This is a genomic window from Alloalcanivorax dieselolei B5 (assembly GCF_000300005.1).
Classification (GTDB): Bacteria; Pseudomonadota; Gammaproteobacteria; order Pseudomonadales; family Alcanivoracaceae; genus Alloalcanivorax; species Alloalcanivorax dieselolei.
This window is the reverse complement of the sequence record NC_018691.1, coordinates 4,235,001-4,292,104: the sequence shown is the minus strand read 5'-3', so window position 1 is coordinate 4,292,104 and position 57,104 is coordinate 4,235,001. Positions and strand designations below refer to the sequence as shown.

Here is a 57,104-nt window from a genome sequence, read left to right as displayed (position 1 = left end):
GTCAGGGCATCGAGTTCGACTACTGCTGCGTGCATGCGGCCTTCGCCATGAAGGACGACGGTTACGAGACCATCATGGTCAACTGTAACCCGGAGACCGTGTCCACCGATTACGACACCTCCGACCGTCTCTACTTCGAGCCGGTGACGCTGGAAGACGTGCTGGCCATTGCCGACGTCGAGCGGCCCAAGGGCGTGATCGTGCAGTATGGCGGGCAGACGCCGCTGAAACTGGCGCGGGCACTGCAGGCGGCGGGCGTGCCGATTATCGGCACCAGCCCGGACGCCATCGATGAAGCGGAAGATCGCGAGCGCTTCCAGCAGATGGTCAACAAGCTTGGCCTCAAGCAGCCGCCGAACCGCACCGCCCGTTCCCTGGAAGAGGGTCTGAAGCTGGCGGAAGAAATCGGTTATCCGCTGGTGGTGCGGCCTTCCTACGTGCTGGGCGGCCGGGCCATGGAAATCGTTTACAACGAGGCGGAACTGCGCAGCTACATGAACAACGCGGTGAGTGTCTCCAATGACTCTCCGGTGCTGCTGGATCGTTTTCTGGACGATGCCATCGAAGTCGACGTGGACGCTATCTGCGATGGTACCGACGTGGTTATCGGCGGGATCATGCAGCATATCGAGCAGGCCGGCGTGCACTCCGGTGACTCCGCCTGCTCGCTGCCGCCGTATTCCCTGGACGATAGCGTACAGGACGTGATGCGCCAGCAGACCGCCGCCATGGCCCTCGAACTGGGCGTGGTCGGCTTGATGAACGTGCAGTTCGCGGTGAAGGGCGAGGACGTCTACGTGCTCGAAGTGAACCCGAGGGCGTCCCGGACCGTGCCCTATGTGTCCAAATGCATCGGCGTTTCACTGGCCAAGGTGGCCGCCCGTTGCATGGTGGGGATCAGCCTGAAGGATCAGGACTTTACCTCGGAGGTGACGCCGCGCCACTATTTCGTCAAGGAAGCGGTTTTCCCGTTCGCCAAATTCCCGAAAGTGGATCCCATTCTTGGTCCGGAGATGAAATCCACTGGCGAAGTGATGGGTATTGGCAGCAGTTTCGCCGAAGCCTTCGGCAAGGCATCCCTGGGGGCCGGCGAACGTTTGCCGCAAGAAGGCACGGCGTTCATTTCCGTGCGCGAGGTGGACAAGCCCGCGGCGGTGGACGTGGCCCGCACCCTGAGTGAGCTGGGCTTCGAGCTGGTCGCCACCCGCGGTACCGCGGCGGTCATCGCCGAAGCGGGACTGCCGGTGACACCGATCAATAAAGTGCTCGAGGGACGGCCGCATATTGTCGACATGATTAAAAACGACGGCGTGGCGCTGATCGTGAATACCACTGAAGGCAAGCAGGCGATCCGCGATTCCTTTGCGATTCGCCGTTCCGCCCTGCAGCACAAGGTGTTTTACACCACCACGATCACCGCCGCGCAGGCGGTGTGTCAGGCCATGGCCCTGCGCGATGAGCCGCAGGTGCGTCGGCTGCAGGACTTGCACGCCGAAATCTAATTGTACGGGGTACCCGGGGCCGGGTGCCCCGCGCTACCCACGGATGATTATTTGAGGTTGAACCTATGCAACGCATTCCGATGACGGTCAGTGGTGCCGAAGCATTGCGCAAAGAGCTGGACCATCTGAAAAAGGTGGAACGGCCCCGTATCAGCGCGGCCATCGCCGACGCTCGTGAACACGGTGATCTGAAGGAAAACGCGGAATATCACGCTGCCCGTGAGCAGCAGAGCTTCTGCGAAGGGCGTATCAACGAGATCGAAGGCAAGCTGTCCGCCGCTCAGATCATTGATATTACCCAGCTGGACAACACCGGTAAGGTCATTTTCGGCGCGACCGTGACCATCATCGACGTGGACACCGATGAAGAGAAGGTCTACCAGATCGTGGGTGACGACGAAGCCGACATCAAGCAAGGCAAGATCAGTGTCAATTCCCCCATCGCCCGTGGCCTGATCGGCCGGGCGGAAGGCGATGTGGTGCAAATCGACACCCCGGGAGGCACCCGGGAGTACGAGGTGGACAAGGTCGAGCACCTGTAAGGGGCTTGCGCGGGGCTTCGGGCCGGGAGCCCTCGCTTCAGTTCCGGGCTCTCAGGACATTGGACAGTTTGGGGTTGGGCTTGGCGGCCGCCCGGTAAAGCAGGGCGATGTTGCCGATACGCTGGATCAGCTCGGCACCGCTGGCCTCGCACAGCGCGTTCACCAGATCGGTGCGCTGGTCGCGGGTGGGGGCGTTGACGCGCACCTTGACCAGCTCGTGGTCTTCCAGGCGCAGGTTCAATTCCTCGGTGAAGGATTCGGTCAAGCCCTTGTCGCCGGTCTGCAGCACCGCTTTCAGGTGGTGGCCGATGGTGCGCAAGCGCTTTCTGTCCTGTGGGCTCAAAGGCATGATGTTCTCCAAATTGGGGGCGCTATTCTAGGTACGCGGCCGCTGCCCTGCAATCATCCCGGGGTCCCCAGCGCTATCCCCTCGGGGGGCACCAGGACCGGGTAACAGGATGAACCTTTATGGCCAGATCAAAAAGCAGCCAGCGCTGGTTGCGGGAACATTTCGACGATCACTGGGTGGCCCGCGCCCAGGCTGAGGGCTACCGCTCCCGGGCCAGTTTCAAGCTGCTGGAGATCCACGAAAAAGACAAGTTGTTCCGGTCCGGCATGCGTGTGCTGGATCTGGGGGCCGCCCCCGGTGGCTGGGCCCAGGTGGCTGGCCGGCTGGTCGGTTCCCGGGGAACGGTGGTGGCCAGCGATATTCTGGCCATGGATCCGATCCCCGATGTCGCCTTCATTCAGGGGGATTTCCGTGAGGAGGCGGTCTACCAGCAAATCCTGGACAGCCTGGGTGGGCACAAAGTGGACCTTGTAATGTCCGATATGGCCCCCAATATGAGTGGTAACCGTGCCGTGGACCTGCCGCGGGCCATGTATTTGGCCGAGTTGGCTCTGGATATGGCGGAGAGCGTCCTTGAACCGGACGGCGTTTTCCTGGTCAAGGTGTTTCAGGGAGAGGGCTTCGATGAGTATCGGCGGAGTCTTCAGGACCGGTTTCGGCGGGTGGTGAGCCGCAAGCCGGCGGCCAGCCGCCCTCGCTCCAATGAAGTGTATCAATTGGGGTGGCACCTGAAATAGTGTAAGGTTTAGAAGTCAGTATGCGCACTTGCGCCCGAACGAATCGAGGTCTCCCTTGAACGACATGACCAAGAACATCGTACTGTGGCTGGTGATTGCCGGGGTCCTTTATGTGGTGGCCTCCAGCATCAACCCCCAGCCCAGTCAGCAGATGCTGAACTACTCCTCCTTCATTGAGAGCGTGGAGAGTGGCAAGGTGGCCCGGGTAACCATCGGGGATACCCGGATTGCCGGTGAAATGAAGAACGGCGGCAAGTTCGAAACGGTCAAGCCGCCGGCGCTGGACACCAATCTGATTCCCACCCTGATCCAGAATAAAGTGGATGTGGTCGGCAAGGAGCCGGAGCGTCAGGGCTTCCTGACCCAGTTGTTCCTGTCGGTGCTGCCGATCCTGCTGATCCTGGCCATTTTCATCTTCTTCATGCGGCAGATGCAGGGCGGCGGCAAAGGTGGTGGCGGGCCGATGACCTTCGGCAAGTCGAAGGCGCGGCTGATGAGCGAGGATCAGATCAAAACCACCTTCGCGGATGTGGCCGGTGTCGAGGAAGCCAAGGAAGAAGTGCAGGAGTTGGTGGAATTCCTGCGCGATCCCGCCAAATTCCAGCGACTTGGCGGCAAGATTCCCCGTGGTGTGCTGATGGTGGGGTCTCCGGGGACCGGTAAGACCCTGCTCGCCAAGGCCATCGCCGGCGAGGCCAAGGTGCCGTTCTTCAGTATCTCCGGTTCCGATTTCGTGGAAATGTTCGTTGGTGTCGGTGCCTCCCGGGTGCGCGACATGTTCGATCAAGCCAAGAAGCACGCGCCCTGCATTATCTTCATCGACGAGATCGATGCCGTGGGCCGTTCCCGTGGCGCGGGTCTTGGCGGTGGCCACGATGAGCGTGAGCAGACCCTGAACCAGTTGCTGGTGGAGATGGACGGTTTTGACGCCAATGACGGCATCATCGTCATCGCCGCCACCAACCGTCCCGATGTGCTGGACCCGGCGCTGCTGCGTCCGGGCCGGTTCGACCGTCAGGTGACCGTGCCGCTGCCCGATATCCGTGGCCGCGAACACGTATTGAAAGTGCATATGCGCCCCGTGCCGGTGGCCGAGGACGTGGACGCCAGTGTGATCGCCCGTGGTACCCCGGGCTTCTCCGGCGCCGATCTGGCCAACCTGGTCAACGAGGCCGCGCTGTTCGCCGCCCGCGCCAACAAGCGGGTGGTGACCATGGAGGAGTTCGAAAAGGCCAAGGACAAGATCCTGATGGGCGCCGAGCGCCGCTCCATGGTGATGAGTGAGAAAGAAAAGCTGAACACCGCCTACCACGAATCCGGCCATGCGATTGTCGGCCGGCTGGTGCCGGACCACGATCCGGTCTACAAGGTGAGCATCATTCCTCGTGGCCGTGCCCTGGGTGTGACCATGTATCTGCCCGAAGAGGACAAATATTCCCAGTCCAAGAGAGGATTGGAGTCGTCCATTTGTTCTCTGTTTGGTGGCCGTATCGCCGAGGAGATCACGCTTGGGTTTGACGGTGTGACCACCGGCGCCTCCAACGACATCGAGCGGGCCACGAAGCTGGCCCGGGCCATGGTGACCAAGTGGGGCCTGAGCGAGAAAATGGGACCGCTGGCCTATGAGGAAGACGAAGGCGAGGTGTTCCTGGGTAAACAGGTGGGTCAGCGCAAGCACATGTCCGAGCAGACCACCGAGGAAATCGATCGGGAAGTGCGTTCCATCGTTGATCGCTGCTACGCAAGAGCCAAGGAAATTCTGGAGAATAACCGGGACAAGCTGGATCTGATGGCCGAAGCGCTGATGCAGTACGAGACCATCGATGCCGAGCAGATCAACGATATCATGTCCGGACACAAGCCTCGCCCGCCGAAGGACTGGCGCGACCAGGGGCCGGGAAGCGGTGCCTCCTCCTCTGGCGAGAACGCCTCCGACGACGCCAAGCCCGGCGACGACCCCATCGGTGGACCCGCCAATACCCACTGATGCGCCAGATCACTAAACTGACCTGTGGGGCGCGGACACTGGACCTGTCCGCGCCCGTCGTTATGGGTATCCTTAATGTCACCCCGGATTCGTTCTCGGACGGTGGCCAATTCACTTCCCTGGACTCGGCCCTGCGTCGGGCGGAGCAGATGCTCGCCGACGGCGCCGCCATCATCGATGTCGGTGGAGAGTCCACCCGCCCCGGCGCCGATCCGGTATCCGAACAGCAAGAGCTGGACCGCGTGGTACCAGTGGTGGAAGCGCTGACTCGCGAACTGGATGCCCTGGTGTCGGTGGATACCAGTATCGCGAGTGTGATCCGTGAAACTGCTCGCGCCGGCGCGGGTCTGATCAATGATGTGCGCTCATTGCGCCGGGCCGGCGCCTGTCAGGCGGCGGCGGACGCCGGCTTGCCCGTATGTCTGATGCATATGCGCGGCGAGCCCGGGGACATGCAGGATGATCCCCAATACCAGGACGTCACCGCCGAGGTGATCCGGTTCCTGGAGGAGCGGGTGGAAGTGTGTGTGTCCGCGGGGATTGCCCGTGACAGGCTGCTGGTGGACCCGGGCTTTGGTTTCGCCAAAACCGTGTACCACAATCTGAAGCTGCTGGCGGAAATGGACCAGCTCAAGCGTTTGCGGCTGCCGATACTGGTGGGGTTGTCGCGCAAATCCATGGTCGGGAAAGTGCTGGACCGGCCGGTGGAGGAGCGCCTGCCCGGTTCGCTGGCGGCGGCGGTGATGTGTATTGAACGGGGCGCGCTGATCGTGCGTGCCCATGATGTCAAAGAGACCGTGGACAGCGTGCGTTTTGCCCGCGCTGTAATGGAGACAGTGGATGAGTCGTAAATATTTCGGTACGGACGGGATCCGGGGCACCGTGGGCGAGGCGCCGATTACCCCGGATTTCGTACTCAAACTGGGTTGGGCCGCTGGCCGTGTGCTGGCCGCGCGTGGTGGCAGCAAGATCCTGATCGGCAAGGACACCCGGATTTCCGGCTATATGTTTGAGTCGGCGCTGGAGGCGGGTATTTCCGCCGCCGGGGTGGACGTGCGGCTGCTGGGGCCGATACCGACGCCGGGGATCGCTTATCTGACCCGCACTTTGCATGCCCAGGCCGGGATTGTCATTTCCGCGTCCCACAACCCTTACACCGACAACGGTATCAAGTTCTTTGGCGCGGATGGTCGTAAGCTGAACGATCAGATCGAGCAGGACATCGAGCGTATGCTGGACGAGCCGATCTCCGTGGTCGGCTCGGATCGTATCGGCAAAGTGCGCCGTATCGATGACGCCCGTGGCCGTTATATCGAGTTCGTCAAAAGCACGGCGCCGGGGCTGAGTCTGGCCGGGTTGACCATCGTCGTCGATACCGCCAACGGCGCCGCTTACCACATCGCTCCGGATGTTCTGGAGGAGCTGGGCGCCAATGTGTTGCCGATGGCCAACACGCCGGACGGCTTCAATATCAACCGGGATTGCGGCTCCACCAGCCCCGAGGCCCTGCGGCGCAAGGTGCTGGAGAGTGGCGCCGATCTCGGTCTTGCCCTGGATGGCGATGCCGACCGCCTGATCATGGTGGACGATCAGGGTGAGGTGGTGGATGGCGATCAACTGTTGTACGTGATCGCCCGTGATCGCCAGCGCAATGGCGCCCTGCACGGTGGTGTGGTGGGTACCTTGATGTCCAACTATGGCCTCGAGCTGGCGCTGGAGCAGCAGGGTATCCCGTTCGTCCGGGCCAACGTTGGCGATCGCTATGTCATGGAGCAGTTGGACAGTCGCGGCTGGCTGCTTGGCGGTGAGTCTTCCGGGCACCTGGTGTGTCTGGATCGCACCTCCACCGGCGATGGCATGGTGGCGGCGCTGCAGGTGCTGGCGGCGCTACGCCGGGAAAACCGGGGGCTGCGCGATGCGGTGGCGGAAGCGCCCCTGGTGCCGCAGACCCTGATCAACGTGCGCGGCGATAATCGCGATGGTTTCATGGAGCGCCCCGAGCTGCGGCAGGCGGTCAGTGACGTGGAAGCGGAGCTGGCCGGCAAGGGCCGGGTGCTGTTGCGTCCGTCCGGTACCGAGCCGTTGGTGCGGGTCATGGTGGAAGGGTTGGATGGCGCGCAGGTGGAACGCCTCTGCCAGCGTCTGGCGGAACAGGTGCAGGCGATTATCGCCTGACCGCTGAATACGGGAACAAGTGAATGACAAGAACGCCGCTGGTAGCCGGTAACTGGAAGATGAATGGCCGGCTGGACATGGTGGGGGCTCTGGGGGCTTCCCTGAGTGGATTGCGGAACAGCCGGGCAGAAGTGGCCGTGTGTCCGCCGTTTCCCTATCTGGCGCCTCTGGTCCGCGCTCTGGGCGACAGCGGGGTGCAAATTGGCGCGCAAAACGTGAGCCGCCACCAGGATGGTGCCTTCACTGGCGAAGTCTCCGCGGAGATGCTCGCCGATCTGGGCTGCCGCTACGTAATAGTAGGGCATTCCGAGCGCCGCGCCCTGTACGGTGAAGATGATGAACTGGTGGGTGAGAAGTTTCTTCGTGCCCAGCAGGGAGGGTTGATACCGATCCTGTGCGTCGGTGAAACGCTGCGTGAAAGGGAGGCGGGCGAGACCGAGCAGGTAGTGGTACGGCAGGTCTCATCGGTGCTGGACGTGGCTGGCATCGGCGCTTTCGACCAGGCGGTGGTGGCTTACGAGCCGGTTTGGGCGATCGGTACCGGTGAAACCGCCACCCCCGAACAGGCCCAGGAAGTACACGCCCGTTTACGCGCGGCGCTGGCCGCGGAGGACGCAAGTGTGGCTTCCCGCATCCGGCTGCTTTACGGCGGCAGTGTAAAGTCGGATAATGCCGCCCTTCTGTTCGCCCAGCCGGATATAGACGGTGGTCTTATCGGCGGGGCCTCACTGAGCGCGGATGAATTCAGCGCAATTTGTCTCGCGGCGGAATAAACGGTTACTTATGGATATTGTGCTTCATGTGGTCCACGTGTTGGCGGCTCTGGCCCTGATCGGCTTGGTCCTGATTCAACACGGCAAAGGTGCCGATGCCGGCGCCTCCTTTGGCGGCGGCGGTTCGCAGACAGTGTTTGGCAGCGCGGGCTCCGCGAACTTCCTGACCCGCTCCACGGCGGTGCTGGCTGCGGTGTTCTTCGTCACCAGTCTGGCCCTGGCCTGGATGGCCCGTAACGAGGTCGCTCAGAGCTCCAGTATTTTGCCGATGGTGGAAACCGTTGATGAAGTGGACGTGCCGGAAAGCGATGCGCCGGCGGTGCCACAATCCTCCGATGTGCCTTCCAATAGCCAAAGCGATGTTCCGGCCGCGGGCGCCGATGTGCCTGCCAGCGGTCAGGGCGATGCTCCGGCCATGGAAAGTTCTGAAAAAGGCACTTCAGATGTGCCGGCGAGTGATGTAGAATCCCCGGCCCTGGATGAGAGTCAGGCTGGTTCTCAATCCGAGTGATACCAGGTTCTTTGCCGAAGTGGTGGAATTGGTAGACACGCTATCTTGAGGGGGTAGTGGGCTTACGCTCGTGCCGGTTCAAGTCCGGCCTTCGGCACCAATTTGGAATGGGCTTTTATGTAACCGCCATTCACGGTTGGTCACCCTTTCCGGGTCAGGAAAGGGGTGTATTGGTAGTAACTTCGAAGGTGCTTTTCGGGGCCCTTTGAATTCCCTGGCCAGGATTAATGGCTCCGCGATGATGCCGCGGTTAAGACTCGGAAAAATAAATACTTTTTTTGAGTTTGCATTGACAACGGCGGCACGAATACATACTATGTGCGCCGCGATTTAGTGCGGGGTGGAGCAGTCTGGTAGCTCGTCGGGCTCATAACCCGAAGGTCGTAGGTTCAAATCCTGCCCCCGCTACCACTTAACGGAACCGCATCCCGGTTCTGTGGTAAGAAAGCCCCTCATCGTAGGGGCTTTTTGTTATTCAGAGCCGGGATGGCGAGTGGGAATGGGCGTTATGCCCATTTTTTGTTTCTGGCGCCGGAATCAAGGCAATGTCAAAACGCACGGAACAAATCAGGGAGCTGCTGGCTCCGGTAGTCAACGACATGGGCTACGAGCTCTGGGGTATCGAATACCTGCAGGGGCGTGGCGCGGTATTGCGTCTGTACATTGATCATGAAGCCGGTATCACCGTGGACGATTGCGTTGCGGTGAGCCATGAAGTCAGTGGCGTGCTCGACGTGGAAGACCCGATCCCCGGCGAGTTCAACCTTGAAGTGTCCTCTCCGGGCATGGATCGGCCGCTGTTTGAACTTTCCCAGTTTGAACGTTACCTCGGCGAGCAGGTGCAACTGAAACTGTTGGCCCCGGTAGCGGGCAAGCGCAAGATGATGGCGACTCTGGTGGCTGTCGATGGTGATACGCTGGTGTTGATGCTCAACGGCGATACCCTGCGTATTCCTTACAGTCAGGTGGACCGCGCTCGTCTGGAGCCACGCTTCGACTGAGCGTGACCTGAAAAAACCTTTGTAAAGGCCTGGCCATGAACAAAGAGATCCTGCTGGTAGCGGAAACCGTTTCCAACGAGAAAGGCGTCAGCCGTGACGTCATTTTCGAGGCCATCGAACTGGCCCTGGCGGCGGCAACCAAAAAACGTTTCAAGGAAGAAGACGTGGAAATCCGTGTGCAAATCGACCGGGTTACCGGTGATTCCCGCACCTTCCGCGTCTGGCATGTGGTGCCCGACGAAGACCTCTATGAGTTCGGCAGACAGCTGACTCTGGATGAGGCCCACGAGCACGACGAGAACCTGCGGATTGGCGACGTTTACGAAGAAGAAGTGGAGTCCGAGGCCTTTGGCCGTATCGGTGCCCAAACCGCCAAGCAGGTGATCGTGCAGAAGGTGCGTGAGGCCGAACGTCATCAGGTGATCGAGGAATATCGCGACCGCATCGGTGAACTGATCAGCGGCACGGTGAAGAAAGCCACGCGTGACGCCATCATTCTGGACCTGGGTGGCAATGCCGAAGCGCTGATCACCCGTGAGCACATGATCTCGCGTGAGAGCGTGCGCCAGAATGACCGCGTACGCGCTTATCTGCTGGGCGTGAACGAAGAAAACCGTGGTCCGCAGTTGTTCGCCAGCCGGGCTTGCCCGGAGATGCTGATCGAATTGTTCAAGATCGAAGTGCCGGAGATCGGCGAGGAACTGATCGAGATCAAAGGCGCCGCCCGCGATCCGGGCTCCCGCGCCAAGATCGCGGTGAAGACCAACGATCAGCGCATCGATCCGGTGGGGGCTTGCGTCGGTATGCGCGGTGCTCGCGTGCAGGCGGTGTCCAACGAACTCGCCGGCGAGCGTATCGACATCGTGCTGTGGGACGACAACCCGGCGCAGTTGGTGATCAATGCGATGCAGCCGGCGGAAGTGGCGTCCATCGTGATGGACGAAGAAAGTCATTCCATGGATATCGCCGTGGAAGACGAATCCGCCCTGGCCCAGGCCATCGGACGCAGCGGTCAGAACATCCGCCTCGCCTCCGAGCTGACCGGCTGGGAGCTGAATGTGATGACGCTGGACGAAGCGCAGAACAAACAGCAGGAAGAAGCCCAGATGGCCATGGAAACCTTCATGAGCCTGCTGGATGTGGATGAAGATGTGGCGGCGATATTGGTGGAAGAAGGCTTCACCTCCCTGGAGGAAGTGGCTTATGTGCCCACCGAGGAAATGCTCGCCATTGAAGGTTTCGACGAAGATGTCGTTGAAGCATTGCGCCAGCGCGCCAAGGACGCTTTGTTGACCCGCGCGCTGGTGTCCGAAGAGAAATTTGAATCGGCCGAACCCGCCGACGACTTGCTGGGTATGGACGGCATGACCCGCGATCTGGCGGTGGAATTGGCCTCCCGTGGCATTGTCACCATGGAAGACCTTGCCGAACAAGCGGTGGATGACTTGCTGGATATTGAAGGGATCAACGAAGAGCAAGCGGCTCAGTTGATCATGACCGCCCGCGCTCCCTGGTTTGAAGATGAGAACGCCGGTGAGTAAGTAGAGCGGTGGGGCAGGGCGCCACCATAAGCGGACAGGAGAGTGTTGCTGACATGGCAGAAACGACCGTAAAAAGTCTGGCAGAGGTTGTGAAGATTCCGGTGGATACGCTGCTTTCGCAGATGAAAGACGCCGGACTTCCTCACACCGACGCAGGTGATGTGGTCTCCGATGAACAGAAGCAGCAGCTGCTCGCGCATCTGCGTAAGTCCCATGGCGCCCAGGACGCGGAGCCCAAGAAGATCACCCTCAAACGTCGCTCCACCAGCACCATCAAGACGACGGGTACCGCCGGTAAAGCGAAAACCGTGAACGTGGAAGTGCGCAAGAAACGCACCTACGTGAAGCGTGAGTCCATCGAAGAGCAAGAGCGTTTGGAAGCGGAGCGTCAGGCGGAAGAAGAAGCCCGTCTGAAGGCCGAGGAAGAGGCCCGCCGCGCCGAGGAAGAAGCCCGCCGCAAGGCGGAGGAAGAGGCTCGTCGCAAGCAGGAAGAAGAGGCCGCTCGCCACGCTGAGGAAGATGCGCGCCGTAAAGCTCTGGAAGCCGATAGTGCGGCTCAGGGTGGCGCGGAGAAGGAGGCCGAGGACAAGAGCAAGCGCGTTTCCGTGCCGAAGACCGCCAAAAAAGCCGACAAGGTGGAGACGGCGGAAGAGCGTGCCAAGCGCGAAGAGGAAGAACGTAAGCAGCGCGAGGCCGAGGAAGCACGGCGCAAGCAGGAAGCCGAAGCCCGCCGTAAGGCGGAGGAAGAAGCTGCCCGCCGGACCGCCGAGGAAGCCCAACGTATCGCCGAGGAGCTGGAGAAGCGCGGCGGTGAACAGTCCCAGGAGAAGAAGGAAGAGGAAGACGACAAGGCCTCATCCATCGTCCGGGATGCCGTGGAAGCCGGGTATCGTACCGAGGAACGGCAATCGCGCCGGCGTCGTCGCAAACCCAAGAGTGGCGGCGTGGTCCACGGCCAGATGAAGAGCTCCATGAACCGGGAGCACGGGTTTAAAAGCCCCACGGAGAAAATGGTGTACGACGTAGAAATTCCGGAAACCATCACCGTGGCGGAACTGGCTCAGCGCATGAACATCAAGGCCAAGGAACTGATCAAGGCCATGATGAAAATGGGCGAGATGGCCACCGTCAATCAGTTTATCGACCAGGAAACCGCTGTCCTTCTCACCGAGGAAATGGGCCACACCCCAAAACTGGTGAAAGGCGAGGAAGAGGCTCTGGAGGACGATCTGGCGTCTCTGGTGGACCGTTCCGGAGAGCAGGAAGTCTCCCGTGCACCGGTAGTGACCATCATGGGGCACGTCGACCATGGTAAAACCTCCCTGCTGGACTATATCCGCCGCGCCAAAGTGGCCGCCGGTGAAGCCGGGGGGATTACCCAGCACATCGGTGCCTACCATGTGAACACCGAGCACGGCATGATCACCTTCCTGGATACCCCGGGCCACGCCGCCTTCACCGCCATGCGTGCCCGCGGTGCCAAGGCCACCGATATCGTGATCATCGTGGTTGCCGCGGATGACGGCGTGATGCCGCAGACGGAAGAGGCGATCAACCACGCCAAGGCCGCCGGCGTGCCGATCATCATCGCGGTGAACAAGATCGACAAGGAACAGGCCGACCCTGACCGGGTCAAGAACGAACTGGCCGCCAAGGACGTGATCCCCGAGGAGTGGGGGGGCGACATTCAGTTCGTCAACGTCTCCGCGCACAGTGGCGAGGGCGTTGACGCCCTGCTGGAATCAGTGTTGCTGCAGTCCGAACTGCTGGAACTGAAAGCCGCCGCCGTGGGCCCCGCCAGTGGCGTGGTAATTGAATCCCGGGTGGAAAAAGGCCGGGGTAACGTGGCCTCCATCCTGGTCCAGGCCGGTGAGCTGGAAGTGGGCGATATGCTGCTGGCCGGCGCCTGCTTCGGCCGTGTTCGCGCCCTGGTGGATGAGAATGGCCAGCAAGTGAACAAAGTGGGTCCGTCGATTCCGGTGGAAGTGCTCGGTCTGAACGGTGCGCCGGAGGCCGGTGAGCAGGTTCAGGTGGTGCCGGACGAGAAGAAAGCCCGTGAAGTGGCTGAATTCCGTCAGGACCGTGACCGTGACGTCAAACTCAAGCGCCAGCAGGCGTCCAAACTGGAAAACCTGTTCCAGAACATGGGCTCCGAGGAAACCAAGCACGTCAATATCGTGCTCAAGGCCGATGTTCGCGGTTCCCTGGAAGCGTTGATCGGCGCGTTGACCGACCTGTCCACCGATGAGGTGAAAGTGGGGCTGGTCTCCACTGGTGTTGGCGCGATCAACGAGTCCGACGTCAATCTGGCGATGACCAGTGAGGCGGTACTGCTCGGCTTCAACGTGCGGGCGGACGCCAAGGCCAAACGCCTGTGCGAGGCGGAAGGCATAGACCTGCGTTATTACAGCGTGATCTATGAACTGATCGACGACGTGAAACAGGCCATGAGCGGTCTGCTGGCACCGGAGAAACGCGAGGAAATCCTTGGCGTGGCCCAGGTGCGGGATGTCTTCCGCTCCTCCAAGTTTGGTGCCGTGGCCGGCTGTATGGTGGTGGAAGGTACCCTCCATCGAAACCGTCCGATCCGTGTACTGCGTGACGATGTGGTGGTGTTCGAGGGTGAGCTGGAATCCCTGCGCCGCTTCAAGGATGACGTCCAGGAGGTTCGTAACGGCATGGAGTGTGGTATCGCCGTGAAGAGCTACAACGACGTCAAGGAAGGCGACAAGATCGAAGTCTTCGAAGTGAAGGAGGTGGCGCGCTTCCTGTAAGCGCGCCCGCATATGAGTCGTCATCGCCGTCCCCAAGGTTTTCAGCGTACTGACCGTATCGCTGACCAGATTCAACGCGAACTGGCACGGGTCCTGCGCTTTGAGATGAAGGACCCGCGCGTGGACATGGTGACGATTCAGGATGTCCGGGTTTCCCGCGATCTGTCCTTCGCCGATGTGTACTTCACATTGCTGGGGCAGGACGCGGACGCCGGAACCGAGGCCGAAGCCGTATTGGGCGGTGCCGCCGGTTTCCTGCGCAGTGCCCTGGCCCAGACCCTGAATACCCGCACCACGCCCCGGTTGCGTTTCCATTACGACCTGACCCCCGAAAATGCATCGCGGCTGTCACAGCTGATTGACGAGGCACGGGCGGAGGACCGGGCACAAAGCCCGGATCAGGACGACCAAGACCACGATTGATCTCGGAGCATAAGACGGTGGGAAAACGACGCCGCGGAGGCCGTCCTCTGAATGGTATCTTGTTGTTGGACAAAGCCGATGGCGTGACCAGCAACGGTGCTTTGCAAATGGCCAAGCGCATGTTTGCCGCGGCCAAGGCCGGGCACACCGGTAGCCTGGATCCGCTCGCCACCGGCATGTTGCCGGTGTGCTTCGGTGAGGCAACCAAATTCAGTCAGTTTCTGCTCGACGCGGATAAACGCTACCGGGTCACCGCCCGTCTTGGCGTGACCACGGAAACCGGCGACGCCGACGGTGAGGTGGTGGAAACCCGCCCGGTATCGGTCACCGAAGCTCAGGTTCTGACCGCGCTGGACCGCTTCCTGGGAGAAATCGAGCAGGTGCCGAGTATGTACTCGGCGATCAAGCACAATGGCACACCGCTGTATAAGCTGGCGCGGGAAGGTATTACCGTTGAGCGCGCGCCGCGCCGGGTGACCATTCACGAAATTCGCGAGGCGCGCCTGGATGGCGAGGACCTGACGTTCGAGGTGGCCTGTTCCAAGGGCACTTATGTGCGCTCCCTGGTGGAAGACCTGGGTGCGGTGCTTGGCTGCGGTGGCCACGTGATCGCCCTGCGGCGCCTGTCCGCTGGCCCCTATCCGGAGGAACGGATGATTACCCTGGAGCAGTTGGGGCTGCTCAAGGAGCAGGGTGGATTCGAGGCAATTGATGATTTGCTCTTGCCTTTATCCACCAGCGTGGCAGACTGGCCGCGCGTCAATCTGGGTGACAACGCGGCGTATTATCTGCGCCAGGGCCAGCCGGTGATGGCCAGTGACCGCCCGGCCGAGGGCTGGGTCAGTCTTTATCAGGCTTCCACGGAGCAGTTCCTGGGGGTCGGAGAAGTACTGGAGGATGGGCGAATAGCGCCTCGTCGTCTGGTATCGGAGTGACCCGAGCGGGTCGCGCAAGCAGGACGGCAGCTATAAATATGCATGGCTGACCGTGACCAATATTGCATATTGGAGTGTATGAAATGGCTTTGAGCGTCGAAAAGAAAGCGGAAATCCTGAAGGAATTCGGTCGTAAGGAAGGGGACTCTGGTTCCCCGGAAGTGCAGGTTGCCCTGCTGACCGAGAACATCAACCAGCTGCAGGGTCACTTCAAGGCCCACAACAAGGACCACCACAGCCGTCGTGGTCTGATCCGCATGGTTAACCAGCGCCGTAAGCTGCTGGATTACCTGGCTGGCAAGGATCGTAGCCGCTACCTGCAGTTGATCGAGCGTCTGGGGCTGCGTCGCTAAGCCCTGGTCATGTTCGATTCACGACGGAAGCTCGGCCATGCCGGGCTTCTGTTGTTTTTGGCGTACCGAAAAAGCAGTGATGAATGCCGGGACGATCCATGGTGAATGAAGGCTATGGCGCCCACGGAGCCAGGGTTATGATGCCCTGGCAAAGACTGATGGAAGAGTGAAGAGAAGAGACGAGAGATATGTTCAATATAGTGCGCAAAGAGATTCAATACGGCGCGGATACCGTGGTGCTGGAAACCGGGCAAATCGCCCGTCAGGCCACCGCCGCCGTTATGGTCACCATCGGTGACACCCAGGTCCTGGTGACCGTGGTAGGCAAGAAAGAAGCGGATCCCGGTAAGGGCTTTTTCCCGTTGACCGTGAACTACCAGGAAAAAACCTATTCCACCGGCCGTATTCCCGGTGGATTTCTCAAGCGTGAAGGTCGTCCCAGCGAGAAGGAGACCCTCACCTGCCGCCTGATCGATCGCCCGATCCGGCCGCTGTTCCCCAACGGTTTCATGAACGAAGTGCAGATCGTTGCCACCGTCATGTCCTCCAACAAGAACCAGGATCCGGACATCGCCGCCATGATCGGCACTTCCGCCGCTCTGGCCATTTCCGGTATTCCGTTCAACGGCCCGATCGGCGCCGCCCGGGTGGGCTTCAAGGACGGTATGTACCTGCTCAACCCCAGCTACTCCGAGCTGGAAGATTCCCTGCTCAACTTGGTGGTGGCGGGTACCGAGCCGGCCGTGCTGATGGTGGAGTCCGAAGCCCAGGAGCTGAGCGAGGACCAGATGCTGGGCGCCGTGCTTTACGGCCACCAGGAAATGCAAACCGTTATCCAGGGCATCAAGGCATTTGCCCAGGAAGTGGGCGCCCCGGCTTGGGAGTGGCAGGCGCCGGCGGAAAACGCCGAGCTGAAAGCCGCGATCAAAGCCAAGTACGAAGGCGCCCTGGCCGAGGCGTACACCATCACCGAAAAGCAGGCGCGCTACACCAAGGTGGGTGAGCTGCGTGACGCTTGCGTGGCCGAGTTCGTCACTGACGACGAGAACAGCCCGGAAGCCGGCGAAGTGAAAAGCCTGTTCGGCAAGATCGAGAAGAACGTGGTGCGTGAAGGGGTATTGTCCGGTAAATCACGTATCGACGGTCGCGCCCTGGATCAGGTTCGCGCGATTGACTGTAAAGTCGGTTTTCTCAACAAAACCCATGGTTCCGCCCTGTTTACCCGTGGTGAGACCCAGGCCATCGTTACCGCCACCCTGGGTGGTATGCGTGATGCCCAGTTCATCGACGCTCTGGAAGGTTCCCGTCAGGACCACTTCATGCTGCAGTACAACTTCCCCCCGTACTGCGTGGGCGAAACCGGCATGATCGGCTCTCCCAAGCGCCGTGAGATCGGTCACGGCCGTCTCGCCCGTCGCGGTGTGGAAGCGGTGGTGCCGAACGAGAAGGATTTCCCTTACACCATCCGGGTGGTCTCCGAGATCACCGAGTCCAACGGCTCCTCCTCCATGGCCAGTGTGTGTGGCACCTCCATGGCGCTGATGGACGCTGGTGTGCCTCTGAGCGCCCCGGTGGCCGGTATCGCCATGGGCCTGGTGAAGGAAGAGGACGGCCGTTTCGCGGTGTTGTCCGACATCCTCGGTGACGAGGACCACCTGGGTGACATGGACTTCAAAGTGGCCGGGACCGAGCGCGGCGTGACCGCGCTGCAGATGGATATCAAGATCGAGGGCATCACCGAAGAGATCATGGAGAAAGCGCTGGAGCAAGCTCAGCGCGGCCGACTGCATATCCTCGGCGAAATGGCCAAGGCGATCTCCGTGTCCCGTGACGAGGTTTCCGACAATGCGCCGACCCTGCTCACCATGAAGATCAATTCGGAGAAAATCCGCGATGTGATCGGTAAAGGTGGCGCGGTGATCCGGGCTCTGACCGAGGAAACCAGCTGTACCATCGACATCGAGGACGACGGCAGCATCAAGATCTACGGCGAGACCCGCGAAGCGGCCCTGGAAGCGCAGCGCCGCATCGAGGAAATCACCGCCGAGGCCGAAGTGGACAAAATCTACGAAGGCGAAGTGACCCGTGTGGTGGATTTCGGTGCTTTCGTGCGCATCATGCCCGGTACCGAAGGGCTTCTGCACATTTCCCAGATCGCCGAAGAACGTGTGGAGAAGGTCTCCGATTACGTGAAGGAAGGGGATGTGATCCGGGTGAAAGTGCTGGATGTGGACCAGCGTGGCCGCATCAAGCTGTCCATGAAGGAAGCGAAAGAAGGCTGATTGCGCTTAATCGCACTCTTTCGGGAGTTCAGTCGAAATTAAAAAGGCCCGCGGATGCGGGCCTTTTTAATGGTTCATCGCGGAATGACGGGAATGAGAGTCTCCATCGGGGCCCGGAAGGCCTCCGTGCAGACCCGCTTCGAGTGAACCGCCGCGTTCCGGACTCCAACGACGACGGACCTTTCCGGAGAGGGGAGAGGATGCCCTCTCCATCCCGCTGTCCCTGATGGAGGGCAATGCCAAATCCCGTCAAACCGCGATGAACTTTTTTAATGCCTGACCAAATGGTGCAGGGCTGATCCGCCGGCTACAACACCATGGCGGCGGTCCAGCCCGCCACCAGTAATGGCAGGTTATAGAACACAAAGGTTGGCATCACGGTGTCCCGGATATGGTCATGCTGGCCGTCGGCGTTGAGCCCCGCTGTGGGGCCCAGCGTTGAATCCGAGGCCGGTGAGCCGGCGTCTCCGAGTGCCGCCGCGCTGCCTACCAGGGCCGCGGTGGCCAGAGGGGAAAATCCCAGCGCCAGACACAGTGGCACATACAAGGTGGCGATAATCGGGATGGTGGAGAACGAGGAGCCGATGCCGAGGGTGATGAATAACCCCAGCAGCAACAGGCCCGCCGCCGCCACGCCGGGACTGTTCAATTGGCCGGTGACGGCCTCCACCAGCAACGGTACCTGCCCGCTCCCTTTCACCACCGCCGCGTAGCCGTTGGCGGCGATCATGATGAAGCCGATCAAGGACATCATCTTCACGCCTTGAGTGAAGGCGTCCTGGGATTCCCGCCAGGGCACCACGCCCCCCGCGGTGAACAGCAGAAAGCCGGCCAGTGCGCCCAGCACAATGGAGTCGGTGAGCAGTTGCAGGCTCACCGCGCTGCCCAGCGCGAGCGCCGCCACCACAAGCGTACGCGGGGATAACCGTGCCTGATGGTCTTCGCCGGGCAAGGTTACCGGCCGATAATCCCGGGGTTTGCGAAACCTCCACAGCGCCAGGAGCAGGCCCGCCACCATGCCGCCGGCCGGCAGCAGCATGGCCTGGGGGATTTGCTCCTTTGCCAGATCGAGACCGGCCTGGGCCAGGCTGGGTTCCAGCTGTTTGTAGAGAAACAGACTGCCAAAACCCACCGGCAGCACCATGTAGGGTGTGATCAGGCCGAACGTCAGCACACAGGCGGCCAGCCGCCGGTCCAACCTGAGCCGGGCCATGACGCCGAGCAGGGGCGGCACCAGGATGGGGATGAAGGCGATGTGCACGGGGATCAGATTCTGGCTGATGACCGCGGCGCCCAGCAGGACCAGAATAATCAGGTTGCGCAGCCGCCGCAGTTGCCCGGGATCGGGGGTGCTGCCGAGACGGCGGATCAGCCGTGCCGCCAGCCATTCGGTGACGCCGGATCGGGCGATGCCCACCGCGAAGGCGCCCAGTAAAGCGTAGCTGAGAGCAATCGGAGCGCCGCCGCCCAGCCCTTCGGTGAACAGGTTCAGGGTGTCATTCAGGGGCAGGCCGCTGAACAGGCCGGCGGTGAGGGCGGCGCATACCAGCGCCAGAACCACATTCAGGCGTGCCAGGCTCAGGCCCATCAGAACCAGAACCGATATCACCACCGCATTGGTCAGCATTGCATTGTCCTCGACGCCGGTGCTCGCGAGGTGCGCAGTCTACCGGGGTTGGCTGTGGCTGTCTCCGGTGCGGGCGTGGATATGGGTCAAACTATTTGACCCTATTGCCAAATTCATAAGCATGCTTACAATGAGAGCCTGTTTAAGGTTGTTATCCGAGTAGTGAGCATGGGCGGAACGGACACCACGGTTGGGATGAGTCTGAACGATGTGGCGCGCATGATGCGGCGGGACTTCGATCGTCGGGCCCGGGAGCAGGGCCTGAGCCGGGCGCGCTGGCAGGTGCTCTGGCAGCTTTCCCGGCGGCAGGGCCTGCATCAGGCCGCCCTTGCCGAAGTGATGGATCTGGCGCCCATCTCGCTGACCCGCCAAGTGGACCAGTTGGAAGCGGAAGGCCTGGTGGAGCGGCGCCCGGATCCGTCCGATCGACGGCGCCGGTTGTTGTTTCTGACCGACCAGGCCCGGCCAGCGCTGGAACGATTGAAGGAACTGGCCGAACAAACCCGTGCGCGGGCTTTTGCGGGATTGGCGCCTGCGGATATCGACACGCTCATCCGGATTCTGGCCGCCATGCGTGCCAACTTGTGTGATCGCCCGGACCAGGGAGACTAGAGTGACCTCGATACAACGAACCCGCCGTCTGGGCATGGGCTTGGGCTTGCTGGTGGCGGTGGTGCTGATCCTGTGGCTGATTTTTGGCGGCCAGCGCTACGTCAGCACGGATAACGCCTACATCAAGATCGACATGTTGTCCCTGGCCGCCAACGTCAGCGGACAGTTGGTGGCGGTGAACGTGGAACGCAATCAGGTGGTGGAGAAGGGGCAGGTGCTGGCGGAAGTGGACCCCCGGCCGTTTCGCATCGCCGTTGCCGAAGCACGAGCGGATCAGCAAGCGGTGCGCAACCGCATCCTGTCGTTGCGGGGCGATTATGCCCAGGCCACGGCGGAGCGGGATCAGGCCAACCGTGATGTGTCCTATTACCGGCGTGAGCTGCAACGTTTGCAGCGCATGAGGCGCAGTTCGGTGTCCGAGGCACAGTTGGACAGCGCGCGGCAGAAACTGGACCAGGCCCGCGCCAACGGCTCCGTGGCGGAACAGCGTCTGGTCAGCTTGCGGGCGCAACTGGCGGGCGGCCCTGATATGGCGGTGGAGGACCACCCGGATTATCAGGCCGCCACCGCCAAGCTGGAGCAGGCGGAATACGATCTGTCCCAGTGCCAGGTCATCGCCCCGGCCTCCGGCATCGTCGGTGGCGAAGTGCCGATGGTGGGGGAACGGGTGAACGCCGCGGTGCCGATCATTTCCTTGTCGAAGACCGATACGTTGTGGGTGGAAGCGAACCTCAAGGAAACCCAACTGACCCGAATCGTGCCGGGGCAGACAGCGGAAGTGGAAGTGGACACCTTCCCGGGGGTGAAGTGGGAAGCGGAAGTCATCAGTCTGAGTCCGGCCACCGGTTCCGAGTTTGCGCTGATTCCTCCGCAGAATGCCAGCGGCAACTGGGTGAAAGTGGTTCAGCGGCTCCCCGTGCGGCTGCGTTTGTTACCCAAGGATGGCCAGCCGATCCTGCGCGCCGGAATGAGCGCCGAGGTGAGCATCGACACCGGTGACGAGCCGGAGCAACAAACCGCACAGGCGCAGTAATATGACGCGTATCGAGGACCAGCGTCTGGTCACCGCCAGTATCATGCTGGCGACGGTGATGCAGGTGCTCGATACCACCATTGCCAATGTGGCCCTGCCACATATGCAGGGCAGCCTCTCCGCCAGCACCGACCAGATTACCTGGGTCCTGACCTCCTACATCGTGGCTTGCGCCATCATGACCCCGGCGGTGGGCTTCGTGACGTCGCGTATCGGCCGGCGCCAGGTGTTCCTGTGGTCGGTGGCCGGGTTTACCGTGGCGTCCGGTCTGTGCGGCCTGTCCACCTCGCTGGAACAGATGGTGGCGTTCCGTATTTTGCAGGGTATCTTCGGCGCGGCCCTGGTGCCGCTGTCCCAGGCGGTGCTACTGGACTCCTATCCGGTGGAAAAGCACGGGCAGGCCATGGCGGTCTGGGGGGTTGGGGTGATGGTCGGGCCAATCCTCGGCCCGACACTGGGAGGCTGGCTGACCGAATGGTACAGCTGGCGCTGGGTGTTCTACATCAACTTGCCGTTTGGCTTGCTGGCCTATCTGGGGATCTGGCTCAGTGTGCCGGACACGGAAATCCGGAAAACCCGATTTGACCTTACCGGTTTTGCCTTGCTCGCTCTGGCCATCGGTGCCTTCCAGTTGATGCTGGACCGGGGCGAACACCTGAAATGGTTTGGCAGTCTTGAGATCCAGATCGAGGCGGTGCTGGCGCTGGCGGGCCTGTATCTGTTCGTGGTGCACTCGCTGACCCATAAAGCGCCTTTTATCAATATGGCGTTGTTTCGGGACCGCAATTTCGTCACCGGTGTGGTGTTCATTTTCGTGGTGGGGATCATCCTGCTCGCCACCATGGCACTGCTGCCGCCGTTTCTGCAGCAGTGGAAGGATTACCCCGCCGCCACCACCGGCATCGTACTGGCCCCCAGAGGGCTCGGGTCGATGGTGTCGATGATGCTGGTGGGGCGTTTGATGCGTACCCGCCTGGATCCCCGGGCCCTGGTGATCACCGGGTTATGTCTGACCAGCCTGTCGTTATATCAGATGGCGGGCTTCACCTTGCAGGTTTCGCAGAGCGATCTGATCTGGACCGGGGTGCTGCAAGGACTGGGGCTTGGCCTGGTGTTCGTGCCGGCCTCCGCGTTGACCTATGCCACCCTGGCGCCTTCGTTGCGGACCGAGGGTACGTCATTGTTCTCCCTTTCCCGCAACCTCGGTTCCAGCGTTGGTATCTCGATCATGACCGCCATGTTGACCCGCAATCTGTGGATCAACGAGCAACAGCTGGGCGAGCAGCTGCAACTGAAGGCCTGGATTGCCCAGGGATTGCCGATGAAGGATCTGGTGTCCGGGGTGCCCGCCCAGGTGTATCACACCCTGTTGAGTCAGGCCGCGGAGATCAGTTACATGAACGATTTCCGCTTGCTTATGTGGATTAATATGGCGGCCATTCCGCTGGTATTGTTACTGCGGCGTCAGCAGCCGGCGACAGTTTAGCTGCCGCCTCTGGTCACCTCTCCCCTCAAACAAAGAACAATCCTCTCGCTCCTTGCTTTAAAAAACCGAAAGAGTTGTTGCCAATTTTAAGGCCGGTATTACTGCCGCCATAGAAAATAAGATATCGGCAGCTTTTGGAAAACCTTTAATTATTTTTTATGGCTATAAAGGATTTATTTTTTAATGCCAATTTGGTTTAAAAAAGGACATATATTGGTTTTTTCTCCCTTTGTTTTTCCATTAGAGTCATGAATGTGAATAAATGAAAACGGGCGAAAATGCCTGAAAATAAAGGCGGAGCCGCGTCGGGGCGGGCTTCGGGCTGGCCGGTGCGCTTAATGAAACGCTGATTATTTCGTTGATCGACCTGTCAGGGTGTCGATTGGAGCGGCGCCCATAAAAAAGTGACATGTATCACGAAATAATAACCAACGGAGCGAGGGGAGTGACATGGACGCGACGCAGTGGGATCAGGGGAAAAGACAGGATGAGCCGAGAGCCGGACGGATTTTAAGGGAAAAAGGCGGCGGCGCCGGGCGACCGCTACGATGGCTTTCTTGGCGATGGGGTGTTGGGGTGCTGTGTGCACTGCTGATGCCGCAGGGCTACGCCAGCGACGGGAAGATACGCTTCCATGGCAGAATCGCGGTGGCGACCTGTGAGGTTGGCGTGAGTGCCGTTACCGGAAATGAGGCGGTGGTGTCCAGTTGCGAGCGGATCAGGCAGGAAGTGGCGGATCCGATGGTGTTGATGAACACTCCCAGCCCCCACATGAGCTGGCACCGGCTCGATGGCAGCGTCATCACGGGGAATGCGGAAACCATCGTCAGTCAGGCCGTCAATACGCCGACCATTCTGTATCTGAACTATCCGTGACAGTATTCGTGACAGGTGGTGCTTCCGGCCGCTTAAAAAGCCCGGCCCCTGACTGTACCGGGGCCGGGAGACAGGCTAACGGTGATGCCGATCCGCCTTAGCGGTTGCGGCGGGTTTCGATCAACTGGTCGACCACGCCGGGATCCGCCAGAGTGGAGGTGTCCCCCAGGCTGTCGAGCTCATCGGCGGCGATCTTGCGCAGGATGCGGCGCATGATTTTGCCGGAACGGGTCTTGGGCAGCCCGGGCGCGAAGTGGATCAGATCCGGCTTGGCGATCGGGCCGATTTCCTCGGTGACCAGCTTGCGCAGTTCCTCGATCAACTCCTCGCTGCCCGTGGCGCCGGCCATCAAGGACACATAGGCGTAGATGCCCTGGCCTTTGACGTCGTGCTGATAACCCACCACGGCGGCCTCGGCGATGCTCTTGTGCAGCACCAGAGCGGACTCGATCTCGGCGGTGCCGAGGCGGTGGCCGGACACGTTCAATACGTCGTCGACCCGGCCGGTGATCCAGTAATAGCCGTCTTCGTCGCGGCGGGCGCCGTCACCGGTGAAGTAGTAACCCGGATAGGCGCTGAAGTAGGTGTCGATCATGCGCTGATGATCGCCGTAAACGGTACGGATCTGGCTCGGCCAGCTCGCTTTGATCACCAGGTTGCCGGAAGTGGCGCCGTCCAGCTCCTTGCCGTCCGGGTCCATCAGGGCCGGCTGTACGCCGAACATGGGCAGGGTGGCGGAGCCCGGTTTCAGATCCACGGCACCGGGTAGCGGGGCGATCATGATGGCGCCGGTCTCGGTCTGCCACCAGGTGTCCACGATCGGGCAGCGCTCCTCGCCCACCACTTTGTAGTACCACTCCCAGGCTTCCGGGTTGATCGGCTCGCCCACCGTTCCCAGCAACTTCAGACTCTGCCGCGACGTCTTGGTGACGGGCTCGTCGCCGAGTCCCATCAGCGCGCGAATGGCGGTGGGCGCGGTGTAGAAGATGTTTACTTTGTGCTTGTCCACCACTTGCCAACAACGGGAGGCGTCCGGGTAGGTGGGCACGCCCTCGAACATCAGGGTGGTGGCGCCATTGGCCAGCGGACCATAAACGATATAGCTGTGGCCGGTAACCCAGCCCACGTCGGCGGTACACCAGTAGATGTCACCGTCGTGATAGTCGAATACGTATTTGTGGGTCAGCGCGCTTTGCAGCAGATAGCCGGCGGTGCTGTGTACCACGCCTTTGGGCTTGCCGGTGGAGCCGGAGGTGTAGAGGGTGAACAACGGATCCTCGGAGTCCATCCATTCCGGTTCGCACCGCGGGTCAGCCTGCGCCATGGCTTCGTGATACCAGAGGTCACGGCTGTCGTTCCAATCCACGTTGCCACCGGTGCGTTGTACCACCACGCAACTGTGGACGCTGGATTGGCCATTCATCGCTTTGTCGGCGTTCTGTTTCAGCGGTACCGTGCGGCCGCCGCGCACGCCTTCATCGGCGGTGATGACGGCACAGGCGTCAGCATCGTTGATACGGTCCTTGAGGGCTTCCGGTGAGAAGCCGCCGAAAACCACCGAGTGGATGGCGCCGATACGGGCGCAGGCGAGCATGGCGTAGGCGGCTTCCGGAATCATGGGCATGTAAATCACCACCCGGTCGCCCTTTTTGACGCCGCGGCCGCGCAGTACATTGGCCAGCTTGCTGACCTGCTCGAACAATTCCTGGTAGCTGATGTGCTTGTCCTGGTCCGGCTCGTCGCCTTCCCAGATGATGGCGGTCTGGTTGGCGCGTTGCGGCAGATGACGATCGACGCAGTTGTAACAGGCGTTCAGTTTGCCACCGGCGAACCAGGCCGCGCGACCTTCCTTGAAATCCCAGTCGCTGACGGTATCCCAGCGGGTATGCCAGTGCAGCAGCTCTTCGGCGCGGGCCGCCCAGAAGGTTTCCGGATCGTCGACGGATTGTGCGTACCAGCGCTCATAGGTGTCGCGGTCCATGAGGGTCTGACGCTTGAATGACTCCGGAACCGGGTGGATTTTATGCTCGGACATTGCGGCCTCCTTCCATACTGCTCGCCGGTGGCTTGTTGTTAGACATTGTCCGCACCCGCCCCGGGTCGGGACACGCCCTTGGGCGATGGTGATGACAAGGGTCGGGTGAGGTGAAAGTGCGGCCGCATTATGGCGCGGCAAAGGAACGCACAGGAATTAAACTATGGTCTAACTCCCTTTGGCGCAAGGGTGGGGGATACTTTGGGGGTAGGTCGATGAGGGGATCGCGGTTCGCGGGCCGTTTCCGCACAATGGCCGTGAACATGACAAACAAAAACGCCGGCCTCGGGGCCGGCGTAGGCGAATCAGGGTACGGGCGCGTACGTGGCGCGCAACAATCAGGCGACTTGTACCGGGATCGCGTTGCTGGAGCCTTTGACTTCGTTGCCTTCGCCGACGTAAATCAGCCGCGGCTTGAAGTTAATCAGCTCTGAGCTGCCGTAGCTGGCGTAAGCGCAAATAATCACGCGATGGCCAGGTTGGGCTTTATGGGCGGCGGCACCATTGACGGAGATGATCTTGGATCCTTCTTCCGCGCGAATGGCGTAAGTTTCAAAACGCTCGCCGTTATCCAGATTATAGATCTGGATTTGCTCATACTCGAGAATGCCGGCCATATCCAGCAGATTGCCATCGATGGCGCAGGAGCCTTCATACTCCAGTTCCGCGTGGGTAATGCGAGCCTGGTGCAGCTTGGCTTTCAGCATGGTGCACTGCATATCGGGTACCTCTCTGAACAAGCCACGGACGGCCTGGGCAGGCTGTCTGCGGGGCGGCAGTATGCATGAATCACTGGTCACATACAAGGCGCCGCGGAACCGCCAAATCCGTGCTTTTTTATGTGTTAAGTAACGAAATCGTCACGTTGTCGATCAACCGCGGTTGTCCCAGCCGGGCGGCGGCGGCGACCACCAGATCCCGGTGTTGCGGGCCCGCCGGGACCAGTGTGTGGGCATCGGCCACGGTGAAATAATCGACCTCAAAACCCTGCTCGCCGAGGGCCCGGGCCAGGCGCGTTTCCAGGGCCCGGTAATCCCGTTCCCCGGTGGCGATGGCATTGCGCGCCTGCTCCAGATGCTGGTGCAGCAGCGCCGCCCTGGGCCGTTCCGCGGCGGTCAGGAAACCATTGCGGGAACTGCGCGCCAGGCCGTCCTCCTCACGGTCGGTGGGGGCACCGACAATGCGGATCGGCATCATCAATTCCGCCGTCATGCGGCGGATCACCGCCAATTGCTGGAAGTCCTTTTCACCAAAGACGGCGATATCCGGCTGCACGATATTAAATAATTTGCTCACAACAGTGGTGACGCCGCGGAAGTGCCCCGGCCGGTTGGCGCCGCACAAATGGTCCCCCAGGTCGTCCACGGACACCCAGGTCTTGTTGCTGCCCAGGGGATACATCTCGTCTACGCTGGGCATGAACAGCAGGTCAGCCTTTTCTTCCCGCAGCAGTGCGCTGTCCTGGTCCAGGGTGCGCGGGTAGGCGTCATAGTCCTCGCCGGGGCCGAACTGGGTCGGATTGACGAAGACCGAGACCACCACGCAGTCGGCCTGCCGGCGCGCCTCACGAACCAGACTGAGGTGACCGTTATGCAGATTCCCCATGGTGGGGACCAGGGCCACGGTTTCGCCCGCCTGTTTCCAGGCGGTGATGGCGTCGCGGGTGGCGCTCACGGTTTCCGCGATATGCATTGGGATGCCTCCACGATGAATAGACGCCCCGGCACGCTCGTGCCGGGAGGGGCATTTAGAAACAGTGTTCCCCGGCGGGGAAGCTGCCGTCCTTGACGGCCTGATCATAGGCGCGGATCGCGGCGGCGATGTCGCCGGCGTCGGCCATGAAATCCTTGACGAAGCGCGCCGGCCTCGGGTTCAGGCCGAGCATGTCGTGCAGCACCAGCACCTGGCCGTCGCACTCCGGCGCGGCACCAATGCCGATGACCGGCGCCTGCACGTTGGCGGTGATCTCGGCGCTGAGGCCGCGCGGCACGCATTCCAGCACGAACAGAGCGGTTCCGGCCCGGTCCAGGGTGATGGCGGCTTCCAGCAGTTCCTTGGCGCCGGCTTCATCCTTGCCCTGTACCCGGTAGCCGCCGAAGGCGTTCACCGATTGCGGGGTCAGCCCCATATGGACGCAGACCGGGATACCATTGCGCTTGAGCACGGTGACGGCTTCTTCAAGCCAGGCGCCGCCTTCCAGTTTGATCACGTTGGCGCCGGCCCGCATCAATTGGGCGGCGGCGTCCAGGGTGCGTTCCAGGGTGGCGGCCCCCATGAACGGCACGTCGGCGATGATCAGGCTGTTCTGATTGCCGCGGGCCACGCATTCCGTGTGATACACCATCTGTTCCAGCGTGACCGGCACGGTGCTCTGCTGTCCCTGGACCACATTACCAAGGGAATCGCCGATCAGCATGGCTTCCACGCCGGCATCGCTGATCAGCCGGGAAAAGGTCGCGTCATAGGCGGTCAGTACCGAAAACTTGCGGTGCTCTTGTTTGTACTTCTGCAGGGTGCGGATGGTTACGGGCATGGGGCTCTCCCCTGACAAATAGACGGAGGCGCCTGGAAGGTAAAGGCAGGCGCCCGGGGCGGGCTTGGGGGCTCGGAGGCAAGGCGGTTCAGAGGTTCCCCAGCGGCCGGGGGTTAAAATAGTGGCGGCCCGAGCGGATGTCCAGCAACTCGGCCACCAGTTGCTGGTAGTCCCGCTCCCCTTCCACCAGATCGATGTCGGCGGTGTTGACGATCAACAGCGGCGCGCCGTCGTAGAAATGGAAGAAACGGGTATAGGCGTCGTTGAGCCGTTCCAGGTAGCCGGGATCCATGCGTTGTTCGAAGTCGGTGCCGCGTTTGAGCACGCGCTGCCGCAGGGTGGCGGTGGGGGCCTGCAGATAGATCACCAGATCCGGCGTCGGGGCGTCGATCAGCATGTGCTTGTAGACGTTGTCGTAGAGCGGGAACTCTTCGTCGCTCAGTGTCACCTCGGCGAACAGCCGGGTCTTGTCCACCAGGAAATCCGCCACCCAGGGGCCGCTGAACAGTTCCTGCTGGTGCAGGTTGCGCAACTGTTCCGCCCGCTGAAACAGGAAAAACAGCTCGGTTTGCAAGGCGTAGCGGGCCGGGTCCTGATAGAAGCGGGACAGAAAAGGATTGGCTTCCGCCTGCTCCAGCAGGGTATCGAAGCCAAAAGTGTCCGCCAGGCGTCGGGTCAGAGTGGTCTTGCCGACACCGATGGGGCCTTCCACGGCGATCAGGCGAGGCAGATTGCCGGCTTCACGACGCTGTTGAATGCGCTGGCTCAACAAAGTGGTTCTCCTCCAGGTTGGGCAGACGGCGCAGTGGCTGGTCCGCCACTCCAGGCCAATAGTCGGACAGCCGGCGGCCGTCGGGCAAGCGCGCTTCGGGGGCAATGTCCAACAAGGGGCGCAAAACAAAGGCGCGTTTGTGCATTTCCGGATGCGGGACGGTGAGACGGGGCAGGCGGATGGTCTGGTCCCGCCACAGCAGAAGGTCCAGATCCAGGGTACGTTCACCCCAGCGCCGGTGCCGTACTCGCCCGGCTGCCTTTTCCAGGTCCTGTAACGCGCTGAGCAGGGACAGAGGTGGCAGGCGGGTTTCCAGCAAGGCCACGGCGTTGACGAAATCGGGCTGATCCTGCGGGCCCACCGGCGCGGTGTCATAGAGAGCGGAATGCGCCAGCAGGCGGGTCATCGGCAATACCGCGATGGCTTCCAGGGCACGGCTGACGCGCTCGACAGGGCCATCCAGATTGCTACCCAGACCGACGGCGATCATGCTTCGCTGTCGCCTCCGCCCCCGCTGCGACGGCGCCGCCGACGCCGCCGGCCGCCTTGGCGGTCGGGCTGGCCCAGATCCTGAACCATGGCGCGTTGCTGGGACTCGTCGGCGGCTTGATAGCGGGTCCACCATTCTCCCAGTCCGGGTTTGATTTCACCGGCCTGTTCGCGCAGCAGAAGGAAGTCGTAAGCGGCACGGAAGCGGGGGTGCTCCATCAGGGTATCCGCCCGCTTGCCATTGCGTTTGTCCAGGCGCGGCTGCAGGTCCCACATTTCGCGCATCACCGAGGAGAAGCGGCGAGGCACCGAGGTGTGATGGCTTTGCTCGTTAAGAGCCCAGGTGGCGGCTTTATGCAAGGCCGGCGCTGGCGGAATGCCATCCTCGCGATAGCGATTCAATTGTGTGACCAGCACCGGCCACAGAAACACCGCGTAAAGGAAGGCCGGGGTAACCGGCTTGTTCTCGGACAGGCGCCGGTCGGTGTTGTCCATGGCGGCCAGGATCAGCCGTTCCCAGACTTCTCCCTGCTCACTTTCCAACGCTTCGTGGGTGTTGGGGAACAAAAAGGCAAACAAACCCAGCTTCCGCAGCTGTTCAAAGGAATCCCGGGCATGACCGCTGAGGAACAGCTTGAGCACTTCGTCGAACAGGCGGGCGGGCGGAACCTGCAGTAACAGCGACGCCATCTCAGGAATGGGCGCCCGGGTGGCGCGATCCAGCTGAAAGCCCAGTTTGGCGGCGAAGCGGGCGGCGCGCAGCATGCGTACCGGATCCTCGCGATAGCGTTGCTGAGGATCTCCGATCAACCGGATGATGCCGCGCTCGATGTCCTGCCGGCTGTTGACGAAATCATACAGGGCGAAATCGGCGATATTGTAATAGAGGGCGTTGATGGTGAAGTCGCGGCGCAGCGCGTCTTCCTCAATGTTGCCCCAGGTGTTGTCTCGCAGCACCAGGCCGGTTTCCTCATGGGCCCGGTGCTGATCGTCATCCAGATCATCATCCCGCTGGAACGCGCGGAAGGTGGACACTTCGATGACCTCGCCACCGAAACGCACGTGCACGATCTGGAAACGGCGGCCGATGATGCGGCTGCGCTTGAACAGCCGGTAGACCTGCTCCGGGGTGGCGTCGGTAACCACGTCGAAATCCTTGGGTTGCCGCCCGCATAGCAGATCCCGCAGGCATCCCCCGACCAGATAGGCTTCGAACCCGGCCTTATGCAGTCCGTAGAGTACATTGAGCGCGGCCCGGGACACCTGTTTACGGGAAATAGGGTGGGCGTCGCGGGGAATCACCTTGGCCTTGGGAAGGCGGGGCGTACGTGGGGAACCAAACTGAATAAGGCGGGTCAGTTTCTCCAGAAGCTTTGACGCCATTGAGCGATTATCGTCCTAACTGAATGAAAGGCGGCATGGTAGCACCTTTTTCGCGCCACAGGTTATTGATCGGCGCCTTGCAACGGAAAGAGATGGAAGGCAAGCTGGGCGTTTAAAAGTAAAAAGGCACCACAACCTTGGTTGTGATGCCCTATGCGCTGATTCTGTTGTTGTTATTGTTTGTGTTGTTTTCTGCCTTGCGCCGTACGCACATGGTGTTACGGCATTTCTCTCGTTTGGCTCGTCCACTTTTTGTTCTTCTTTTCTTGTTCTTATTTGAGCCTTGCCGCCTTGGTTGTTTTGTTTATCTGGCGTGGGATTCATAGTGCATGGATGGATTTTCCTTTGCAATAGCATGTTAAATCCTTATAAATCAGCAACTTACAAAAAACATGAAAAAGCAGTTCCAAAGGTGGGGGTGTGGGGTAACGTTCTTGTTACCCGCCCTGTGTAGTAAGGTAACACTTGGTCGTTGAATGCGACTGAGGGAGTAACAAGGAGGGTCCCACAAGCCGTTTCTGGCAAAGAAAGATGGGATAATCGCTGACACACGACACGCTATTCGCGAGTGAACCCGCTTTCCATGGACCAGGCTCTCAGCGCCGGCCGCCCTTGCGACGGGGAATGCCCAGGCGCTGGCGGCGCTCCCACAGGCTTTTGCGGCTGATGCCGAGCTTATTGGCCAACTCGGTCTCGGTCATGCTGTCCTGGTTTTCCAGGACAAAGCGGGTGAAGTAGTCTTCCAGCGACAGATCCTCGGAGGGATCCAGGCTGGCGCGGCTGGCACGGGTGGTGCGTTGCGGCGCGCGATCCGGATTCAGGCCCAGTTGACCGGGGCCTATGGCTTCCTCCTCGGAGAGAATCACGGCCCGCTCGATGACGTTTTCCAACTCCCGCACATTGCCCGGCCAGCTGTAACCACGCATCGCCTCCAGCGCTTCCTGAGTGAAAAACAGGTTCTGCCGCCGCAGTTTCTCGCTGCCACGGGCCAGGAGGGCGCTGGCCAGGTCCTCGATATCCTGCTCGCGGGCCCGCAATGGCGGCACTTCCAGTTCCATCACGTTAAGCCGGTAATAAAGGTCACGGCGGAATCCGCCCTCGGTGACCCGGGTGGGCAGATCGGTCTGACTGCTGGCCAGGATGCGCACGTCCACCCGGCGCGTGGACAGGGAGTCCTGACGATGGATCTCGCCTTGCTCCAGCAGCGTCAGCAGCCGGCTCTGCGCTTCTCCGGACAGTTCGCCCACTTCGTCCAGAAACAAGGTGCCGCCTTCCGCTTCTTCAATGCGGCCGGGCTGGCCATCGTTGCCGAACAGATCATCCAGTTGCAGTGTTTTCGGCAGGGAGGCGCAGTGCACGGTAATCAAGGGGCCGCCGGCCCGGTCACTGTGTTCATGAATGGAGCGGGCGGTCAGTTCCTTGCCGGTGCCGGCTTCCCCAAGGATCAGCACCGGGGTATCAGTGGGCGCCACCCGGGCGATGCGGTGTTTGAGCTCGCGCATGGCCTGACACTCACCGACCATGGCGTTGACCGGATAGCTGCGTTCCATATCACGGCGCAGTGCCTGGTTGCCGCGATTGAGCCGGCCTTCCTTCAGCACCCGCTCCACGGCCAGCAGCATTTCCTCGTGATCGAACGGTTTGGGAATGTAGTCCACCGCGCCCTGGCGCATGGCGTCCACCGCCGAACGCAGACTGGCGTAACTGGTCATGATCAGCACCGGCGTCGGGTTGGCTTGTTCGATCAGGGCCGTGCCCGGCTCCCCCGGTAATCGCAGATCGCTGATGATCAGGTCGTACTGATGCAGGCTTTTCTCCAGGGCCTGCTCCACGGATTCCGCCTCCGTCACGGAGTGATCATGCCGCTCCAGCAGTTTGCGTAGCGCGCCGCGAATCACGGGCTCGTCTTCCACGATCAGTATGTGACTCATACTGCCTTCCTTCTAATTCTAAGAGCCTGTTTAAGATCTATTCACCGCCGCGCCGGAGTTCATTTTGTCGTCAGGTCGTGATTCCGATTGTGCAGTGTAGTCATTCTACATAAACAAGCGTAATCGCGGGCTGGCGGCACTCTCCACCTAAGGAAAGTGGGCCCGGCCCTCCGGGTTGCGCTGGAAAAGCCGCCAGACGACGCCCCGGCCTTTGCCTTTGGCCCACCAAAGCCTGCAGTCCGCGACGCCGCCTGGCGGCTTTTCCAGCAGCAACGCGGTGGCGAATAGACCTTAAACAGGCTCTAATAAGCGGGCAGGTCGATGATAAACCGGGTGCCTTGGTCGCCCTCCACTGGGCTCTCCACGCGCACCGTCCCCTGATGGTCTTCGATGATACTGTAAACCAACGCCAGTCCCAGACCCGTACCGCGGCCCGGCGGTTTGCTGGTGACGAAGGGTTCGAACAGGGCATCGCGCAGTTCCGTCGGTATGCCATGGCCGCGATCCTCGACTTCGATACGCACCTTCTCGCCTTCGGGGCGGCTGCGGACCGTGATCGGGGCGTCGTCCTCGCTGGCGTCCGAGGCGTTACTGAGCAGGTTGACGAACACCTGCAGCAAACGTTGCGGGTCACCCATCACTTCATGGGTCGGGTCGCAGAGATTGCGGAAGTGTTGCTGGCGGCGGTCCGGGTCCAACTGCAGCAGGGCGATGGCTTCGGCGGCGGTGTCGAAGACCCGCACCGGGCCATGAATCACGTCGCGCATGCCGCCGGAATGGCTGAACGTTACCAGTGATTCGACGATGCGGGTGATGCGTCGGGTCTGCTCCATGATCTGGCGTCCGCTGAGGCGCTGCTCCTCATCAATGCTGTCGCCTTCCAGATTTTGTGCGAGACAGGCGATGGCGGTAACCGGATTACCGATCTCATGGGCCACCCCGGCGGCCAGGCGGCCGATGGAGGCCAGCCGCTCGTTGTGTGCCAGATGCGCTTCCATATGGCGCAGATCGGTAATGTCCTCAAGCACCAGCACCAGGCCGCCGGCCTGTTCGGACGGGCCGGCGCCACGGATCAGCGATTTGTGCAGACTCAGCCAGCGAGCCTGGCCGTTGACCTCGATACTGCGTTTGGGGTCGTGGGCGTCCTCGCCGCGGCTGAACTCGGTGAGCAGTTCCCCCCAGGGAGAGGGCAGATGATCCAGGCGCGAGCCTATGGTGTCTTCCGCCTCGATGCCGGTCAGGGTTTCCACCGCCCGGTTCCAGCCGATGATCTCGCCGTCGGCGCCCAGGGAAATAACCCCCATCGGCAATTCAAGCAGGGTTTGCCGGTGGAAACGGCGCAGGCTGTCCAGTTCCGCCGCCAGACCGGAAAGGCGATCCCGGTACTTTTCCAGACGGGTTTCGATAAAGCGAATATCCTCGCTGGATTCCTCACCCTCGCGCGGCCGATAGGGCACGTTTTCATCCATCAGTTGATGGGCGACGGAGGGACCGAGCAGGCCGGACAGGTTGGTCTCCAACTGATCGCGCAGCCGCCGCAGAGCGTAGGGGCGGGTCTCGGTATACTTCAGGCGCAGGTCCCGCAGCGCCATCTCCACTTCACGGGCGGCGGTTACCGGCCCCAGCGGGCCGCTCAGTGACGCGATGAAATCGTCCACGGACTGGGCGCTCAATTCCCAGCGGTACGGGCGTCGCAGGCTGTCCACCGCGCAGGCCTCGGCGGCGGACCGTTCCGCCCGGGACATGGGGGTGACGATCGACACCACTGCATAGATCAGGCCATTGAGACTCACCGACGCCAGCGCCACCCGGTGCCATTGGGTAGCGCCTTCCGGATACTGCCAGCCGAGCCACTGCAGGACTTCCTGGGCGTGCCAGTGCGGCGTGATCAATGGGAACAACAGGGCTACCGCCCAGATCACGAACCCTGCCAGCATGCCGGCGAACAGCCCGCTGCGATTGCCCGATGGCCAGAACAGCGCCCCGATCAGGCCGGGCACGAATTGCAGTGTCGCGACGAACGACAACACCCCCAGTTCCACCAGGGAATGGTTGGGGCCGGTGAGCCGGTAGAATAAAAAGGCCAACGCCAGAATGGCGGCGATCAGCACCCGCCGGGTCCATAGCAGATTGCGGTACAGATCCTGGGCGGAACTGAGGGGGCTGGCCGGCAGCACCAGGTGATTCAAACACATGCCGGACAGCGCCAGCGTGGCGACGATCAACATGCCACTGGCGCCGGCCAGGCCGGCCAGATAGGCGAGCACCGCGCCGTGGCCGTTCTCCCGGCCGACGCCGAGAGCGAAATAATCCGGAATGGTCGGCGCGTCGATGGCGAGCGCGGACCACAGGATCAGCGGCACACACAGCGCCATGATCAAAAACAGCAGCGGCAGTCCCCAACTGGCGGTGATCAGAGCTCGAGGATTGAGGTTCTCGGTGAAGGCCATGTAGAACATATGAGGCATCACCACCGCGGAGACGAAGAACGCCATGATCAGGCTGTGCCAGGTGCCGTCCTGCAAAGGCTGGTAAAGACGAGTGAGCATCTCCGGATTGGCGTCCAGCCACTGGTTCAAGCCGCCGAGACCACCAAAGACGCCGAACAGCCCGAGCAGAGCCACCCCTACGAACGCCACCAGTTTGATCAACGATTCGGTGGCGATGGCGACGACCAGCCCCTCATGCCGTTCCCGGGCGGTGGCATGGCGTGCACCGAACAAAATGGCGAACAGGGTGATCAGCAGACAGAACCAGAATGCCAGCCAAGCGGGATCGGGATCCCCGGTCAGTATCTGGATCGACTCCGCCACGGCCTTTAACTGCAGTGACAGCAACGGCAGCATGCCGATCACCATCATCACCGTGGTCAGCGCCCCGGCCAGGCGGCTGCGATAACGGAAAGCGAACAGATCCGCCAGGGAGCCCAACTGGTAGGTCGTGGTCAGACGCAGGATTGGCGCCAGCAGGATCGGCGCCAACAAAAACACCCCGGAGATACCGAGAAAATAGGCAAGAAAATTGTAGCCGTAACGATAGGCGTAACCCACCGAACCATAGATGGCCCAGGCACTGGCATAGACGCCCAGCGACAGCACGTAAACGACCGGATGACGAACCCAACGTGAGGGGATCCAGCCTCGCTCGGTGATCCAGGCCACCAGGAACAGAAACAGCAGGTAGCCACAGGCGATCAGAATCAGTTCGCTGACACTATACGTCATTCGCGTCCCGGCTCTTGGCGATCCAGTAGCTGAGAGCGATCAGGGCCAGCCAGATCAGGTAGGGGCGATACCAGCCGCGCCCACCCTCGCTCCACCAGCCGATGATGGCCGGGGAGAGCAAATAGGTGCCTAAAATGAAAATAATCAGTAGTCGGTCGGTATACATGCACTCTAATCCGGCGGCGAGGGCGCCTCGACCGATTCAGGCTCGGGTCGGCCCAGTATGATTGAGCATACGGCTGGAGTTGAGCATACGTCAGACCTTCCCGCCTTGTAAAAGCGCGGGGGCGGGTAACCCGGTGCCGCGCGGCAGTTGCTCCGGTGTCCAGTTTTCCCGCGCCCATTGCAACAGATCGGTGACCGTGGCCTGTTGTAACCCGGTCGGCGGGGACAGCCCCAGGCAGGTCAGTGCCGCATGCGTGAGTGGTCCCTTGAGGTCCGGGTCCAGCGCGGCGCCACCCATGGATTTGCTGATCTTCCCGCGACCATCCGGTTGCAGGATCACGGGCAGATGGGCGTAGCGGGGCGCGGTGGCGCCGAGACAATCCAGAACGCGGATTTGCTGTAGTGTGGAGGTCAGCAGATCCGCTCCGCGCACCACATCGGTGATGCCCTGATCGCGGTCATCCAGCGCGCAGGCCAGTTGATAACTGAACAGGCCGTCGCGGCGGCGGATCACGAACGGGCCTTCCTCCTCGGCGAGCTGAGCGCACACCCGGCCCTGCAGACGGTCATCGAAACACAGCGCCGCCACCGGTACGGTCAGACGCACGGCACGATCCGGTCCAGGCGGCTGCGCCACCGAAGGTCCGGGGTGCACATCGCCCAGCGCTTTCAATTGTTGCCGTGATAGCGTGCAGTAAAAGGCCTGCCCCTGTTCCAGCAAAGCGTCGAGTGCCGCCTGATAGGCGTCACCGCGCTTGCTCTGATAGAGCAGAGCCCCATCCCAATGCAATCCGAAGGCTTCCAGTTGCCGCGAAATAGTATCCGCCGCCCCCGGCTGTTCCCGTGGCGGATCCAGATCGTCCATGCGTACCCGCCACTCCCCCTGGTGATAGCGGGCATCCAGCCAACTGGCCAGAGCGGTGACCAGAGAGCCGAAATGCAGGGGGCCGGAAGGGGTGGGGGCGAAGCGACCGCGATAGGACATAACCAGTGGATAGTTGACAGTTGAAAGTTGACAGCTGAAACAGCACACGGCCGGGCATGGCCCGGCCGTGAAAGAAAGTCATGTTTTGACTTTAGCTGTCCACTGTCAATTGTCCACTGTTAACTGTTTTCTCAGCCCGCCAGCTGCCTTTCCTTGATCTCGGCGAGTTCCTTGCAATCGATGCACAGTTCCGCGGTGGGACGGGCCTCCAGTCGGCGGATGCCGATCTCGATGCCGCAGGCCTCGCAGTAGCCGTAGTCATCCTTGTCGATCTGATCGAGGGCTTTCTCGATCTTTTTCAGCAGTTTGCGCTCGCGGTCGCGGGTGCGCAGTTCCAATGCGAATTCTTCCTCCTGGGTTGCCCGGTCGGCGGGGTCGGGCAGATTCGCCACCTCGTCCTGAAGGTGGTGCATGGTGCGATCCGCTTCTTCCATCAACTCCTGGCGCCAGGCCAGAAGAACCTGACGGAAATGGGCGCGCTGAGCTTCGTTCATGTACTCCTCGCCTGCTTTGGCGACATAGGGAGTGACTCCATGAATAAGATTGTCCGCTTTGTCGGCGGCTGTTGCGGGTTTTTTCACCGTCGATTTCACCTGAACTGAAGAAGAGGAACGGGACGGCCTGCGCTCCTGGCTGCCGGGAGCCTTCCTGGCGGTTCCCGATGACGTCGTCGTATTCCGGGCCGGCGCTTGGGCCGGAGCCGGCTTGGCCTTGGCCCCGCGCTTGGCGGTGCCGGAAGCCTTGGATTGGGGTGCGGTTGTGGCGCTCGATTTGCTTTTGGGCGTGCTTTTCACCTGTTTGCTGCGAGTGGAGGAAGCGGGGCCCGGGGTAGCTTTCCGGGCCGCCTGAGTCTTCGGTTTGGCTTTCGTGGCCGTTGCTTTGGTGGTGGTCTTGGCGGTTTTGCTGACCGTTGCCTTTTTGCTGGCGGCCTTGCTCTTGCTGCCAGGGGAAGGGGCTGCCTTGGCCGTGGTCTTTGCGCTGGCGGGTCGCTTGCTGGCGGCTTTTTTCGTGGTCGTGACTTTTTTCGCCACCTTCGACGCGGCCTTGGCCGCTGCTTTCTTGGGGGCGGCTTTTTTGGCTACAGCCTTCTTATTGACGGTGGCTGCCTTTTTCACCGCGGCTTTCTTGCTGGCGGCGGCGGAAGTCCGGGCTGCACCGGCCTTGGGTTTGGCGATGGCTTTCTTTTTAGCTTTTTTCCCGGTGGCCATTTTGATCAACTCCCTTAACATAGTCACGACTCGCTATTCGGAGCCCAGTTCCCTGAGCGTTCCCTGAGCATGGCCCCGCCCAACCGGAGCCCGTCAATAGTGTAATCTTCGACCTTACCGCGTTACTGCCTGCCATGCCACTGTTGGCGATGGCAGTCAACCCGGTGGGCTTTCCCTCGCCCGGCGGCGTTTCTTGACGCCACGAAACCACGGGATTATAGCCACAACATAGCGACAGAAAAGGGGTTTTTCTTGACCGATTTGCAAAGAATTTCCCGCCTTGCCAACACCGTTCCGCCTTTTCACGTGATGGCGTTGCTGGAGCGGGCCCAACAACTGGCGGCCCAGGGCCGGGATATTATCCACCTGGAGGTGGGGGAACCCGACTTTCCTTGCCCGTCGCCGGTGATGGCGGCGGCCCGCCACGCCCTGGATCTGGGACAGACCCGGTACACGCCGGCGGCGGGGTTGCCGGCATTGCGTGAGATCATCGCCGAGGATTACCGCGACCGCTTCGGCGCGCAGGTGGATCCGGCCAGAATTGTGGTCACACCGGGGGCCTCCGGTGCCTTGCAGCTGGCTTTGGGGGCGTTGCTGGACCCCGGCGATGGCGTGTTGCTGTGTGATCCGGGTTACCCCTGTAACCGCCAGTTCGTCCGTATGTTTGGGGGTATACCGCAGCCCATGCCGTTACAGGCGTCGACGGGATTTCGTCCCAGTGGCGAGATACTGCGCTGCGCCTGGGACAAAACGACCCGGGCCGCTGTGGTGGCCAGCCCGGACAATCCCACCGGCAATCGCATCCCGGCCGGGGAATTGAATGACTGGGCGCGGTGGTGCCGCGAGCGTCAGGGCACTTTGATCGTCGATGAAATTTACCAGGGGCTCTGCTACGGCGCCGAAGCGGAAACCGTATTGGCGCATGGCGACGCCGCCTGGGTCATCAACAGCTTCAGCAAATACTTCGGCATGACCGGTTGGCGGCTGGGGTGGTTGGTGGCGCCGGAGGCGGCGGTGCCGGCGGTGGAGCGGCTGGCGCAAAACTGGTTCCTGGCTCCGGGCACGGTGGCGCAACATGCGGCCATGGCGGCGTTCAGCGAAGACACTCTGGCTATCGCGGAGCAGCGCCGGCAGCTGTTGGCTCGGCGCCGTACCCTGTTGCTGGAGGCGTTACCGGGAATGGGGCTGCCGGTGGTCGGTGACAGTGAAGGCGCCTTCTATATCTACGTGGATGTCAGCGCCCACACCCGGGACAGCTTCGAACTTTGCCGGCGCTTGCTGGAAGAAGCGGGCGTGGCGGTAACGCCCGGGCTGGATTTTGGTGAGACCCACCAGCCCGAGCGATACATTCGTCTCGCCTACACCTGCGACGAGGAGCGCTTGCATCAGGCGCTGGAGCGTCTGGCCCGCTTCCTGGAGAGGCAATGAAGTTCGATCCCCCCATGCAGGCGGTGACCCTGTTGCGCCGCTACAAGCGTTTCCTGGCTGATGTGCGTCAGGCTGACGGCAGCGAGATCACCGTGCATTGTCCCAACACCGGTTCCATGAAGCATTGCGTGCTGCCGGGCCGGGAACAGGCGGCGTTGATTTGCGACAGCGGCAACGACAAACGCAAGTATCGCCACACACTGGAAGCGGTGCAGGTGGCTCATGGCCACTGGGCCGGGGTCAATACCGGTCGTCCCAATACCCTGGTGGCCGAAGCCATCGCGGCAGGTCGGGTGCGGGAACTGGAACCGGGCGCGGGGGTGTTGCGCGAGATCACCTTCGGTGACAGCCGTTTCGACCTGGCCCTGGGTGAGCGCACCGCTCCTCATACTTTCATTGAAGTGAAGAACGTCACTCTGGGGCCTGGCCCCGACGATCCCGACGATGGTGTCATCGCCTTTCCGGACTCGATCACCGAACGCGGTCAGAAGCATTTGCGGACACTGATGTCGGTGGTGGCATCGGGCAAGCGGGCGGTGCTGTTCTTCTGCGTACAGCATTCCGGCGCGTTGGCGGTGCGCCCGGCGGATGAAATCGACGCCCGTTACGGCGAGCTGTTGCGAGAGGCGGTGGACAAAGGCGTGGAAGTATTGGCCTGGAAAACCACGATGACCGAGGTCGAGAATCGGCTGGAGACCCGTTTGCCCCTCAAGTTATGACAGCCGTTGAACCTGCTCCGTCATGGTGGTGACCCGGTCCTGCCAATAGCGGGGGCTGTCGAACCAGGGGAAGGCGGGAGGAAAGGCTGGATCGTCCCAGCGCTGAGCCAGCCAGGCGTCATGGCAGATCATGCGGCGGATGCGCAGCGGTTCGATCAGCACGCTCTGATCCCAGGGAAAGGGCAGAAACAGCTCATAGCCACGGGCCACGACCTGCAGTTGATGGCGTTGCTCTTCCTGTTCACCGGAAAGCAGCATCCACAGATCCTGCATGGCCGGCGCCCGCACGCTGTCGTCCAGGTCGACGAAGTGAGGGCCGCCTCCGATTTCACCGTACTCGCGCCAAAGGATGTTGCCGCTGTGGCAGTCGCCATGAACGTTAAGCAGGGGGAAGTCACGACCCGCCAGATGGGTTCGCAGTCGCGCCACCAGAGTGGCGGTCAGGTCCCGGTATTGGCCCCGGTAGTTCAGATCCACCACCTCTTCGGTGAGCTGGGCGGCGGCTTTTTCGATGTCGGTAATCACGTCCAGGGTGGGGCGCTGCCGGTAGGGACGGTCGTTGCCACACGCATGCCAGCGCGCCAGGGTCCGCCCCAGTTGCTCGAGATGAGCGTCATTGGCCAATTCCGGCGCATGACCGCCGGCGCGGGGGAAGATGGCGAAGCGGAAGCCGCCATGCTCGAACAAAGTGCGGCCGTCCCGTTGCAAGGGCGCCACTACCGGCAAGTCCCGTTCCACCAGAAAGAGACTGAAACGGTGCTCCTCCAGGATCTGTTCGTCGCTCCAGCGCTGAGGGCGGTAGAACTTGACGATCACCGGCGGCCCTTCTTCCTGACCGATCTGATAGACCCGGTTCTCGAAGCTGTTGAGCGCCAGCAAGCGGCCGTCGGTGAGAAAGCCGACGCCATCCAGGGCGTCCAGCATGAGATCCGGGGTCAGATGGTCGAAGGGATGGCTCATGCCGGTTGCGGTACCTCGCCCAGCCAGATTTGTTCCTCTCGGACTTCCAGGGGGACCGCCAGCAGGGCATCGCCACTGCAGGGGCCGGACAGGCAATCGCCGGATTCGATTTCGAACAGGGCGCCGTGATTGGCGCAAATGAGAAACTGATTGTCACTGTCGAGGAACTGATCCGGCATGAAATTCAGCTCGATTCCCAGGTGCGGGCACCAGTTCAGGTAGGCATGGAACTGCCCGTCCCGTTTGACGATCACCACCGGCTGGTCATCCACCTGGAATTCCCGGGCGCTGTCGTCCTCGATATCGTGAATAGTGCATACGGCCTGCATCGCGGTCTTACTCTCCTTTTGCTTGCCTACTCGCCCAGAATGCGTTGGCGGATTTCCTGATGAGCGCCGCTGGGCAGGCGCGGGCCAAATTCAACGATCAGGCGGCCCGCGGCGGCGTTGGCCAGACGGGCGGCGGTGACCGCGTCGTGGCCATGAGTGATGGCATAAAGATAGGCGCCGGCGAACATGTCCCCGGCCCCGTTGGTATCAACTGGCTTCACCGGGTCGCAGGGAATAGGGTGTGCCTGCTGGCCGTCCCACAACAAGGACCCTTGCGCGCCCCGTGTCATCACCAGGGTGCGGCACAGTGGTTTCAGAGCTTCCAGGGCGGCTTCCGGAGTATCGGTATCGGTAAAGCCCCTGGCTTCGTCTTCGTTGCAGAACAGCAGATCGACACCATCGCCGAGCATTTCCGTCAGACCATCACGGAAGAAACGCACCATGGCCGGATCGGAAAACGTCATCGCCGTGCCGACGCCGTTTTTTTCAGCCAGTTGACGCAGGCGGACGGCGGCGGCCCGGGCACTGGGGGAACTGACCAGATAGCCTTCCAGATACACGTAGCGGGAGGCCGCCACGATCTCCTCGTCAACCTCGTCTTCGGAGACCTGCTCGGAAATGCCAAGGAACGTGTTCATGGTGCGTTCGGCATCCGGCGTGATCATCACCAGGCAGCGACCGGAAATGCCCCGCGGGCGGTTGCCATTCATGTTGGTGTCGACGCCGGCGGCCAGCAGCTCGCGCACGAAGATGTCGCCGGTGTCATCCCCGGCCACCTTGCAGGCGTAATAGCCGCTGCCGCCAAACTGACGGGCCGCCACCACGGTGTTGCAGGCGGAACCGCCGCTGGTCAGCTTGTGGGGTTCAGCTTCGCCTTCCAGTGCCTGCAGTAATTCCGCCTGACGTGCCTGGTCCACCAGGGTCATCAGCCCCTTGCCCACCTCCATGTGTTCGAGAAAGGCGTCACTGACCTCGATTTCCGTATCCACGAGGGCATTGCCGAGGGCGTAGACGTCGTATTTCTTTTCCATGGTGGCTCCGTTGGGGCTGTTCCCACCTCTGATCATCCCGATTCCGTGCGGGACGGAAGGCGGCCCGGGTGGGGGACGGGCCTGGCGGGGCCTATTATGGGGATGGCCGGGGCGGTTGCAAAATTTCCTCAAAGATGACGGCCGGCGCATCAATCCTTCCGGGGCCCTCATAAAATCCCCACACTTTTCCGTATACTCCCGGCCATGGCAAAAAAAGCGAAGAGAGCGGCTCCGCGCCGCCGTAAGAAGAAAGCGTCGGCGCGGCGCTGGATCAGCGGGCGTTTCCTCGCCAAGGTCCTGGCGGTGGGGCTGGTGGCGATGGCCGCCGGCCTGATCTATCTGGACGCGCTGGTGCAGGAACGGTTCGACAGCCATGTCTGGCAGTTGCCGGCGCGGGTCTATGCCCGGCCGGTGGAGCTGTATCCCGGGCGGGTTCTGTCACGGGCGGACATGCTCAAAATGCTGGAGCTGATGCGCTACCGGCAGGCGCCGGGGGCGCCCACTGCGGGCAGTTATTCGGTGAACGGCAATCAACTGATCATTCACACCCGGGGGTTCCGCGACAGCGATGGCGGCGAACCTTCCCAGCGCCTCAATCTGCGTCTGGGCGGCGGTGAGATTGCAGCATTGCAGGCCGGGCAGGGGGGCTCCCTGGCACGGCTGGAGCCGATGCAGATCGGCAGTATCCATCCGGGGCACAGCGAAGATCGGGTCTATGTGCCGCTGGACCGGGTGCCGCCGCTGATGATCGAGATGCTGCTGGCCACCGAGGACCAGGATTTCTACGAGCACCACGGGGTGTCCCTGCGCGGTCTGGCCCGGGCCATGCTGGCCAATATCAAGTCCGGTCGTCTGGTGCAGGGCGGCAGTACGCTGACCCAGCAGCTGGTGAAGAATTTCTGGCTCACTCAGGATCGCACCCTGTTGCGCAAACTGGTGGAACTGCCGATGGCGGTGCTGCTGGAACTGCATTACAGCAAGGACCAGATCCTTGAGGCCTATATCAACGAAGTCTATCTCGGCCAGGACGGGGCCCGCTCCATCCACGGCATGGGGCTCGGCGCGCAGTTCTATTTCGGTCGCCCCCTGGAGGAACTGGAACCTCATCAACTGGCGACTCTGGTGGGTCTGCTCAAGGGGCCCAGCTGGTACGATCCCCGACGCCGCCCGGAGCGTTCGCTGAAGCGTCGCAACACGGTGCTGCAGGTGGCTCGTCAGCAAGGCGCGCTGAGCGAGGAGGAATTGCACCGCTTCAGCAAGCGGGGGCTTGAAGTGGTGCCGCGAGGCGAGTCGCCGCTTTACGCGTTCCCGGCGTTCATTGATCTGGTGCGGCGGCAACTCGCCCGTGACTATCCACCGGAAGTGCTTGGTGTCGACGGTCTGCGCATCCATTCCACGCTGGATGTGCTGGCCCAGTTGGCGGCGGAAAAGGCGCTGCGTGACCATCTGGAAAGCAAGGACCCCGGCGGCAAGAACCATCTCAATGGCGCGGTGGTGGTGGTGGCGCCGACTCAGGGTGATGTGCTGGCGGTGGTCAGCAATCGCCGCTCCCGGGAGCACGGTTTCAATCGGGCGCTGGACGCGGTGCGACCGATCGGCTCGCTGGTGAAGCCGGCGGTGGTGCTGGCGGCGCTGGAGCAGCCGAAAAAATACAGCCTGGCAACCATCGTCAACGATGAGCCGTTGTCGGTGCCGCTGCGCAATAATGAACCCTGGCAGCCGAAGAATTTCGACAACAAATCCCTGGGCCCCATGCCGATCCACGACGTCCTGGTGCGTTCGCGCAACCAGGCGCTGGCGCGACTCGGCATGGATGTGGGCTTGAACAAGGTCGCGGAGACGCTGAAAACATTGGGCGTACAGCGGGATATTCCACTCTATCCGAGTATTCTGCTGGGCAGTCTGGGGCTGACGCCGTTCGAGGTGGCGATGATGTATCAGCCGCTGGCCACCGGCGGTTTCTCCACGCCGTTGCGTTCGATCACTGATGTGCTTGACAAGGATGGTCAGCCGATCGCTCGTTATCCCATCACCACCGAGGAGGTGCTGCCGCAGGAGCCGGTGTTCGTGCTGCAGCAGGCGATGCAGGACGTGGTCGATCAGGGCACCGGCCGTGGGGTGCGCGCCAAGTTACCGGCTTCGGTGAAGGTGGCTGGCAAGACCGGTACCAGCGATAATTTCCGCGATGCCTGGTTCGCCGGTTTCTCCGCCAATCATCTGGCGGTGGTGTGGGTAGGCCGGGACGACAACAGCCCGGCCGGCGTCAGCGGTTCCTCCGGCGCGGTGCCGGTGTGGGCGCAATTGATGGCTTCGCTGCCGCAACGCAGTCTGTCGCAGAAACCGCCGGCCGGAGTGGAGTGGGTTTGGATGGATCCGTCCGGTACCCTGGTCAGCGGTGAGGGCTGTGATGGCGCCCGCCGCTACCCGATGCTGCCCGCATCGATTCCCGAGGAGGCCGATCGTTGCGGATCCCGTGACGGCGACAAGAAGAAAGGGGTACTGCAATGGTTCAAGGGCTGGTTCGACTGATGCTGCTGGCGGCCATGCTGGCCGGCTGCGCGACGACACCAACGACGGGAACGGGGGGTAGCCACGGCTCTTCCTCCTCCTCTTCGTCCTCGTCATCAAGGCCTTCCGGCGAGCCGCGACAGCAACCGGTGGATGCCCGGGCCGACCTGCAAGGGTCGCCGGCGCTGGCCCTGCTGGATCGTGCCGAGGGGGCCCGCAACCAGGGCAATATGTCCGCGGCCGGACGTTATCTGGAGCGGGCACTGAACATGGAGCCGGACTCCTCCTGGGTGTACCGGCAGCTGGCCAGGTTGCGTCTGGAGGAAGGCGACGCCCAGTCCGCTGAAGGGCTGGCCCTGAGAGCCCTGCGGCTGGCGCCCTACAATCCGGGGTATCAGGCGGAATTGTGGGAGCTGGTGGCCACCGCCCGCGAGCGGCAGGGGGACAAGGAAGGGGCCCGTGATGCCCGGAAGCGGGCTCAGGAACTGCGCCGGGGGACGGCATGACACCGGCGGTCAAGGCCGCCGAAAAAGCCGGCGTGGCCTTTCGGACACACAGCTATCAAGCCGATCCACAGGCTCCCAGCTATGGGCTGGAAGCCGCGGACGCTCTGGGCCTGCCCGTTGAACAGGTATTCAAGACGCTGCTGGCGATGGTGGACGAGCGACCTCAGGTGGCCATGGTTCCGGTGCACAGACAACTGGATCTGAAAGCCCTGGCCAAAGCCGCCGGTGGCAAGAAAGCGGCCATGGCGGATGCCGCCGTGGCGCAACGGCTTACCGGTTATGTGCTTGGTGGCATCAGCCCTTTGGGGCAGAAAAAACGGCTGCCGCTGTGGCTGGACAACAGTGCCGAAAGCCAAAGCGTTTTGTATATGAGCGGCGGTCGCCGAGGCTTGGAAATTGAAATGGCACCGGAGGACCTGCTGGCACTGACCGGCGGCCGCCTGGCGCCGCTGGCCCGCTAACACGCCATTCGCTGCTAAAGCGGAGCACCGCCCGGCAGCCTCCCGCAGACCGGACTACGAAGCCACTGTAGGAGCTTGCCTCGCAGGCGAATGGGCTCTCAGCCAAAAGATTCGCTTGCAAGGCAAGCTCCTACAGCGGCCCTGTGGAGACCTCTGAATTCATGTCCGCGAAGCCGGCAGCTGGCGCGGGGTTTAGCGTGCCAGAGAACTGTGCGGCACCGGGTCCACGGATCGCTACAGCAGCGCCGCGAACGCTTCGCGGGCGGCCTTGATGGTGGCGTCGATGTCTTCGTCGCTGTGGGCGATCGACACGAAGCCGGCCTCAAAGGCGCTTGGCGCCAGATAGATGCCACGGTCCAGCATGGCATGGAAAAAGCGCTGGAAGCGTTCCTTGTCGCAGGCCATCACTTCCGAGAAACGGCTGATCCGGGTCTGCTCGGTAAAGAACAGACCGAACATGCCGCCCACCTGGTTGGTGGTGAAGCCGATTCCGCATTCCCGTGCCGCCATCGACAACCCTTCAGTGAGGCGCCGGGCTTTGGCTTCAAGAGCGTCATGAAAGCCCGGTTCGCGCAGAGCCTGCAACGTGGCCAGGCCGGCGGCCATTGCCACCGGGTTTCCGGACAGGGTGCCGGCCTGGTAGACCGGTCCCAGTGGCGCCAGGCTTTCCATGATCTCGCGGCGCCCGCCGAGGGCGCCCACCGGCATGCCGCCACCGATGATTTTGCCCAGGGTGGTCAGATCCGGAGTAATACCATAAAGGGCCTGGGCGCCGCCCAAAGCGACGCGGAAGCCGGTCATGACTTCGTCGAAGATCAACAGTGCGCCATGCTCGCTGCACTGGGCCCGCAGAGTGTCCAGGAAGCCCTGGGTGGGCGGCACACAGTTCATATTGCCGGCCACCGGCTCGACGATCACCGCGGCGATATCGCTGCCCTGTTGGGCGAACACTTCCGCGACGGCGGCGGCATCGTTGTAGGGCAGTACCAGGGTGTCGGCGGTGACCGCCGCCGGCACGCCGGGGGAACTGGGCGTGCCGAGGGTCAGGGCGCCGGAGCCGGCTTGTACCAGCAGACTGTCCACATGGCCGTGGTAGCACCCTTCGAATTTTATGATCTTGTCCCGGCCGGTGTGGCCGCGAGCCAGGCGAATGGCGGACATGGTGGCTTCGGTGCCGGAGTTGACCATGCGTACCATGTCCATGGAGGGCACCATCTCGCAGACCAGATCAGCCATTTCCACTTCGACCTCGGTGGGGGCGCCGAAGCTCAGCCCGCGAGCCACCGCCTGTTGCACCGCTTCACGTACCGCCGGGGCGTTGTGGCCCAGCACCATGGGGCCCCAGGAACCAACGTAGTCGATATAGCGGTTGTCGTCCTCGTCGAACAGGTATGCGCCCTCCGCCCGCTCGAAGAACACCGGGGTGCCGCCGACACCGTTGAAGGCGCGGACCGGAGAGTTGACGCCACCGGGAATGTGCTTCTGGGCACGGCGAAACAGCTGTTCGGATTGCGTGCGACTCATGGGAACTCCTCGCGAAACGGATCCGGACCCGGCTCACGGAGGAGTCGGGCCGGGGATCATGATGGTGGCATCCGCCACCGGGGATTGAGTGGCATTATGCGTATTCCGGAAACCGGTCGCCACCTCCGTAAGGACCGTTCCGGGTCAGTGGACCGGGAACAACCGGGAGAGCTGGCGCGCCCGGACCTCGATCTCACCGTAGTCGGCGGTGGCGAACAGCCCGTGAATCAGTGCGATCATATTGGCGCCGGCGTCAATCAGCGGCTGGGCGTTATCCGTGGTGATGCCGCCGATGGCGACCAGAGGCTGAGCGAAGCGGTCACGGGCTTCCCGCAGGGTGTCCAGGGTTACCGGCGGTGCCTCGGGTTTGGTGTGGGACGGATAGAAGCGCCCCAGCGCCAGGTAATCCGCACCCTCGGCGGCGCCTTTGGCGGCCAACGCCAGATCGCCGTGGCAGGAGACGCCAATAATCTTGTTGGCACCGAGCAAGGCCCGGGCGGCGGGCACGGCGCCGTCACTCTGCCCCATGTGCACGCCATCGGCATTGACCGCCTGGGCCAGGGCCGGGTCGTCATTGACGATGAACAGCGCGCCGTATTGGCGGCACAGTTCGGCCAGGCGGCCGGCTCGTTCCAGCCGTTGCATGGCGCTGGCGGGCTTGTCGCGGTATTGCAATAGCCGGGCGCCGCCACGCAGCGCGGCCTCGGCCGTGGGCAGCAGGCGCTGATCCGGGATGAGCATGGGGTCGGTGATGGCATAGAGGCCATGCAGGGGGAAGGTCATGGCGTCCTCCTGTCGGGAACGTGCTGGCCCTGGCCCGGCCGCCAAGCAGCGCGCAGGTAGTGATCCACATGGGCCTGTCCCTCCGCCACGGCCTGCTCCAGCGGCATTCCCAGGCCGCGCAGGCAGGCAATGGAGGACGCCAGGGTGCAACCGGAGCCGTGATAGACGTGGGGCAGACGTTGCCAGTGCCAGCTTTGCGTCTCACCGGTGCCGCGAAACAGGTGATTGCTGACCTGATCGGTGTCGTCATGGGTGCCGGTGATCAACACCGCTCTGGCGCCACGCTGGCACAGGCGTTGGCCGCAACGGGCCACGCTTTGCGTGCTCGTCGCGCCCGGGGTTTCATCGTCTCCGGCCAGCAGCCGGGCCTCGGGCAGATTGGGGGTGAGCAGTTCGCACAGCGGCGCCAGTTCGTCGATCATGGCATCACCGAGGGATTCCCGGGTCAGGCTGCCGCCGCTTTCCGCCGCCAGGACCGGGTCCAGAATCACCGGTACACCGGGTAAACGCGCCAGCAGGCGAGCGATGAAGCGGACCGTGGCCAGTGATCCGGTCATGCCGATCTTCACCGCCTGGAAATCGTAGTCGGCGAGCAAGGCGTCCGCCTGGCGCTCCAGCAGGTCGATGTCGGTCAACTGGAAGCCCAGCACATGCTGGCTGTTCTGCACCGTCAGTGCGGTGATCAGCGTGCTGGCCAGTCCACCCAGATCATGGATGGCCTCGATATCAGCGTGAATGCCGGCGCCGCCGGAAGGGTCGTGGCCGGCGATAACAAGAATATTGGGTTTCATGGTGTCGTCGTCGAAAGCCGAAGGGCTGAAAGTGGGACGCCGGGCGGAGGCGCCGACGTATACCGCTAGCGTCAGCTGTTCAACCAAGGGCGTCAAGAGCCCCGATCAGAATGGTTTGACCACCACCAGAATCACGATGCCGACCAGCAACAGCACCGGCACTTCGTTAAACACTCGAAAGAACCGGTGGCTTTTGGTGTTGGCGTCGGCGGCGAACTTCTTCAGGTGAGCCAGGCACATATGATGGTAGCCGATCAGCAGTACCACCAGCGCCAGCTTGGCGTGCATCCAGCCCTGGGTTTTGTACAGGTCCCAGTGGCTGATCAGCATCCACAGGCCCAGCACCACGGTGACGATCATGCTCGGATTCATGATGCCCCGGTAAAGTTTGCGCTCCATGATCTTGAAGCGCTCGCGACTGACCTGATCCTCCGCCATGGCGTGATACACGAACAGGCGTGGCAGGTAAAAAATACCGGCGAACCAGCAGATGACCGCAATCAAATGAAAGGCTTTCAGCCACAAAAACATGGGGTGGGGCTCCTTGCAGCGAAAGTGGCCCAGTGGCTGTACCGGGCTTCCGGGCGTACACTATAACGGCTTTTTTTCAATGATCACGTCCGGGTTGGCGGAGGGCTGGCTGGAGGGCGTGCTTTTCTGCTCGGGGAATCTAGTGAAGAGAGGACCGCGTTCCGGCCGGCTGTTACGTTATTACTTCTTCCGCACGCGGCGCCTTACGCGCAGGCAACTGGGCACCATTCAGGACTGGAAGCTGCGTGCCGTGTTCTGGATCGGTGCCTTGCTGGTCGGGTTGCTGGTGGTGGGGTTCGCCTGGGCGGTGGAACTGGCTTCGGAAACCTTCAACCGCATTCACGCCTATTCGCCTTACATCCCCGTTGTCATGACCCCGCTGGGGATGATGGTGATCATCTGGCTGATGCGCCGCATGGGGCCGGAAGCCCAGGGTAGTGGGATTCCTCAGGTACTGGTGGTGCTGAAGCAACGCTACCATTGGTTGCGCCCGACCTTTCTGTCGCTGCGGGTGATCGCGCTGAAGTTCGTTCTCACCGTGCTCGGGGTGCTGTGTGGCGCCAGTATCGGTCGCGAGGGCCCCAGCGTACAAATTGGCGCGGCGATGATGTATTCGGTGGGCCAGGTCGGACGCCTGCAGCAGAAATACGTGGATAACGCCCTGATCGTCGCCGGGGGCGCGGCCGGGGTGTCGGCGGCGTTCAATGCCCCGCTGGCCGGCATCGTGTTCGCCATTGAGGAACTGTCCGGCTCCTTCGAGCAACGCACCAGCGGCACCCTGATTCTGGCGATCATTCTCTCTGGCGTGGTGGTGCTGATGATCAACGGCCACTACAGCTACTTTGGCCATCCCCAGGGCGATCTGGAGCTGACCGCCAACTGGCTGGCCATCGGCGTGGTGGCGCTCATCTGCGGCTTGCTGGGCGGTCTGTTCAGTCGTCTGCTGATCAGTGGTAGCCGCTGGCTGACGCCACATGCCGTCAGGCACCCGTATCGGGTAGTGTTTCTCTGCGGCGTGGTGCTGGTGGCACTGGGGTTGCTTACCGGCGGCGCCACTTACGGCAGTGGTTACGAGGAGGCGCGCAGCCTGCTGGATGGGGAGCATGTCGGTGACTGGTCCTTCCCGCTGGCGAAAATGGGCGCGACCCTGGTGTCCTATTTCACCGGGCTGCCCGGGGGCTTGTTTTCGCCCAGCCTGGCCGCCGGTGCCGGCATTGGCAGTGCCTTGAGCGGCTGGTTTCCGGAGTCCTCGGTGATCGGCATCACCGTGGTGGCGATGGCGGCGTTTCTGGCCGGCGTGATTCAGCGTCCGATCACCTCCTTCGTGATCGTCATGGAATTGACTGGCAACCGACACGATCTGCTGTTGTCTCTGATGGTGGGCGCTTTTCTGTCCGCCGCGGTATCGAAACTGGTATGGTCGCGTCCATTGTATGATTCCCTGGCGGAGCGCATGGCCAACGGCGCGGGGATGGCGGCCGAGGGGCGGCGCCCCGCGGGTGAGGATAAGACGGCCTGAGTTGCCGGGCCGGACGGCCCTGCCTATTATTTTCCCCGGTCCGGTGGCTTGAATGGCCCGGGGCTTGGGGCGTTACCTGTTTGGAGCATTCTATGGCCTTGGCCGAAACGGCAAACAAACTCAGGGCGTGCATCGCTGATGGCGATAGCGGGTTGTGGTCCTGATGGCGAAGTGGGGCGTGAAAAACCGGTTGGACGATGTGGTGCTGGTGCCGATCAGCCCCTCCACCCAGCGCCGGCGGCGTTTGTTGGCGGGCCTGGCGGGGTCGGTGCTGTGCCTGGCGTGTTTGGTGGGCGGCGGCGCTCTGGTCTGGTGGTATGGTGTGCCGGGGCTGTCGGTGATCGCCGGCGATAGTAGCGAAGGTGAAGAGGACGGTCCTGCCCGGCGCTCTTTGCACCAAGTCAAACAGGAACTGGATCAGGCCCGCAAGGATTTGGCGGTGTACCGCACCGAAGCCCAGGTGGGGGAACAGGCGCGCGAGCAGCTGCGTCAGGAAATCCGGGCCCTGCGCGATCAGCAGGCGGAACTGGAGCAAGCGGTCTCGTTCTACAAGAGTGTGATGTCCCCCAGCGACGAAGATCATGGGCTGGTGGTGCAAAAGCTGGAATTGAGTCCCGCTGAGGGCGAACGGCGGGTGCGTTATCGCCTGGTGCTGGTGCAAACCGGGGAGAACCGGGACGCCCTGTCCGGCCGTGTCAGTTTCACCTTGCGCGGCAGCCGTGGTGGCGAGGCGTTCACTGCCGATGCCGCCGATTACCTGGAAGAGCACAGTGAGGACAGGTTTCAGTTCCGGTATTTTCAGGAGCTTTCGGGTATCGTAACGGTGCCCGCGGAACTGCAGGTGTCATCTCTGGAGGTGACCGCCACGGCATCCGGGCGAAGGACCGCGCAGTCGGAACAACGACTGCCTTGGTGAGCTTCCGGGGGGGAGCGGGGCGTGCTTCGAAGCGCTCCGGTACAACGATAATCATCAGGAGACAACGGTGTTGGGTCGAGATAAGAAAGGCAATGCACAAGGCTTTCGCGACCACACCCTGATTGCCGCCAGTGCCCGCATCTTGGGGGATGTGGAATTCACCGGCGGCCTGCATATTCAGGGGGAAGTGGAAGGGAACATTCGTGCCGGCGATGAAGGCGGACAGCTGATCATCGGTGAAACAGGGGTGGTGCGTGGCGAGATTCACGTGCCGCGGGTCACCATCAACGGCCGGGTCGAGGGCGACGTCAGTGCCGCCGAGCATCTGGAACTGGCCAGCAAGGCGTCGGTGGACGGCAATGTCTATTACATCATGCTGGAAATGGTGATGGGCGCCCGGGTCAACGGTAAACTGGTGCGCATGGACGAGGAACGGCGTAATCTGCCGGCCCCCGGGCAGAAAGCCGGAGAACAGGTCGAGGCGGATCCGGCGGAAACCGTCTGAGCTATCGAGCCTGTTTCAAGCTGATGCCGGTGAGGTTTATGGCGGTGGCACAAGCCGCCGCCGGCTATTCTTGACTAAAACACTCAGGTATTGGACCATGCTCGCCCTGGATATGAAGTGATCATGATGAGCGAATCCGCACCTATTACCCTGACCGAGCGCGCGGCTCAGAAAGTCCAGGAGTTGCGTGATGACGAAGGCAATCCCGATCTGAAGCTGCGGGTGTACATCACCGGCGGCGGTTGCGCGGGGTTCTCCTACGGCTTTACTTTCGATGAGCAGGTTAACGACGACGATACCTCGGTGGACCGGGAAGGCGTGACCTTGCTGGTGGATGCCATGAGTATTCAGTACCTGGATGGCTCCGAAGTGGACTATGAGAAGGGGCTGATGGGCTCCCGCTTCGTGGTCAACAATCCCAACGCCGCAACAACCTGCGGTTGCGGCTCCTCCTTCTCTGTGTAAATCTTTCAAGGGCAATCTCCGTGCGAGACACCCCTGACGGATCGTCATAAAACCGTCACCAAACAGTCAAATCATTGTCTCCACGGGCATGGATGCTGGAGGCATGATGATTCAGCGACCCAGTTTCCAACGTATGACCGCCGCCGACGTGCGTGCCATGTGCTGGCTGTCCAGACAGCCGCGGGCAGCCCGTTGGGCCCGAGCGGCACGCCTGGTATCCCGCCTTGGTGATGGGCCTCTGTACGTGGTGCTGGTGGCTCTGGTGTGGACGCTGCTGGATGGCATCGGCACGGTGTTCGCGCAGGCGGCGGCGATTGCCTACGTCATTGAGGTGCCGGCGTTCATGTTGCTGAAGAATCTGATTCGCCGTCCGCGTCCGGCGGACAGCGTGGAGGCGCTCAATGCCTTCATCAAACCGGCGGACCGCTTCAGCTTCCCGTCGGGGCATACCGCCGCGGCTTCCGTCATGGCCACCCTGATCTGTGTTTTCTTCCCGGCACTGGTGCCCATGGCCGTGCTGTTCGCTCTTATGGTGGGCGCCTCGCGTGTGCTGCTGGGCGTTCACTACCCCACGGATATCCTCGCCGGCGCCACCCTGGGCATCTCGTCCACGCTGAGCGCGCTTTGGATTCTCGGGAGCGTGTGATCAGGGCAGCGTGAGCTGGCCGAGCACCGCGGCCCGGCTGGCTCCGGTGACCGCCGGCGCATTCCCGGTTTCTCCTTCGATCCTGGCCCAGGCCAGCCAGGCAAAAGCGCCGGCTTCCACCCAGTCCGGATGCAGACCAAAATCCTCGGTGGAACACACCGGGATGTCGAGCAGGGCATGGAGGCGGGCGAGTAAATGCCGGTTATTGGCACCTCCGCCACAAACCAGCAGCCGTTGTGGCGCGAAATCGTTAAGGGCGTTGGCGATAGTGCGGGCGGTCAGTTCCGCCAGAGTGCTTTGCACCTGCCGCGCATTGCCGTCCGCTGGCAGTCGCTGTTGCAGCCAGTCCGCGTTGAAATGCTCACGGCCGGTGCTTTTCGGGGGCGGCAACCGAAAATAGGGATCGGCCAGCAGGCTGCTCAGCAGATCCGGCAAGAGGGTGCCGCCAGCGGCCCAGGCGCCGTTCCGGTCATAGGGCTCGCCCTGATGGCGCTGTATCCAGAGGTCCATCAGGACATTGCCGGGGCCGGTATCAAAGCCGCCAATCAGTTTGCCCTCATCCAGTAGAGTGACGTTGGCCATGCCGCCAATGTTGACCACCGCGACCCTTTGCGCCGCCGCGCCGAACAGCCGCTGGTGGAAGCGGGGTACCAGGGGGGCTCCCTGGCCGCCGAGCACCATGTCTTTATTGCGGAAGTTGCTCACTACCGGGATGCCGGTGCGGACGGCCAGGGTGTCCGGGCAGCCCAGTTGAATGCTGAAACCGAGCTCGCCGGGGCGATGGCGAACGGTCTGGCCATGACAGCCCACGGCATGGATCTGCTCCGGTCGGTGACCGGATTGCGCCAGCAAGGCCAGTGTGGCGCGGGCGTAAGCTTCACCGAGCTGACGATGAACGTGTCCGGCCTGGTCGATCTCGTCCGGGCCACTGCGACACAGCTTCAGAATGTCATCGCGCAGGGTATCGGGTAAGGGGAAGCCCTGATGGGCGAGGAGTTGGAAATCCCGCTTGCCAATGCAGGCCAGCACCGCGTCGATGCCATCGACGCTGGTGCCGGTCATCAGACCAATGTAGAGCCCGTCACCGGACATCGCTGCGTGCCAGGGTGGCGGCTCCGGCAAACAGAGTCATCTGCGAGTTCACGCGACGCACCTGGGCCAGGTACTGCTCCTTGTTCCCCGGGCTGACGCCCTGCGCTTTGGGTAGTGGGACGGTTTGCGGATTGCGATGCACGCCATCAATGCGGAATTCGTAGTGCAGGTGCGGGCCGGTGGCGAGGCCGGAAGAGCCCACGTAGCCGATGGTCTGGCCCTGATTGACCCGCGTGCCCACGCGAATGCCCTTGGCGAAGCCGCGCATGTGGGCGTACAGCGTGGTGTAGCGGCGGCCGTGTTGGACGATGATTACGTTGCCATAGCCGCCTTTGACACCGGCGAAGATCACCTTGCCTTTGCCGGCGGCCTTGATCGGCGTGCCGGAGGGGGCGGCATAGTCGGTGCCCTTGTGCGCGCGGATGGTGTTCAGCACCGGATGGCGGCGTCCCGGGTTAAAGCCGGAACTGATGCGGGAAAACGCCACCGGGGTGCGGATGAAGGCTTTGCGCATGGAGTTGCCTTCCGCGTCCAGATACGCCACGGCGCCGTCTTCATCCTGATACTGATAGGCGGTCAAGTGACGGCCCCGGTTCCAGAACTCGGCGGCCAGGATGTCCCCTTCGCCGACTTTCTCGCCGTCCAGGTACAGCTCCTCGAAGAGCACGCGGAAGCGGTCTCCGGGCCGGATATCGAGAACGAAATCCACATCCCAGCCGAAGATGTTGGCCAGTTGCATGGTCAGATTGTCGCTCATGCCAGCGGCCTGGCCGGCCAGGAACAGCGAACTGTTGATGGTGGCGTCGGCGAAGCGGACGCGGCGCTGGTACTCGCGCTGCTCGCTGCTGGCTTGCCAGGTGCCGTCCCCGGTGAGGGTGGCGGTGATGGTCTGGATCCTGGAAGGCTTGTACTTCAGGGCCTGAAGTTCGCCCTGCTCGTTGAGCAAAACCTCGAAGGTCTGGCCGGGGCGGATATTCTTGAGATCCTGCAGGCGCTTGTCGCCGGTCACCAGCCGATGAACCTGGGCGGCGGTAACGCCGCGGTCCTGCAGCAGGCGGCCCAGGGTGTCGCCCGCGGCCACGGTGATGGTCTCCCATTGGGGAGTTGGTTCGGGAGGTGCCGGTTCGGCGGCGAGATCGCTGTCTGGTGCGGATTCGGTGTCCGCCGTCGGAGCCGGTTTGGCGGCGACGGGGGGATCGCCGGCGGCGTTGAGGTTCAAATTCAGGGTCTGCGGGCGTTCGGGTCGACTTTCTCCGGATTCTGGTAACAGGGTCACCAGTGTGACGATCAAAACAAGGCTTCCGGAGAGCAAAAGGTGGGTGCGGGGAAAGTGGCGCACCGATCGACCGAGGGCGGATATATGTTTTCTCATGCTGTTAGTAGCGCTCTGAGTTTGTGCCGCCTGAGGCGATGAAAAAAATATTGCAGCAAAGATACCTGTCTTTATATGTCTTTTACAACTATTCCAAGGTGCTACAATGCCGCGGTTCAAACAGGCTGGTGTTATTGGAGCACCGCTAGCGGCGCTGGTTCCCGGGCTTTCGGGGCGGGAGCGGGGCGCGGATATGGAATGGCAGAGGCAATCGATGATTGATGTGGATCAACAGCTGGCACTGATTCGCCGGGGCGCGGATGAGATTATTCAGGAAGACGAATTGCGGGCTCGTCTGGAAAGCGGACGCCCTCTTCGTGTCAAAGCCGGATTTGATCCCACCGCTCCGGATCTGCATCTGGGGCATACCGTTCTGATCAACAAGCTGCGCCACTTTCAGGATCTGGGGCACCAGGTGATCTTCCTGATCGGTGATTTCACCGGCATGATCGGGGATCCGTCTGGAAAGAGCGTCACCCGGCCGCCGCTCAGCCGTGAGGACGTGCTGCGCAATGCGGAGACTTACAAGGAGCAGGTGTTCAAGATCCTGGATCCGGAAAAGACCGAGGTCGCGTTCAACTCTTCCTGGATGAGCGAGCTGGACGCCGCCGACCTGATTCGCCTGGCCAGTCAGTATACGGTGGCGCGGATGCTGGAGCGGGACGATTTCGATAAGCGTTATCGAGGCAATCAGCCCATTGCCATCCACGAGTTCCTCTATCCACTGGTGCAGGGATACGACTCCGTGGCGTTGCGGGCCGATGTCGAATTGGG

General features: G+C 62.0%; 53 protein-coding genes and 2 tRNA genes (2 of these 55 cut by a window edge). 32 read left to right on the top strand and 23 right to left on the bottom strand.

The genetic code is table 11. The annotated features are described in order from the left end of the window. Together carB and greA are read left to right on the top strand one after the other, a co-directional pair. Nucleotides 1-1,502, top strand: the end of a protein-coding gene (gene carB, locus B5T_RS19205) for a carbamoyl-phosphate synthase large subunit (protein ID WP_014996182.1). The gene continues 1,714 nt to the left of window position 1, outside the view; the window shows 1,502 of its 3,216 coding nt (coding positions 1,715-3,216); its start codon lies beyond the left edge, outside the window; it ends in the stop codon at nt 1,500-1,502. 65 nt (nt 1,503-1,567) lie between these two features. Further along, on the top strand, nt 1,568-2,044 hold the full coding sequence (greA, locus tag B5T_RS19200; protein WP_014996181.1) for a transcription elongation factor GreA: 477 nt from the start codon (nt 1,568-1,570) through the stop codon (nt 2,042-2,044). A gap of 37 nt (nt 2,045-2,081) precedes the next feature. Here greA and B5T_RS19195 read toward each other — a convergent pair whose 3' ends face one another. Next, a complete protein-coding gene (locus B5T_RS19195; RefSeq protein WP_041717136.1) occupies nt 2,082-2,393 on the bottom strand; it encodes a YhbY family RNA-binding protein in 312 nt (103 codons plus the stop codon). 119 nt (nt 2,394-2,512) lie between these two features. Between B5T_RS19195 and rlmE the strand changes: the two genes are divergently transcribed. From rlmE to pnp, 15 genes are all read left to right on the top strand, one after another. After that, a complete protein-coding gene (gene rlmE / locus B5T_RS19190) occupies nt 2,513-3,130 on the top strand; it encodes a 23S rRNA (uridine(2552)-2'-O)-methyltransferase RlmE (protein WP_014996179.1) in 618 nt (205 codons plus the stop codon). A gap of 64 nt (nt 3,131-3,194) precedes the next feature. Further along, nucleotides 3,195-5,117 (top strand): ATP-dependent zinc metalloprotease FtsH, encoded by a 1,923-nt coding sequence (gene ftsH / locus B5T_RS19185; RefSeq protein ID WP_014996178.1) that lies wholly within the window; start codon nt 3,195-3,197, stop codon nt 5,115-5,117. After that, on the top strand, nt 5,117-5,968 hold the full coding sequence (gene folP, locus B5T_RS19180) for a dihydropteroate synthase (protein WP_041717135.1): 852 nt from the start codon (nt 5,117-5,119) through the stop codon (nt 5,966-5,968). The genes ftsH and folP overlap by 1 nt, the downstream gene beginning before the upstream one ends. Then, a complete protein-coding gene (glmM, locus tag B5T_RS19175; RefSeq protein WP_014996176.1) occupies nt 5,958-7,292 on the top strand; it encodes a phosphoglucosamine mutase in 1,335 nt (444 codons plus the stop codon). The genes folP and glmM overlap by 11 nt, the downstream gene beginning before the upstream one ends. Nucleotides 7,293-7,315: 23 nt before the next feature. Next, a complete protein-coding gene (gene tpiA, locus B5T_RS19170) occupies nt 7,316-8,065 on the top strand; it encodes a triose-phosphate isomerase (RefSeq protein ID WP_014996175.1) in 750 nt (249 codons plus the stop codon). Between the two features lie 10 nt (nt 8,066-8,075). Further along, complete coding sequence (gene secG / locus B5T_RS19165; RefSeq protein ID WP_014996174.1) at nt 8,076-8,576, top strand: preprotein translocase subunit SecG; 501 nt, start codon at nt 8,076-8,078, stop codon at nt 8,574-8,576. 13 nt (nt 8,577-8,589) lie between these two features. Beyond that, nucleotides 8,590-8,676: transfer RNA gene (locus tag B5T_RS19160), tRNA-Leu, on the top strand. Nucleotides 8,677-8,910: 234 nt separating this feature from the next. Further along, a tRNA-Met gene (locus tag B5T_RS19155) sits at nt 8,911-8,987 on the top strand. A 134-nt stretch (nt 8,988-9,121) separates the two neighbouring features. Further along, nucleotides 9,122-9,577 carry a ribosome maturation factor RimP gene (gene rimP / locus B5T_RS19150; RefSeq protein ID WP_014996173.1) on the top strand — a complete coding sequence of 152 codons (456 nt, stop codon included), beginning with the start codon at nt 9,122-9,124 and terminating at the stop codon, nt 9,575-9,577. A 35-nt stretch (nt 9,578-9,612) separates the two neighbouring features. Beyond that, nucleotides 9,613-11,118 carry a transcription termination factor NusA gene (nusA, locus tag B5T_RS19145; protein WP_014996172.1) on the top strand — a complete coding sequence of 502 codons (1,506 nt, stop codon included), beginning with the start codon at nt 9,613-9,615 and terminating at the stop codon, nt 11,116-11,118. A gap of 53 nt (nt 11,119-11,171) precedes the next feature. Continuing rightward, on the top strand, nt 11,172-13,892 hold the full coding sequence (infB, locus tag B5T_RS19140) for a translation initiation factor IF-2 (protein ID WP_041717134.1): 2,721 nt from the start codon (nt 11,172-11,174) through the stop codon (nt 13,890-13,892). Nucleotides 13,893-13,904: 12 nt separating this feature from the next. Continuing rightward, a complete protein-coding gene (gene rbfA, locus B5T_RS19135; RefSeq protein ID WP_041717133.1) occupies nt 13,905-14,315 on the top strand; it encodes a 30S ribosome-binding factor RbfA in 411 nt (136 codons plus the stop codon). 17 nt (nt 14,316-14,332) lie between these two features. After that, nucleotides 14,333-15,250 (top strand): tRNA pseudouridine(55) synthase TruB, encoded by a 918-nt coding sequence (truB, locus tag B5T_RS19130; protein WP_041717754.1) that lies wholly within the window; start codon nt 14,333-14,335, stop codon nt 15,248-15,250. 83 nt (nt 15,251-15,333) lie between these two features. Next, on the top strand, nt 15,334-15,603 hold the full coding sequence (gene rpsO, locus B5T_RS19125) for a 30S ribosomal protein S15 (RefSeq protein ID WP_014996168.1): 270 nt from the start codon (nt 15,334-15,336) through the stop codon (nt 15,601-15,603). 188 nt (nt 15,604-15,791) lie between these two features. Next, a complete protein-coding gene (gene pnp / locus B5T_RS19120) occupies nt 15,792-17,885 on the top strand; it encodes a polyribonucleotide nucleotidyltransferase (protein WP_014996167.1) in 2,094 nt (697 codons plus the stop codon). A gap of 307 nt (nt 17,886-18,192) precedes the next feature. Here pnp and B5T_RS19115 read toward each other — a convergent pair whose 3' ends face one another. Then, nucleotides 18,193-19,512 (bottom strand): Na+/H+ antiporter family protein, encoded by a 1,320-nt coding sequence (locus B5T_RS19115; protein WP_014996166.1) that lies wholly within the window; start codon nt 19,510-19,512, stop codon nt 18,193-18,195. Between the two features lie 195 nt (nt 19,513-19,707). Between B5T_RS19115 and B5T_RS19110 the strand changes: the two genes are divergently transcribed. From B5T_RS19110 to B5T_RS19095, 4 genes are all read left to right on the top strand, one after another. Then, on the top strand, nt 19,708-20,124 hold the full coding sequence (locus B5T_RS19110) for a MarR family winged helix-turn-helix transcriptional regulator (RefSeq protein ID WP_014996165.1): 417 nt from the start codon (nt 19,708-19,710) through the stop codon (nt 20,122-20,124). Between the two features lies 1 nt (nt 20,125). Next, complete coding sequence (locus tag B5T_RS19105) at nt 20,126-21,157, top strand: HlyD family secretion protein (protein ID WP_014996164.1); 1,032 nt, start codon at nt 20,126-20,128, stop codon at nt 21,155-21,157. Between the two features lies 1 nt (nt 21,158). Continuing rightward, complete coding sequence (locus B5T_RS19100) at nt 21,159-22,643, top strand: DHA2 family efflux MFS transporter permease subunit (RefSeq protein ID WP_014996163.1); 1,485 nt, start codon at nt 21,159-21,161, stop codon at nt 22,641-22,643. Nucleotides 22,644-23,219: 576 nt separating this feature from the next. Further along, the gene (locus tag B5T_RS19095; RefSeq protein WP_041717131.1) at nt 23,220-23,519 is read left to right on the top strand and encodes a hypothetical protein; all 300 of its coding nucleotides are present in this window, start codon (nt 23,220-23,222) and stop codon (nt 23,517-23,519) included. Between the two features lie 97 nt (nt 23,520-23,616). On the opposite strand, the gene acs is transcribed toward B5T_RS19095, so the two are convergent. From acs to dksA, 12 genes are all read right to left on the bottom strand, one after another. Continuing rightward, on the bottom strand, nt 23,617-25,554 hold the full coding sequence (acs, locus tag B5T_RS19090; RefSeq protein ID WP_014996161.1) for an acetate--CoA ligase: 1,938 nt from the start codon (nt 25,552-25,554) through the stop codon (nt 23,617-23,619). Nucleotides 25,555-25,892: 338 nt separating this feature from the next. Beyond that, a complete protein-coding gene (panD, locus tag B5T_RS19085; protein WP_014996160.1) occupies nt 25,893-26,273 on the bottom strand; it encodes an aspartate 1-decarboxylase in 381 nt (126 codons plus the stop codon). Between the two features lie 118 nt (nt 26,274-26,391). Then, nucleotides 26,392-27,246 carry a pantoate--beta-alanine ligase gene (panC, locus tag B5T_RS19080; protein WP_014996159.1) on the bottom strand — a complete coding sequence of 285 codons (855 nt, stop codon included), beginning with the start codon at nt 27,244-27,246 and terminating at the stop codon, nt 26,392-26,394. A 55-nt stretch (nt 27,247-27,301) separates the two neighbouring features. Next, nucleotides 27,302-28,087, bottom strand: coding sequence for a 3-methyl-2-oxobutanoate hydroxymethyltransferase (panB, locus tag B5T_RS19075; protein ID WP_014996158.1), 786 nt, complete (start codon nt 28,085-28,087; stop codon nt 27,302-27,304). A gap of 88 nt (nt 28,088-28,175) precedes the next feature. Continuing rightward, nucleotides 28,176-28,856 carry a deoxynucleoside kinase gene (locus B5T_RS23310; protein WP_014996157.1) on the bottom strand — a complete coding sequence of 227 codons (681 nt, stop codon included), beginning with the start codon at nt 28,854-28,856 and terminating at the stop codon, nt 28,176-28,178. Next, the gene (gene folK / locus B5T_RS23305; RefSeq protein WP_014996156.1) at nt 28,828-29,349 is read right to left on the bottom strand and encodes a 2-amino-4-hydroxy-6-hydroxymethyldihydropteridine diphosphokinase; all 522 of its coding nucleotides are present in this window, start codon (nt 29,347-29,349) and stop codon (nt 28,828-28,830) included. Before folK ends, B5T_RS23310 begins: the two co-directional genes overlap by 29 nt. Then, a complete protein-coding gene (gene pcnB, locus B5T_RS19060) occupies nt 29,346-30,731 on the bottom strand; it encodes a polynucleotide adenylyltransferase PcnB (protein WP_014996155.1) in 1,386 nt (461 codons plus the stop codon). Before pcnB ends, folK begins: the two co-directional genes overlap by 4 nt. Nucleotides 30,732-31,327: 596 nt before the next feature. Further along, nucleotides 31,328-32,662, bottom strand: a complete 1,335-nt coding sequence (locus tag B5T_RS19055) for a sigma-54-dependent transcriptional regulator (RefSeq protein WP_014996154.1) — start codon at nt 32,660-32,662, stop codon at nt 31,328-31,330. Nucleotides 32,663-32,964: 302 nt separating this feature from the next. Further along, nucleotides 32,965-35,886, bottom strand: coding sequence for a sensor histidine kinase (locus tag B5T_RS19050; RefSeq protein WP_014996153.1), 2,922 nt, complete (start codon nt 35,884-35,886; stop codon nt 32,965-32,967). Further along, the gene (locus B5T_RS23435; RefSeq protein WP_014996152.1) at nt 35,876-36,052 is read right to left on the bottom strand and encodes a hypothetical protein; all 177 of its coding nucleotides are present in this window, start codon (nt 36,050-36,052) and stop codon (nt 35,876-35,878) included. The genes B5T_RS19050 and B5T_RS23435 overlap by 11 nt, the downstream gene beginning before the upstream one ends. A 90-nt stretch (nt 36,053-36,142) precedes the next feature. After that, nucleotides 36,143-37,036, bottom strand: coding sequence for a tRNA glutamyl-Q(34) synthetase GluQRS (gluQRS, locus tag B5T_RS19040; protein WP_014996151.1), 894 nt, complete (start codon nt 37,034-37,036; stop codon nt 36,143-36,145). Between the two features lie 131 nt (nt 37,037-37,167). Beyond that, nucleotides 37,168-37,575: an RNA polymerase-binding protein DksA gene (dksA, locus tag B5T_RS23300; protein ID WP_268237297.1), complete on the bottom strand. Its 408-nt coding sequence runs from the start codon at nt 37,573-37,575 to the stop codon at nt 37,168-37,170. Nucleotides 37,576-38,496: 921 nt separating this feature from the next. Between dksA and B5T_RS19025 the strand changes: the two genes are divergently transcribed. Both B5T_RS19025 and sfsA read left to right on the top strand, forming a co-directional pair. Then, complete coding sequence (locus B5T_RS19025) at nt 38,497-39,672, top strand: aminotransferase class I/II-fold pyridoxal phosphate-dependent enzyme (protein WP_014996149.1); 1,176 nt, start codon at nt 38,497-38,499, stop codon at nt 39,670-39,672. After that, on the top strand, nt 39,669-40,391 hold the full coding sequence (sfsA, locus tag B5T_RS19020) for a DNA/RNA nuclease SfsA (RefSeq protein ID WP_014996148.1): 723 nt from the start codon (nt 39,669-39,671) through the stop codon (nt 40,389-40,391). The genes B5T_RS19025 and sfsA overlap by 4 nt, the downstream gene beginning before the upstream one ends. Here the strand turns inward: sfsA and B5T_RS19015 are convergent. Genes B5T_RS19015 through B5T_RS19005 form a run of 3 tightly spaced genes read right to left on the bottom strand, consistent with a single transcriptional unit; the run spans nt 40,386 to nt 42,711 of the window. Further along, nucleotides 40,386-41,351: a serine/threonine protein kinase gene (locus B5T_RS19015; protein WP_014996147.1), complete on the bottom strand. Its 966-nt coding sequence runs from the start codon at nt 41,349-41,351 to the stop codon at nt 40,386-40,388. The two genes, sfsA and B5T_RS19015, sit on opposite strands and share 6 nt — an antisense overlap. Next, complete coding sequence (locus B5T_RS19010; RefSeq protein ID WP_014996146.1) at nt 41,348-41,680, bottom strand: Rieske (2Fe-2S) protein; 333 nt, start codon at nt 41,678-41,680, stop codon at nt 41,348-41,350. The genes B5T_RS19015 and B5T_RS19010 overlap by 4 nt, the downstream gene beginning before the upstream one ends. Nucleotides 41,681-41,706: 26 nt before the next feature. Next, nucleotides 41,707-42,711, bottom strand: coding sequence for an adenosine kinase (locus B5T_RS19005; RefSeq protein WP_014996145.1), 1,005 nt, complete (start codon nt 42,709-42,711; stop codon nt 41,707-41,709). 204 nt (nt 42,712-42,915) lie between these two features. On the opposite strand from B5T_RS19005, the gene mrcB reads away from it, so the two are divergent. The 3 genes from mrcB to ybaK are packed head-to-tail and all read left to right on the top strand — an operon-like array spanning nt 42,916 to nt 46,186. After that, nucleotides 42,916-45,240, top strand: coding sequence for a penicillin-binding protein 1B (mrcB, locus tag B5T_RS19000; RefSeq protein ID WP_014996144.1), 2,325 nt, complete (start codon nt 42,916-42,918; stop codon nt 45,238-45,240). Next, nucleotides 45,216-45,725, top strand: a complete 510-nt coding sequence (locus B5T_RS18995) for a tetratricopeptide repeat protein (RefSeq protein WP_148279302.1) — start codon at nt 45,216-45,218, stop codon at nt 45,723-45,725. The genes mrcB and B5T_RS18995 overlap by 25 nt, the downstream gene beginning before the upstream one ends. Then, nucleotides 45,722-46,186: a Cys-tRNA(Pro) deacylase gene (gene ybaK, locus B5T_RS18990; protein ID WP_014996142.1), complete on the top strand. Its 465-nt coding sequence runs from the start codon at nt 45,722-45,724 to the stop codon at nt 46,184-46,186. Before B5T_RS18995 ends, ybaK begins: the two co-directional genes overlap by 4 nt. A gap of 234 nt (nt 46,187-46,420) precedes the next feature. Here ybaK and hemL read toward each other — a convergent pair whose 3' ends face one another. The 4 genes from hemL to hemJ all read right to left on the bottom strand — a co-directional run bounded on the left by hemL (nt 46,421) and on the right by hemJ (nt 49,815). Then, nucleotides 46,421-47,710: a glutamate-1-semialdehyde 2,1-aminomutase gene (gene hemL / locus B5T_RS18985; protein ID WP_014996141.1), complete on the bottom strand. Its 1,290-nt coding sequence runs from the start codon at nt 47,708-47,710 to the stop codon at nt 46,421-46,423. Between the two features lie 144 nt (nt 47,711-47,854). Continuing rightward, nucleotides 47,855-48,493 carry a thiamine phosphate synthase gene (gene thiE, locus B5T_RS18980; RefSeq protein WP_014996140.1) on the bottom strand — a complete coding sequence of 213 codons (639 nt, stop codon included), beginning with the start codon at nt 48,491-48,493 and terminating at the stop codon, nt 47,855-47,857. Next, nucleotides 48,490-49,380, bottom strand: coding sequence for a bifunctional hydroxymethylpyrimidine kinase/phosphomethylpyrimidine kinase (gene thiD, locus B5T_RS18975; protein WP_229682904.1), 891 nt, complete (start codon nt 49,378-49,380; stop codon nt 48,490-48,492). Before thiD ends, thiE begins: the two co-directional genes overlap by 4 nt. Nucleotides 49,381-49,389: 9 nt before the next feature. Further along, nucleotides 49,390-49,815 carry a protoporphyrinogen oxidase HemJ gene (gene hemJ / locus B5T_RS18970; protein ID WP_014996138.1) on the bottom strand — a complete coding sequence of 142 codons (426 nt, stop codon included), beginning with the start codon at nt 49,813-49,815 and terminating at the stop codon, nt 49,390-49,392. Between the two features lie 142 nt (nt 49,816-49,957). On the opposite strand from hemJ, the gene B5T_RS18965 reads away from it, so the two are divergent. From B5T_RS18965 to B5T_RS18945, 5 genes are all read left to right on the top strand, one after another. After that, the gene (locus B5T_RS18965) at nt 49,958-51,334 is read left to right on the top strand and encodes a chloride channel protein (protein WP_041717748.1); all 1,377 of its coding nucleotides are present in this window, start codon (nt 49,958-49,960) and stop codon (nt 51,332-51,334) included. A 163-nt stretch (nt 51,335-51,497) separates the two neighbouring features. Then, a complete protein-coding gene (locus B5T_RS18960) occupies nt 51,498-52,250 on the top strand; it encodes a DUF6776 family protein (RefSeq protein ID WP_041717747.1) in 753 nt (250 codons plus the stop codon). 67 nt (nt 52,251-52,317) lie between these two features. Further along, nucleotides 52,318-52,755 (top strand): bactofilin family protein, encoded by a 438-nt coding sequence (locus B5T_RS18955; RefSeq protein ID WP_014996135.1) that lies wholly within the window; start codon nt 52,318-52,320, stop codon nt 52,753-52,755. Nucleotides 52,756-52,881: 126 nt separating this feature from the next. Beyond that, a complete protein-coding gene (gene erpA, locus B5T_RS18950; RefSeq protein WP_188832148.1) occupies nt 52,882-53,220 on the top strand; it encodes an iron-sulfur cluster insertion protein ErpA in 339 nt (112 codons plus the stop codon). Between the two features lie 103 nt (nt 53,221-53,323). Beyond that, on the top strand, nt 53,324-53,866 hold the full coding sequence (locus tag B5T_RS18945) for a phosphatase PAP2 family protein (RefSeq protein WP_229682903.1): 543 nt from the start codon (nt 53,324-53,326) through the stop codon (nt 53,864-53,866). Here B5T_RS18945 and B5T_RS18940 read toward each other — a convergent pair whose 3' ends face one another. Both B5T_RS18940 and B5T_RS18935 read right to left on the bottom strand, forming a co-directional pair. Continuing rightward, entirely contained in the window at nt 53,867-54,958 is a 1,092-nt protein-coding gene (locus B5T_RS18940) for an anhydro-N-acetylmuramic acid kinase (RefSeq protein ID WP_014996132.1), read from the bottom strand. Continuing rightward, the gene (locus tag B5T_RS18935) at nt 54,948-56,249 is read right to left on the bottom strand and encodes a peptidoglycan DD-metalloendopeptidase family protein (RefSeq protein WP_014996131.1); all 1,302 of its coding nucleotides are present in this window, start codon (nt 56,247-56,249) and stop codon (nt 54,948-54,950) included. The genes B5T_RS18940 and B5T_RS18935 overlap by 11 nt, the downstream gene beginning before the upstream one ends. Before the next feature lie 295 nt (nt 56,250-56,544). Between B5T_RS18935 and tyrS the strand changes: the two genes are divergently transcribed. Further along, nucleotides 56,545-57,104, top strand: partial view of a tyrosine--tRNA ligase gene (gene tyrS / locus B5T_RS18930; RefSeq protein WP_041717129.1) — the start only. Its footprint extends 640 nt past the window's final position; 560 of the gene's 1,200 nt are visible here — the first part of the coding sequence; the start codon lies at nt 56,545-56,547; its stop codon lies beyond the right edge, outside the window.

Excerpts from the sequence above, each read along its gene's own strand:
- greA (WP_014996181.1), top strand. The coding sequence starts at position 1,568 with ATGCAACGCATTCCGATGACGGTCAGTGGTGCCGAAGCATTGCGCAAA.
- B5T_RS19195 (WP_041717136.1), bottom strand. The coding sequence starts at position 2,393 with ATGCCTTTGAGCCCACAGGACAGAAAGCGCTTGCGCACCATCGGCCAC.
- rlmE (WP_014996179.1), top strand. The coding sequence starts at position 2,513 with ATGGCCAGATCAAAAAGCAGCCAGCGCTGGTTGCGGGAACATTTCGAC.
- ftsH (WP_014996178.1), top strand. The coding sequence starts at position 3,195 with ATGACCAAGAACATCGTACTGTGGCTGGTGATTGCCGGGGTCCTTTAT.
- folP (WP_041717135.1), top strand. The coding sequence starts at position 5,117 with ATGCGCCAGATCACTAAACTGACCTGTGGGGCGCGGACACTGGACCTG.
- glmM (WP_014996176.1), top strand. The coding sequence starts at position 5,958 with ATGAGTCGTAAATATTTCGGTACGGACGGGATCCGGGGCACCGTGGGC.
- tpiA (WP_014996175.1), top strand. The coding sequence starts at position 7,316 with ATGACAAGAACGCCGCTGGTAGCCGGTAACTGGAAGATGAATGGCCGG.
- secG (WP_014996174.1), top strand. The coding sequence starts at position 8,076 with ATGGATATTGTGCTTCATGTGGTCCACGTGTTGGCGGCTCTGGCCCTG.
- rimP (WP_014996173.1), top strand. The coding sequence starts at position 9,122 with ATGTCAAAACGCACGGAACAAATCAGGGAGCTGCTGGCTCCGGTAGTC.
- nusA (WP_014996172.1), top strand. The coding sequence starts at position 9,613 with ATGAACAAAGAGATCCTGCTGGTAGCGGAAACCGTTTCCAACGAGAAA.
- infB (WP_041717134.1), top strand. The coding sequence starts at position 11,172 with ATGGCAGAAACGACCGTAAAAAGTCTGGCAGAGGTTGTGAAGATTCCG.
- rbfA (WP_041717133.1), top strand. The coding sequence starts at position 13,905 with ATGAGTCGTCATCGCCGTCCCCAAGGTTTTCAGCGTACTGACCGTATC.
- rpsO (WP_014996168.1), top strand. The coding sequence starts at position 15,334 with ATGGCTTTGAGCGTCGAAAAGAAAGCGGAAATCCTGAAGGAATTCGGT.
- pnp (WP_014996167.1), top strand. The coding sequence starts at position 15,792 with ATGTTCAATATAGTGCGCAAAGAGATTCAATACGGCGCGGATACCGTG.
- B5T_RS19115 (WP_014996166.1), bottom strand. The coding sequence starts at position 19,512 with ATGCTGACCAATGCGGTGGTGATATCGGTTCTGGTTCTGATGGGCCTG.
- B5T_RS19110 (WP_014996165.1), top strand. The coding sequence starts at position 19,708 with ATGAGTCTGAACGATGTGGCGCGCATGATGCGGCGGGACTTCGATCGT.
- B5T_RS19100 (WP_014996163.1), top strand. The coding sequence starts at position 21,159 with ATGACGCGTATCGAGGACCAGCGTCTGGTCACCGCCAGTATCATGCTG.
- acs (WP_014996161.1), bottom strand. The coding sequence starts at position 25,554 with ATGTCCGAGCATAAAATCCACCCGGTTCCGGAGTCATTCAAGCGTCAG.
- panD (WP_014996160.1), bottom strand. The coding sequence starts at position 26,273 with ATGCAGTGCACCATGCTGAAAGCCAAGCTGCACCAGGCTCGCATTACC.
- panC (WP_014996159.1), bottom strand. The coding sequence starts at position 27,246 with ATGCATATCGCGGAAACCGTGAGCGCCACCCGCGACGCCATCACCGCC.
- panB (WP_014996158.1), bottom strand. The coding sequence starts at position 28,087 with ATGCCCGTAACCATCCGCACCCTGCAGAAGTACAAACAAGAGCACCGC.
- folK (WP_014996156.1), bottom strand. The coding sequence starts at position 29,349 with ATGATCGCCGTCGGTCTGGGTAGCAATCTGGATGGCCCTGTCGAGCGC.
- pcnB (WP_014996155.1), bottom strand. The coding sequence starts at position 30,731 with ATGGCGTCAAAGCTTCTGGAGAAACTGACCCGCCTTATTCAGTTTGGT.
- B5T_RS19055 (WP_014996154.1), bottom strand. The coding sequence starts at position 32,662 with ATGAGTCACATACTGATCGTGGAAGACGAGCCCGTGATTCGCGGCGCG.
- B5T_RS19050 (WP_014996153.1), bottom strand. The coding sequence starts at position 35,886 with ATGACGTATAGTGTCAGCGAACTGATTCTGATCGCCTGTGGCTACCTG.
- B5T_RS23435 (WP_014996152.1), bottom strand. The coding sequence starts at position 36,052 with ATGTATACCGACCGACTACTGATTATTTTCATTTTAGGCACCTATTTG.
- gluQRS (WP_014996151.1), bottom strand. The coding sequence starts at position 37,036 with ATGTCCTATCGCGGTCGCTTCGCCCCCACCCCTTCCGGCCCCCTGCAT.
- sfsA (WP_014996148.1), top strand. The coding sequence starts at position 39,669 with ATGAAGTTCGATCCCCCCATGCAGGCGGTGACCCTGTTGCGCCGCTAC.
- B5T_RS19015 (WP_014996147.1), bottom strand. The coding sequence starts at position 41,351 with ATGAGCCATCCCTTCGACCATCTGACCCCGGATCTCATGCTGGACGCC.
- B5T_RS19010 (WP_014996146.1), bottom strand. The coding sequence starts at position 41,680 with ATGCAGGCCGTATGCACTATTCACGATATCGAGGACGACAGCGCCCGG.
- B5T_RS19005 (WP_014996145.1), bottom strand. The coding sequence starts at position 42,711 with ATGGAAAAGAAATACGACGTCTACGCCCTCGGCAATGCCCTCGTGGAT.
- mrcB (WP_014996144.1), top strand. The coding sequence starts at position 42,916 with ATGGCAAAAAAAGCGAAGAGAGCGGCTCCGCGCCGCCGTAAGAAGAAA.
- B5T_RS18995 (WP_148279302.1), top strand. The coding sequence starts at position 45,216 with ATGGTTCAAGGGCTGGTTCGACTGATGCTGCTGGCGGCCATGCTGGCC.
- ybaK (WP_014996142.1), top strand. The coding sequence starts at position 45,722 with ATGACACCGGCGGTCAAGGCCGCCGAAAAAGCCGGCGTGGCCTTTCGG.
- hemL (WP_014996141.1), bottom strand. The coding sequence starts at position 47,710 with ATGAGTCGCACGCAATCCGAACAGCTGTTTCGCCGTGCCCAGAAGCAC.
- thiE (WP_014996140.1), bottom strand. The coding sequence starts at position 48,493 with ATGACCTTCCCCCTGCATGGCCTCTATGCCATCACCGACCCCATGCTC.
- hemJ (WP_014996138.1), bottom strand. The coding sequence starts at position 49,815 with ATGTTTTTGTGGCTGAAAGCCTTTCATTTGATTGCGGTCATCTGCTGG.
- B5T_RS18960 (WP_041717747.1), top strand. The coding sequence starts at position 51,498 with ATGGCGAAGTGGGGCGTGAAAAACCGGTTGGACGATGTGGTGCTGGTG.
- erpA (WP_188832148.1), top strand. The coding sequence starts at position 52,882 with ATGAGCGAATCCGCACCTATTACCCTGACCGAGCGCGCGGCTCAGAAA.
- B5T_RS18945 (WP_229682903.1), top strand. The coding sequence starts at position 53,324 with ATGATGATTCAGCGACCCAGTTTCCAACGTATGACCGCCGCCGACGTG.
- B5T_RS18940 (WP_014996132.1), bottom strand. The coding sequence starts at position 54,958 with ATGTCCGGTGACGGGCTCTACATTGGTCTGATGACCGGCACCAGCGTC.